Below are 47,595 nucleotides of genomic sequence, written 5' to 3' on the forward strand. Positions count from 1 at the left end.
GATGCTGCGCGTACTGCGCCCGATTCTAAATTATTAAGTAGTTCTAACCAGCTCATTATAAAAACCTGTATTTAATGCCAAGATAAAATGGTGTCGTTTGCAGTGGTAATGCAATCGGTTTGCGTTAACTCAAGATGCGTTAAAGGCGGGCGCAGCAACGGGCTACTTAAGCGGCCTTGTTGGTGCATTAGCACTTTAACGGGAATAGGGTTTGCTACAGCAAATAGGCTATTAATAGCGCGAGTCCACTGAGCAAATAAATTGGGGTGTTGGCCACTTAAGCTGCGTTTTACAAATTCGTGTGTTTGCAAAGGCCACGCGTTTGCCGCAACAGATACTAAGCCTTTTGCACCTGCTTGGGCAAAGTAGGGCATAAGTGCATCGTCGCCACTGTATAACGCTAAATTAGGCGCGGCTTGTCGGTATGCTTCAAATTGGGTGATGTTGCCACTGGCTTCTTTCAAAGCCCACAGTTTTGGGTGCGCTTTTAAGTTTTCAATGGTTTCGATAGGAATGCTTACACCGCTGCGCCCAGGTACGTTGTATAACATACACGGATGCGCGCTTTCGTTTAATAAGCTTTCGTACCAATGTGTTTGACCTACAGCCCCTGGTTTTGCATAAAGAGGCGAGCCTAATAAGTAGCTGTGAATAGGTAATTGGTTACAGTAGCTAACCCATTCTTTTTGTTGGGCCAAGTTACTACCACCCACAGCAACCATAAGCGGTACATTGGGTTTTAATTGGCACACATGCTCAACAATGCCTTGCTGCTCATTAAGCGTAAGGGCTAAGCCTTCACCTGTGCTACCGAGCAGTAAAATACCGTTGTGTGCTGCTTCTTGTTCGCTAACAAGTGTTGTGAGCGTGTCGTAGTCAACATTACCTTGTTGATCAAACGGCGTAACAAGCGCTGTCCACAGTGCGTAGTCGTCTAAATTGAAATTATTGATCATCTCTTACGAACCTATAAGGTGTTCGAGATATTAAAGGGGCTGTATGATGTGAGCCGCATTAACGTCGTTCGAACAGTATTCGAAGAGCGAATGGGCTTAAAATAATAGGGCGCACAGCCTTATTATTTAAGACCAGAAGCTCTCCACCAAACTAATAAGCTGTTTTAAAACAGCTATTGGTGACAGTCGCTAGGATTCAACCTAGTCGCCCGAAGTAATTGCTTCGCAAAAGCGTTTACCTCTCGGCGGTATTCCCCTGACGTATGCTCACTGGAGTTTGCGCTCCTAACATACGCTACCTGAATAACGCACCTCTTCTAGCCCTTTGTATTTTGTTTAACCGCAAAAGGTTTAACAAAATACAATTTAAATAGGGTAATTGCGGCGATTAAAACATTTTAGCCGTCTAGGTGTCAAGTTGCAGGGTACAGATTAGTTCATCGAAAATGTGGGTGGTTACGTATTGGCTGCTTTTCTCGTAAACTAACCCTATGAGCAGCGAGGTATTTAATAAGTATGGAAAAATTTAGCGATATTTATAAGCGAGCAGTAGAGCGAAAAGGCTCTGAAAAAATGCTTAAGTTATTACTCGCAAAACCCTTATCTAAAAAAGCATTAAGCACGTTAAGTGACGACGATTGGCTTGAAGAATTTACCCGAAAAGTTTTTCAAAGTGGTTTTTACTGGTCGGTAATAAACAGCAAATGGCCGGGCTTTAGAGAGGTTTTTTGGGAATTCAGCGTTGATAAGCTGTTAATGATGCCGCCCGATATGCTCGAGCAAAAAGCGAGTGATGAGCGTATTATTCGTAATTATAAAAAAGTGAAAACAATTCCTGAAAATGCCTACATGATCCACGAAATAGCACAGGAATATGGCAGTTTTAGCAAGTTTATTGCCCAGTGGCCAACAGATAATATTATTGGTTTATGGGCGCATTTAAAAAAGCACGGCGCCCGATTAGGCGGTAATACAGGCCCTTATGCCTTAAGAGCACTTGGCAAAGACACTTTTTTACTTTCGCGAGATGTAGAGAGTTACCTAAGGGCACATAAAATTATTGATGGTGGGCTGCAAACTAAAAAATCACTCACTGCTGCGCAGGCATTTTTTAACGAAATGCAAAAGCAAAGTGGTTTAAGTATGCAAGAGCTAAGTTTAATTGTGGCCTATGGTGTGGGTGACAATCGCGTAGGTATACGTCAACAGTCAGGAAATTAACCATGAAACTAGTGCCGAGATACACAGACATAGCAGATAATTTCGCAATAGAAGATCAACCATCAAGCGTTGCAGCTCCGCAACTGCTTTTGTGGAACGAAGCGTTAGCAAAGCAGTTTAATATAGATGTTGAGCCGCAGCTGCGTGCTAGTACCTTTGCAGGCAATGAATCACAGCAAATAAAGTCGGTAGCGCTTGGTTATTCGGGGCACCAGTTTGGTCACTTTTCGCCGCGCTTGGGTGATGGGCGAGCGCATTTGCTTGGTGCTATAAATGACGATAAAAACCAGCTGTGGGATATTCAGTTAAAAGGTTCAGGCGCTACCCCGTATTCTAGAGGTGGCGATGGAAAATGCGCACTAGGCCCTGCTATTCGTGAATATGTAATGAGTGAAGCTATGCACGCATTAGGTATTCCCACTACTCGCTGTTTGGCTGTGGTTGGCACCGGCGAAGCGGTTTACCGTAATCCGCCCCAACCTGGGGCTGTTGTTACTCGCTTAGCAAGCAGCCATATTCGCGTTGGCTCGTTTCAATACTTAGCAACCCAAGGCGATTCAGAGGGATTGAAAAAATTAGCTGATGTAGCCATTGAACGCCATTACCCTGAAATAACGAGTGAAGGCCCTGAGCGATATATCGCTTTTTTGACAGCAGTCATTAGCAATCAAGTGAACTTGATTATTAATTGGATGCGCGTTGGGTTTGTTCATGGCGTTATGAACACCGATAACACCCTCGTAAGTGGCGAAACCATAGATTATGGCCCGTGTGCAATGATGGATAGCTTTGACTTTGACACCGTATTTAGCTCTATAGACAAGCAAGGCCGCTACGCTTTTGGTAATCAGCCAAATATGGCGAGTTGGAATTGTGCTCGCTTAGCTGAAAGCCTTATCCCATTAATTAGCGATGATGAAGAAAAAGCTGTGTCATTACTTACTCCCGTCATACATCATTTTTCAGAGCAATTTAATACTCAATTTACAGTAATGTGGAGCAAAAAATTAGGCCTGGCTGGTGCAAAAGAGGGCGACAAAGATCTTGTTTCTGAGCTACTAACATTATTGCAAGCACATCATCTTGATTACACCAATACTTTTGATGCACTGACGGAGTTTGTGAATGGCAATGCAACTATTCCAAAAGAATTAATTGAGTGGGCGAATAAGTGGCAAAGCCGAACAAGTAACGATAGCTACAAAACCATGCGAGCAGCCAATCCACGTATAATTCCGCGAAATCATATAATTGAAACAATATTAGCTGAATATAATGAGCTTGGTTCAAGTAAACTGATGAGCCGTTTTGTAAAAGTAGCTAATAATCCGTACTTGTTCAGCGATGATATGGCCGAATTTCAAGAGGTGCCGTCAAATGATACCGACTATAAAACTTTTTGTGGTACTTAAGTGTTGTAAAAATAGATAAGTTAATGATTATAAATAACGATATTTTAGCACAGAGATGTTCATTGATTGAGCAAAGCAAATTCCGGTGTTACTATCTAAACATAAAGATAAGTTAGTTTCATTGTGAGCAAGAACAATTGATTGAGTTGTCTTTGTGTCTTCTGCAGATTATCGATTTATATGATCAACTAGTTGGTTTCTAGCTAGGTAAAGTTTTAAATTTCACCTAAACTGATTTGTTGGATATCGTTATATCGCATTGAAAAAAATTATAAACTTTATTTTTCGTTAAGTATTGATTAACAAAAGTTGAGTTAGTCTGTATAAAACTCAGTGAGCTAGTACTTAATTAGCCACAATTTATTAGTTGTTAAAATGGGAAGAAAACAATGAAATTAAAATCACTAACTATTGCAATTGCGTTAGCTGCAACTAGCGTATCTACTTTTGCTGCTGACAAGCAAGAAGGTTTCTATATTGGCGCATTTGGCGACTACTACGATGCGTCTTGGGAAAATATGAGCGCACAGGCTGGTCTTGACGTAAACGAGTCGACTGGCTTTGGTCTTGAAGCGGGTTACCGCTTCAGCGATTTTTGGAGTGCTCGTTTAGAGTATGCAGATCTTGATTTCAATGCATTCGACAAAGCCGCTGGTAACCGTAACAACATCGACGGTAGCCGTTTTGGTATTGATGCGCTTTACCATTTAGATGGCGGTCCTTTCTACGGTTTAGTTGGTATTAAATCAATGGACGTTGTTGATGACAACACGTTCTTAAATGCAGGTGTTGGTTACAGACACTTCATTACTGACAACTTATTCGCTAACGTTGAAACTGCTGTATATCAAGGTATTGATAAAGGTTACACAGATGTTGGCGCTAAATTAGGTATTAACTATTTCTTTGGACAAAACACTATGCCTGCTGAGCCGGTACAGCCTGCGCCAGAGGTTGTTGAAGTTATGGTTGAGCCAGTAGACAGCGACAATGACAATATTTTAGATGCTGATGACAAGTGTCCTAATACACCAATGACAGATGCTGTTGATGGTACTGGTTGTACTTTATATGAAGATAAAGAAGTAACTGTGAGCTTATTAGTAACGTTCCCTAACGACAAAGCTGCTGTATTACAGCGTTACTTAGACGACATCGATCAAGTTGCATCTTTCTTAAAAGATTACCCAGATACAACAGTGCTTTTAGAAGGTCATACTTCAGCAGTAGGTAAAGCGACTTACAACAAAATGCTATCTAAAAAGCGTGCTGATTCGGTAGCTAAGCAACTGATAGCTGACGGTATTGCATCTGACCGTATTACTACGGTAGGTTTAGGTGAAGAACGCCTTAAAAATGAAGCTAACACAGCCGCTGCGCACGCAGAAAACCGTCGTGTTGAAGCGCACATCAAAACAATCAAAACAGTAAAAGTTTTACGTTAATAGATTATTTTGACTATAAAAACCCAGCTTATGCTGGGTTTTTTTATGGCCGCTATTTATGCTGCCTACCTAAATAATAATGATTATTACTTAACAAGTATTCATGGAAATAGAATTTCCCTTAACTACTATTCATAGTGTTTATAGTCGGTATAATCAGTTGTGTAACTGGATGGATTTTCATCTATCTATAAAAGCTTTATAATTACGCGTTAGAATACTATAAGTATTGGGTAACAAGTGCGCATGAAGCGCTACCGAATACTTTCACGTCACCAAGAGGGCAATATTGTGCTACAAGAATATCGTAAACACGTAGAAGAACGTGCCGCGTTAGGTATCGTACCAGCGCCATTAGATGCTCAGCAAACTGCTGATCTTATTGAATTAATAAAAAACCCACCGGCAGGTGAAGAAGAATTCATTTTAGATTTATTAATCAATCGTGTACCACCAGGTGTTGATGACGCTGCTTACATCAAAGCAGGCTTCCTAGCCGCTGTTGCTAAAGGTGAAGCGACTACTTCTCTTATTTCTAAAGAAAAAGCAGCTGAATTATTAGGAACAATGCTAGGCGGATACAACATCGCGCCAATGATTGACCTACTTGATGACGAATCATTAGCGCCAATCGTAGTAAAAGGCCTTTCAAACACATTACTTATGTTTGATGCTTTCTACGACGTAGAAGAAAAAGCCAAAGCGGGCAATGCGTTTGCTAAGCAAATTATCGAATCTTGGGCTGCAGCGCAATGGTTTACAAATAAGCCAGCAGTAGCTGAAAAAATCTCTGTTACTGTATTTAAAGTAACGGGTGAAACAAACACCGATGACTTATCACCTGCACCAGATGCATGGTCACGTCCTGATATCCCACTTCATGCTTTGGCAATGCTAAAAAATGAGCGTGATGGCATAAACCCAGATAAAGCAGGTGAAGTAGGTCCTATCGTTCAGCTTGAAGAACTAAAAACTAAAGGCTTACCACTTGCTTATGTAGGTGACGTTGTAGGTACTGGTTCTTCTCGTAAGTCTGCTACTAACTCTGTGCTTTGGTTTATGGGTGATGATATCCCATTTGTACCAAATAAACGTGTTGGTGGTGTATGTTTAGGTAACAAAATAGCACCTATCTTCTTTAACACAATGGAAGATTCTGGCGCATTACCAATCGAATTAAATGTTGACGAGTTCAACATGGGTGATCAAATTGATATTTACCCATACGAAGGTGTTGTTAAACGCCATGGTACTGATGATGTTATCTCTACTTTTGAACTTAAATCAGATGTAATCCTTGATGAAGTTCGTGCTGGTGGTCGTATTCCACTTATCATTGGTCGTGGTTTAACAGACAAAGCACGTACATCTTTAGGTTTAGGTGCTACTGATGTATTTAAAGTACCAGCAGTGACTGAAGAGTCAGACAAAGGCTTTACACTAGCGCAAAAAATGGTTGGTAAAGCATGTAACGTAGCCGGTATTCGCCCAGGCCAATACTGTGAGCCTAAAATGACTACTGTAGGTTCGCAAGATACTACTGGTCCTATGACACGTGATGAACTTAAAGACTTAGCATGTTTAGGTTTCTCTGCAGATTTAACAATGCAGTCATTCTGTCATACCTCTGCTTACCCTAAACCAATTGACGTAAACACGCACCATACGCTTCCTGATTTCATCATGAACCGTGGCGGTGTTTCACTTCGCCCTGGTGACGGTGTAATTCACTCGTGGTTAAACCGTATGTTATTACCAGATACCGTAGGTACTGGTGGTGATTCACATACTCGTTTCCCACTAGGTATTTCGTTCCCAGCGGGTTCTGGTGCAGTAGCATTCGCAGCAGCAACAGGTGTTATGCCACTTGATATGCCTGAGTCTATTTTGGTTCGCTTTAAAGGTGAAATGCAGCCAGGTATCACATTACGTGATCTTGTTCATGCAATCCCTTACTACGGTATCAAAGAAGGCTTATTAACGGTTGAGAAGAAAGGTAAAATCAACGAATTCTCTGGCCGTGTACTAGAAATTGAAGGTGTTGAGCACTTAACTGTTGAGCAAGCATTTGAACTATCTGATGCATCAGCAGAACGTTCAGCTGCAGGTTGTACTGTTAAGCTTTCTAAAGAGTCTATCTCTGAGTACCTTGAGTCTAACATTGTTATGCTTAAGTGGATGATCTCTGAAGGTTACGGCGATGTTCGTACAATCGAGCGTCGTATTACTGCAATGCAAGATTGGTTAGCTAACCCAGAACTTATGGAAGCTGACGCGGATGCAGAATACAAGCACGTACTTGAAATCGACCTAGCTGATATTAAAGAGCCGGTACTTTGTGCACCGAATGACCCAGATGATGCGCGTTTACTATCTGACGTTACAGGCGAGAAAATCGATGAAGTATTTATCGGTTCTTGTATGACTAATATTGGTCACTTCCGTGCCGCAGGTAAATTATTAGATGGCTTTACTGGTCGTATTCCAACACAGCTTTGGGTTGCTCCACCAACGAAGATGGATAAAGACCAACTTACAGACGAAGGTTACTACGGTATCTTTGGTCGTGTTGGTGCACGTATTGAAACTCCAGGGTGTTCACTGTGTATGGGTAACCAAGCACGCGTTGCAGATAAAGCAACAGTTGTTTCTACCTCAACACGTAACTTCCCTAACCGTTTAGGTACAGGCGCAAACGTATTCTTAGCATCAGCAGAACTTGCTGCAGTGGCGGCAATTTTAGGTAAATTACCTACTCCGGCTGAGTACCAGGAATATGCAGCGAAAATCAATGCAACGGCAGCAGATACTTACCGTTACTTGAACTTCCACCGTATGCCTCAGTACACTAAAAAAGCAGACAATGTAATTATTCAGCAAGCTGTTTAATTTATAGAGTTTGAATAAAAAACCCGCTTCGGCGGGTTTTTTATTGTTTAAATATAATTTAGATTATTCATGCTTTAATAGCCTTATACTGAATTAAAATTAAGTATTTTTCACATTTAAGTTGGATAATAAAGCAATAATTCCTCGCTACATGCATTAAAATCTCTTTTAATATTCTCATTATTTTAGGCGAGATTTCATGACTGCATTAAACAACCAGAATTTACTGCAACTTCGTTTTATTAACCAAGCAAATATTGATTTGGTTAAGCCTTCTTTTGATAACCTACCTGCAAATCCATATGCAGATGGCGAATTTCGTAAGCGTCGTTATTCAGTAATTAAATTTCAAGATGGTGAGCTAAAATTGCAAGCTGCCAAAGCATTTGTTCAAGACGATTCGATTAATACGTTTCAAGGTAACGTTGAACGTACTTACGAAAATTTAGAGCAAAGCCTACTTGAATCAGATGGCATGAAAAGTATTGTCAGTGAGTTTTGCCAGCTTACCGGTATTGATGAAGATCGCGATATTGAAATACATCAATTTAGAATGTTAGCCATTGATAGCGATACGCCAGCAGCGCCTGAAGGCGTGCATCAAGATGGTTTTGATCATGTATGTATATGCGGTGTTTCGCACGAAAACTTAGAAGGTGGCGAGTTACTTGTATACGAAAACAAACAAGCTGAGCCATGTTTCAAAATGGAAATTAAAGACGGCATGTTTGCGCTTATAAACGACCGTCAAGTGTGGCATAACGCCACACCAATGAACAAAGTTGATGCCAGCAAACCAGGTTACCTGGATTGCTTTGTACTTACGTCTTAAGGGATGAGCATGAATATAGCGCAATTACGTGAGCAGTTTCCGGCATTAATGCAAAGTGTTGATGGTAAATCGCCGATATTTTTAGACGGCCCTGGTGGCTCTCAAGTGCCGCAGTCAGTGCTTAATGCAATGTCTGCTTATTTAGGACACTACAATTCAAACCTAGGTGGTGCGTTTTTTTCAAGCGATAAAACTGTTGAGCTAATGGCAAATGCACGCCAAGCTGCAGCAGATTTACTTAATGCGCCAAGTGCTCAAAATATTGTGTTTGGCCCTAACATGACAAGCCTTACCTTTAGTTTTAGCCGAGCTATATCGCGCGATTGGCAAGCCGGTAATGAGATCATTGTTACTAACGCCGATCACTTCTCAAACGTGTCATCATGGCAGCAAGCCGCAGAAGATAAAGGCGTTAAGGTTAATACTGCCTTGATTAATGAAGCCGATTGCAGCCTAGATATGACGCAGTTTGAAAGCTTATTAAACAGCAAGACTAAGTTGGTGGCTGTTACCTATGCTTCAAATACTACAGGCTCAATTAACGATATTGAACGCATTATAGAGCTAGCTCATGCTGTGGGCGCTCTTGTGTATGTTGATGCGGTACATTATGCGCCGCACGAGCTTATTGATGTACAAGCCCTTGATTGCGACTTTTTAGCCTGCTCAGCGTATAAGTTTTTTGGCCCACACTTAGGGATGGTGTACGGTAAAAAAGAGCATCTTGAAGGTTTTACGCCTTACAAAGTAGAGCCCGCCAAAGATGTAGCGCCGGGACGTTGGGAAACAGGTACCCAAAGCTTTGAAGCAATGGCAGGCTTTATTGCCGCTGTTGATTACATTGCTGCAATTAGCGAGCTTGATGATGGCCATACACGCCGTGAAAAGCTAACAGCTGCGTTTGCTAAAACTAAACAGCACGAGATGGCGCTCAGTGAACACTTTTTAACGCGCTTAGTTAATTACCCTCGTATAAAGTTGTACGGTATTGATGACTTTGATCGATTAAACGAACGTACCCCTACGTTTGCTTTAACGTTTGAAGGTTTAGAGCCACGCGCCGTTTCAGAGTTTTTAGGCAAACAGCATATATGTGTGTGGGATGGACATTTTTACGCGCAAGGTTTGTGTAAGCAATTAAACGTGCTTGATACAGGCGGTGTAGTACGTATTGGTTGTATGCATTACAACACAGTCGAAGAGCTTGATAAGCTGTTTGATATGTTTGACGAGCTACTTGGTTAAATAGGTCGTCTATTAAATATATAAATAAGCCATAAGTGTTACTTATGGCTTATTTATTGGTTTAGCTTTTAGGTGCACCATATATTTGCTCTGCACGGTTAAATAGCACCCACGAGGTTAAAATATACTTATCGTTTGATACTGGCTTATTACCTCTATGTGTATGCGTAAAGTAGCCAGGCGCTATCACCATGGTGCCTTTTTTAGGGGCTATTTTACGGTTTTGATAATAAAACTCCGTTTCTCCACCTTCCTCGACATCGTTTAAGTAAAACATAAATAAAAGTACACGATGCAGGGCTTCATTGTGTTGTAACTGAGGATACACTTCGCTGTGCCAGTAAGGATAACCCCCTTTATTTACCTCGTATTTCTGCGCTTGGATATTACCTAATCTAAATATTTGCTGCACAAGGACAGGGAGCTGTGGCTTACCCACTTCATCAAAATTTTCTTGAGTTAAATCTACTACTTCCCCCGTTTTTGGATGATAAACCTTTAAGCCAAATGCGCCAATCATCATAAAAATATGTTCTTCAATATAGTTAAAAACATGTTGTGCAGTCGTTTGTTGTATATGTTTTAATTGCTCTGCGTATTCGGGGTGACTATTTAGGTGCAGGTCGTGACTGTCTTTTTTCTTTAAATCAACACCGCCTGAAGTAACCCCTTGTTTTACATGCGGGCTTTGCGTGAACGTATTAATAAAGTTATCGCAAAAATCATCGCTCAATGCGTTTTCATAAACGCGAATAAAGTCCGTCATGGTTTACCTTTGTATAATTATTTTTGGATTAATATGTTTATTGAAAAAGTGATACCGCGCTTTAGCGAAACAGATGCACTCGGACACATCAACAATACCGTACTCCCCGTGTGGTTTGAAGCCGCTCGCGTCCCTATTTTTAAATTTTTTACGCCAGACTTAAACCCACATGACTGGAAACTAATCATTGCCAAAATAGAAGTGTCGTTTGTGGGGGAGTTATTTTATGGCCACGAGATCACGATTAAAACGTCTGTAGATCACATCGGCACAAGCTCTTTTGTACTCAAGCAAGAGGCATTTCAGCATGATAAATGCTGTGCAATTGGAAAGGTTGTAATGGTCAGATATAACTTTGCTGAAAGAGCTAAGCAAGCTTTGAGCACTGAAGAAAAAGCAGCACTTGAGAAGCATATGGCTTAATTTACAAACCGATACTGCGGTGTTACGCACATTTCAACTTAGCCAATTATAAAAAGGTAGTCAGTATTAACGTTAAATAAATAGCGCAATTGTAAATTTTATTAAAAAATTTAACGTTTTTTAATTGAGTTACCAATATGAGTTATATACTATTTATAATATATATAGCTGCCTTATCTAACTAATATAGTTTTCTAGGTAACTTTTGAGGAATGTGCGTGACGATGACAACCATTGATGAACCAATGCGGGTTATACAGCTTAGTGACTCTAAGAATCTAACTGCCGAAATATTGCCATTTGGTGCAATAATTAAAAGCATTAAATTTAAAAACCAAGAAATGACGCTTAGCGTCGACGATCCTCAGTACTATCTTGAAAACCCATTTTATTTAGGCGCTACAGTAGGTCGATACGCTAATCGTATCGCTGAAGGGCGTTTTAACTTATCTGGCTCGCAGTATCAACTGGAAGCAAATAACGGCCCTAATAGCCTACACGGCGGCGTTAAAGGCTTTAATAAAGTACTTTGGCAAGTAACCAAACAAACCGACAGTGAGGTTGAGCTTTATTATTGCTCAGTGGATGGCGAAGAGGGTTTTCCTGGAGAGTTAAAAGTATGGCAAACCATTACTGCAGAAAATGGGCAGCTTCTACTTAAGTTTAAAGCGACTTGCAATAAAGAAACTCTCGTTAACTTCACTAACCATTGCTATTTTAATCTTGAGAGCAGCGACACTATTGAGAACCATTTACTTCAGGTAAATGCGACCCACTATTTACCCATTGATGAGCACAGCATCCCATTGGGCGAGCCTGCCCCCGTTGCAAATAGTTGCTTTGATTTCATTAAGCCAAAATTAGTTAAAGATGCATTAACGCAAAGTCACACCCAATTAGATGCAGCTAATGGTTTAGATCACTGTTATGTATTTGAAAACGACGACAGCCTTCATACCATGGCTACTTTAACGTCGCAGCAAACCGGTATTAATTTAACACTCAAAAGCACTCAGCCAGGCATGCAGTTATACACAGCAAACTTTGTTGGTGCTCCTTTTAAGCCGCGACAAGCACTGTGTCTTGAAGCGCAAAATTGGCCTGATGCGCCAAATCGCGAAAATTATCCTAAAGCTAATTTATTGCCTGATGAAGAATATAATCAGGTTATTATTTATGCATTTTCGTAAGTAAACTCAATACGTTAACATGATGTTTTATGTTAAAAAAAAGAAAATAAAAAGAAAACCCATAGTAATAAAATAATGCCTACAACTAAGGAAAGGGTTGCACTTTTACTTAGTTTAAAGTATTTATAATATAAATAGTATTTGAAATAATTTTAAAGCTATTCAACCATCACAACGACAAAATGACTACACACAATCAGGAGTTTTTAAAAAATGATAATTAACAATAAGTTATCGTTCAACAAGAAAACCGCGCTTAGTATTGCTATAACAGGCATCTTGGCAAGCGGTAGCGTTGCAGCTCAAGGCGCGGAAGGTGATACACCTAAAGTAAATGAAGATGTTGAAGTTATCGCAGTAACGGGTATACGCAGCAGCTTACGTTCATCAATGTTAGATAAAAAAGCATCTAATGTTGTTACAGACGGAATTAAAGCAGAAGATCTTGGTAAATTCCCTGATTTAAACGTGGCAGAGTCTCTGCAACGTATTACAGGTGTAGCTATCGACCGAAGTGGCGGTGAAGGTCAAGCCGTAACAATTCGTGGTTTTGGTCCACAGTTTAATACGGTTCTTGTAAACGGTCGCCAAATTGCGACTGATAGTGCAGGGCGAGAATTCAATTTTGATGTGTTAGCGGCTGACCAAATTACAGGTGCTGATATTTATAAAAGTAATAGCGCTTTACTTCAGGAAGGCGGTATTGGTGGTACGGTTAACGTAACAACTGCACGTCCTTTTGACTTTGGTGGCTTGCATGTAATTGGTTCAGTTAAAGGCATGTACGAAAGCCTTTCTGAAGAAGTATCTCCGTCGGCATCATTTTTAGTAAGCAATACATTTAACGACGATAAGTTGGGTGTACTTTTTGCTATTACTAATCAGCAGCGTAAACTTCAAAATAACCAAATTTTGACAGCCGGTTGGCGCGGTGGCCAAACAATTTCTAACCCACAAGACGGTGTGTTATTTGATAATGCATACATTCCACGTAACTGGGACCAAGTTGTTGATGAGCAAGACCGTGAGCGTACTAACGCAAGCCTAGTGCTTCAATATGCACCATCGGATGACATTACAGTAACGGTTGATGGTTTGATTTCGAAGTTTGAAGTTGATTCAACAGTTCGCGACCTTGCATCTTGGTTTGAACCAGATCGTGTAGGCAGTGCAACAATTGATGAAGCAACAGGTACACTATTAACGTTTAGCCAAGATGTAGGTTTAGGTGCGCCAAGTGGTAACCCTGCAAGTGACTTTGTATCTCATACACGTAACTCTCGTGATGTAACTAACAAAGCATTTGGTATTAATGTTGATTGGCAAGTAAACGAGTCATTAAAAGCGAAATTTGATGTATCTCGCTCAACAGCTGAAAATGATCGTGCTGGTCGAGATCGTTTTAACGTAGTGGGTATTATTAACAGCTACAGCTTTGATGGCACAGGCGGTGTTCCAACTGTTCAGCATGATGGTTTTGATAATGGCTCTCTTCCAGATCCAAGCCTTGCTCGCCTTCATTACAACGAAATGGGTAACCAGTTTACCAACGAAGACGAAATTACAGAAGCGAAAGCCGATTTTGAATACGTACCAGATAAAGGCCCAGTAGAGCGCATTAACTTTGGTGCTTATCGTCAAGAGCGTGAAAAGTCTAGCTTCCAAATTTTTGGTAGCCAATGTCAGTTTTGTGGTTACGGCACTGAAGCGCCTACTGATGTAATTGATTTTGAAGCATACCAAGCAAATAACTACTTCCCTGGCTTAATTGACACATTCTACACCTACGACGGTGATAAAATGCTTGATTACCTAGCGGATCAGGGTTTCCCTGTTACACCTACACTGCAAAATAACCGTTACACAATTAACGAAGATATCACTAGCTTATACATGGACTTCACTATAGGTTTTGACCTAGCTGATATGCCTGTAACGGTTAACATGGGTGCGCGTTACTCAGAGACAGATATTGATGTGTCTGCAGTTCAAAGTTTTGTAACAGACGTAGTACCTACATCTGATGCAACGTTATTTGCTAACGTATTTGGTCCTGCAACAAACATTACACAAGGTACAAGTTACTCAAACTTATTACCTTCTTTGAATGTGAAGCTTGAGCTTCAAGAAAATATGGTATTACGTTTTGCAGCGTACGACAGTATTACTCGTCCAACAATGTCGCAGTTATCGCCTGCAACAACGTTTAACGAACCTCGTCGTCAAAACTTAACGGCAAGTGGCGGTAACCCAGCACTTAAGCCATTCCAATCTGAAAACTGGGATATTTCTTACGAGTGGTACTACAACGATGCTAACTTATTTAGCTTTGCGGTATTCAGTAAAGAAGTTGACGACTTTATTGTTACGTTAACAGGTGCAGAAACTTACACCATGTCTGACCGTAACGGCCCTGATTTTGCGTGTACTACATGTACAGACCAAACAGATGAAGAACTTGTTGGTAGCTCAGAAGTTTACACTGTAACGCGTCCACAAAATGGTGAGTCAGCAACAGTAACGGGTTACGAAATTGGTGTAACTCATATGTTTGAGAATGGCTTTGGCTTTATTGCTAATGCTACAGTAGTAGATAGCGATATCAGCATTGGTTCTGATACATCACAAACATTTGCACTTGAAGGTTTAGGTGACTCACAAAACTTAGTATTGTTTTATGAGCAAGATAACTGGCAAGCACGTGTTGCATACAACAACCGTGAAGGCTTTTTACGCTTAGTTGATAATGGCTTCAATGGTGAGCCAGTGAACGTAGAAACTTACGGTCAGTGGGATATCAGTGCAAGCTACGATATTAACGAAAACTTCACTATATTTGCTGAAGGTATCAATATTACTGAGGAAGAGTTAGTACAAACAGGTCGTTTTGCTAACCAGGTTTACTCAGTTGAAGACAATGGTTCACGTTACGCGTTTGGTATTCGCGGATCGTTTTAATTGATAAAGGGGCGATTAATCGCCTCTTTGTTTTCATTGCAGTGCCAAAGGCACTAATACCAATTGGGTTATTTTATCGGTGATGTATATTAGATAACCACATTGATTAAAATGAGAGCACGTTAAATACAAATGCCCTAACGGGCATTTGTTGTCTAAAACGTTATCAAAAATACTCAAAGAGTAGTCCATTATGAATAAAGCAGTAAAAACAGTAGCGGTAATTGGTGGTGGCACAGCCGGGTGGCTCAGTGCTGCACTTATTGCGTCGTATCATCAAAGCCAAAATGGAGACGGCTTAAAAGTAATGTTGGTGGAATCATCAGATATTCCAACCATTGGTGTCGGCGAGGGTACGTGGCCCACCATGAAAAACACACTTCAACAAATTGGTTTACGCGAAGTTGATGTATTTAAAACGTGTAACGCAACCTTTAAACAAGGTGGAAAATTTGTAAATTGGACGCATGGTAATAATGACTTTTACTATCACCCATTTACAGTGCCACTGGGTTATGGCCGCATTGATTTAGCGCCCTATTTAGATAATGTTGTTGACTATGCACAGCAAACTAATTTTCAACACGATATTTGTGAGGCTAGTTTAGCACCTCGTGGCATTGCGCAAGGTGAATATCAAGGTAATTGCAATTACGCCTATCATTTAGATGCGGGCGCCTTTGCTGAAATGCTTAAACAGCATAGTAAAAGCAAGTTAGGCGTTGAGCATGTTATTGGCACTGTCGATGAAGTAAAACTAGATAATGACGGGGCAATAGATACCCTGACCTTAAAAGATCAAACCCGCACTATAAACGCCGATTTATATGTAGATTGCACTGGCTTTTCTTCATTATTATTAGGTCAAGCGCTTAATATCCCATTTAAAAAAATGGACCATGTGTTATTTAACGACAGTGCACTTGCAATGCAAGTCCCTTACGCAGAGGGCGATGAGTCACTTGCGAGTCATACGATTGCCACTGCACAAAACGCAGGCTGGATTTGGGATATTGGTCTAACGCATCGACGAGGCGTAGGGCATGTATATTCAAGCAAGTTCTTATCAGACGATGAAGCCGAGCAAAACCTACGCAATTATTTAGGTGATGCTGCTGAAGGCCTAACCGCGCGTAAAATTAGTTTTGAATCAGGTTACCGAGAAAAGTTTTGGCATAAAAACTGTGTTGCTGTGGGTATGTCAGCTGGGTTTGTCGAGCCACTGGAAGCAACCGCTATTATGCTTGTTGAAATTTCATCTCGCTTTGTTGCAGAACATATGCCAGCAGACACAAAAGTAATGCCGATTGTTGCTAAACGATTCAACGAACAAATGGATTATCGTTGGCAGCGTATTATCGACTTTTTAAAATTGCATTACATGCTGACCAAGCGTCCTGAGCCATATTGGCAGGCACATGTTGACCCAGACACTATACCGCAAAGTCTTAAAGATGATTTACTGTTATGGGAAAGCCGAGGCCCACTTATCCAAGATTTTCATGGGGCGCTTGAGCTTTTTCCAGCAGCGAGCTACCAGTATGTTTTATACGGCATGGGCTTTAAGCCAGATTTTACCAAGCAAGCATATTTGTACTCACAAGATGCACAAGCTAAACAAATAATTGAACGTAACAGCCAGCTTACACAGCAGATGTTGCAAACTTTGCCGCCACACCGTGCTTATATAGAGCAGTGGTTAGCAGCTAACCCAGTTTAAGGATGTGTAATTATGGCCATTAGCGAGCTATTAAATACAAAGCACCAAGCAGTAAAAATTTGCCCAAACGCAGGGCTTGAATACGCTAAAACACAGCATTTGATTAATTTAAGAGCCAGTGAAGTAGCAAAAGCCGCCTGTGATTTACCTGTTTTTTTAGCGCGTAATACACAAAACGGTAGTTATACCATATCGGCTCTAACGAGCTTTAGCGCTCAGCAAAGTTTGTTAGTAAACAATGATCAATGGCTAGCACTTTATACGCCTGTATGTATGCAAACTCAGCCATTATATTTAATGACCCGAGAAGCAAACAGTAGCGAATACTTTGTTGCTATTGACGAGCAAAACACAGCGATCAGTACAGACTCCGGTGAAGCATTATTTGATGCAAAGGGTAACCCAAGTTTATACCTAAGCTCGCAGCAAAAGCTGTTAGAAAATGATTTAAAAAATGATTATTTAACTTATCAGTTTACTCAAGAGTTAGTGCGTTTAGGGCTAATAAAAGACATTAATATTGTTTTGCAGTTTAAACAGGGTGAAACCCAAACAATTCAGGGTTTAAGCACGATTGATGAAGACAAGTTACAAGCTCTAGATAGTACAACAATCGCACAGCTACAAAAACAAGGGTATTTAAGTGCTATTAACAGCATGCTTATTTCTTTGTTTCAATTAAATGCACTCGTTAAGCTAAATAATCAGCGCGAAGATTTAATGGCGCTAGCACAAGTAAAATTAGAGCTTAGTCGCGACACACACGCGCTATAAAGTGCACATTTATATTATTAAGACATTGCGTATAGCACGCAGGAGACACACATGTCAGACAACATTTTGCAGCTGGTGGTTTTTATATTTGTAACCGCCTTAATTGGCGGGCTTACCTATTGGAAGTGCCGTGGACAAAACAGAAATAATGGGGAAAGCCAAACTAAAGAATACTTTTTAGCAGGTGGCGGCTTAACGTGGATGTTTGTCGCAGGTTCAATCACCCTCACTAATTTAAGTACCGACCAACTTGTTGGAATGAATGGTAACCAAATGGCTTTATTGGTTTGGTGGGAATTAGCGGCCATTATTGGCCTGATTATTTTAGCTAAAGTATTTATCCCTGTTTATTACAAATATAACTGCACAACAACCACTGAGTTATTAGAAAAGCGCTACAACAATAAGCATATTCGCGCCGTTATTGGCGGCTTGTTCTTTTTAGGAAATGCATTAATTTATATGCCAGCGGTCATATATTCCGGTGCGCTATTTATGCAAACCATGTTTAAAGTTGATATTCCATTAATGTATATAGCAACCGCTTTTGCCATTGTAGGCGCTATTTATGCCTTTTTTGGTGGGTTACGCGCAGTTGCGGTGTCAGATACATACAACGGGCTACTGGTGTTAGGTATGGCAATACTTGTCGTGTTCTTAGCGCTTAACGCAATTGATTACGACTTTAGCGGTATCCCACAAGAGCGCTTAACACTAATTGGCGGGCCTGATTCACCTATACCTTGGCCAACCTTATTAACAGGTATGTTATTTATTCAAATGTACTATTGGGGTACTAACCAAACTATTACACAACGTGCTATGGCGGCACCTAATGTTAAAGAAGCGCAAAAAGGGATATTTGCAGCAGCGGGTATTCGTTTTTTAATCGTACCGGCAATTGTTGTACTACCAGGTATTATTTCTTACAAGTTATATGGCGATATTGGTGATGCTGCATACGGCCGTATTGTTGGCGATGTAATGCCAGCATGGTTAACAGGTGTATTTGCGGCAGCAATGGCAGCGGCAGTACTTTCTACTTATAACAGCTTATTAAACTCGGCTACGGCACTTTACGTGTGTGATATTCACGAAGCGTACTTTAATAAAGAGCCAAGTGTAGTAAAGCTAAGTGGCTATGTTACGTTATTACTTACTAGTTTAACGCTTGTGCTTGTGCCAATTTATCAGCAAGCCGACAGCATTATTAACTTACTACAACAGTTAAACGGCTTGTTAAGTATGCCTATATTCTCAATTTTTGTAGTGGGCTTATTATTTAAAAATGTGGATGCGCGCGCAGGTATCGCTGCGGTTATTTTAGGTGTTGTTATGTATGGCATGCTGACATTCGAAAATTCACCGCTACATACAACCATTCATTACATTCACCTAATGCCAATTACACTTATTGTATGTGTAGTCTTTGCGTTAATAGTGAATAAAGTTGTGTTTGGGTTAACCGCACAATGGGCGGGTAAATCACCTGCGATTGATAACGCAGTTAAAGAATAAACGTTAACTAACCGACGTTAATACAATCGGCCAAAGTAAAGCTTTGGCCGATTTTTTATTTTAAACAATGTGATTACCACTATAGTTAATCATTAAGTGAAACCTAAGTGGTATATCCAGTGGTTTTATCTCAGTATTTGCGATAGAAAAACTATTAAAACTCAATTTATATGATATATAATATTATTGATGGTCGCTGTCTGATAGATTGTGCCTGAACACTTTAGAGATCGCGTTAACGCCTATCGCTAACATCATCTCGGTATATTAATCACTCACACAATGAATAAGAGGATAGGAAAATCATGGCCAACACTAAATCATTTTATCGATTAGACAGTGTAAACAGCACCGTTATTTTCAACTGTCAAAGTAAAACACCTGCGTTACTGTATTTTGGGAAACGCCTATCAGAGCAAACAACTGAGCTAATGCTTACTCAGCTTGCTACTCGTCAAGAAGTAAAATGTGCCGTAGTTGAAGAAGCACCTATTTCTCTTTCTCCATTATTAGGTGAGGGCTTTACAGGTGCACCTGGGCTTGAGCTTGTAAACGACTCTATTGCTTGGTCTGTAGGACCAAAGTTAAAAGACGTTCGCCAGCCATCATCATCAACGCTTGAGTTTGTAAGTGAAGATACATTACGTGGAATTGAAGTCGTTCATAGTATTACGCTTGATAACAACACTAATGTGTTAAGCGCGCATACGGTATTAACTAATTTAAGTGACTCACCACTCAGCGTTAATTTTTGTGCAGCACCCACATTCCAGCTACCCGATAGCGTGAACAAAATTATAAGTTTTGAAGGGCGTTGGTCAAACGAGTTTCAACGTCAATCTGTCGATTTAGTACTTGGCAGCTTTGTACGTGAAAACCGTAAAGGTAAAACATCGCACGACGTATTCCCTGGTTTATTAGTTCATAGCGAAGGCGCAGGCGAGCAACAAGGCGAGTGTTATGGCTTTCATTTAGGCTGGAGTGGTAACAACAAGCTACGCGCTGAGCTACTACCAGAAGGGCGCCGTTATGTGCAAATGGGTGAGTTATTATTACCGGGCGAGCTAACCCTTGCTAAAGGCCAAACGTATCAAAGCCCACGTATTTATGGCTCGTTTTCGAGCGACGGCTTTAGCGCGCTTTCGCGTAATTTTCATCAGTTTGTTAAGGCTAATTTACTTAGCCAAGCACAGCGCGAAAAAACACGCCCGGTGCATTACAACACGTGGGAAGGTATTTATTTTGACCACGATGTAGATACGCTTAAGCAGTTAGCCGATAAAGTAGCACCATTAGGTATTGAGCGTTTTGTTCTGGACGATGGTTGGTTTAAAGGTCGCCGCGGTGATTTTGCAGGCTTAGGTGATTGGACAGTTGATTACGAAATTTACCCAGATGGTTTATCGCCAGTCATCGATCATGTAAATAGCTTAGGCATGGAATTTGGTATTTGGTTTGAACCAGAAATGGTTAACCCAGATAGCGACTTATACCGCGCTCACCCTGATTGGGTCTTAGGCTCAGAAAATAACGAGCAACTGAGCTTTAGAAACCAACTTGTGCTTGATTTAACGCGCACTGAGGTGGTTGAGTATTTATACAAAGCCATTGACGATATTTTGGTTGAGTACCCAACAATTAAGTATATTAAATGGGATATGAACCGCGATATTAACCATGCGGGTAACTTTGATGGTAAGCCTGCGGTACATCAGCAAACACTGGCACTTTATCGCTTAATCGATCGCATTAAAGCGGCGCACCCAGGCCTTGAAATAGAAAGCTGTTCTTCAGGTGGTGCACGTGTAGATTATGGTGTGCTTGAACACACAGACCGTGTATGGACGTCAGATTCTAACGATGCGCTTGACCGTCTTGAAATTCAACGTGGTTGTTCGTTCTTCTTCCCATCGTCGGTTATGGGTGCACACGTAGGCCCACGTGATTGCCATATTACAGGGCGTAATGTGAGCATTGAAATGCGTGCTGCGGTATCCATGTTTGGCCACATGGGAATTGAAATGGATCCACGTGAACTCACCGATCACGAATACAATTCGCTTAAAGCGGCTATTGCGCTGCACAAAGAGCACCGTGACTTTATTCATGCTGCCGATTTATACCGCCTAGATAGTGACGATTTATCTATTAACTTTGGTTTAATCGACGAGCAAAAATCAAAAGCGTTATTTGCGTATAACAGCGTGCGCGAAACACCGCGTACTGCGCCTAATAAGCTTCGTTTTGTTGGTTTGGATGCAGATACACAGTACACACTTAATTTAGTGTGGCCTGTTAAGTTTGAAGAATACCGCCCTTCGTCTATTGCCGCCGTCAACGGGCAAACCTTTACGGGTGAAGCGTTAATGGAATTTGGCCTACAAATGCCAATTTCATTCCCGCAAACATCACTTATTTTTGAGCTTAACAAAGCTTAAAATATAATTCGCAGTAAAAAGGGAGCTAAGTAGCTCCCTTTTTTAAAGATATTTTTTTAGTCATCAATCGAGTTTAGATTCGATGAGCTCTAGCGCTTCTTCTAAAATTGTTTCGACCGCTTTTTTAGCGCGCTCGGGGTTCCCTGATTTAATTGTGTCTAAAATGTCAGCGTGTTTAGTTACGTCAGCACCTGGTACACCTTTAATATGGTTAGTGTAACGAATACTAACTCTAAGAGCTGTACTAATAAATTCAGTCAGTTGTACAAAAAATCGGTTGTTACTGGCTACTAAAATGCTGGTATGGAAGGCGATGTCGGCTTCTAACGGATCGTCTAACCCTTCATCGGCATCAGCCATGCGCGCAAGTGCGTTATCAATTTCTGCAAGCTGCTCTGGCGTAGCGCTTATTGCGGCTAACGCGGCTGCTTGTGGTTCAAGTGCAACACGTACTTGGGTAAATTCTTTTAATAATGATAGTGACGGTTTGCTGCTTAAAATCCAACGAAGTACGTCGGTATCAAACATATTCCAACTGCTTTCCGGTAATACACGAATACCTTGCTTTGGACGCGATGAGATAAGCCCTTTAGCAGAGAGCATTTTTACTGCCTCGCGCGTTGCACTGCGGCTTACATCGTACTTAACGCATAAATCAGCTTCCGATGGTAACCCTTCGCTTACAGGATACACGCCCCGAACTATTGCAAACCCTAAATCATGGGTTAGTTGGTGAGTTAAGTTTTGGCGAGGTTGAGTTTTCATCGTGCGAATTTCCGAGTTCATTATTGCTTAATTATATATCATATATCATATTAATGTACGTAAGGATATGGTATAAACTTTTAAATCGCTAATTATTTTAACACAGCAATAACAACTTGGTTTGGCTCTTTTTCTCTAAGTAATCGTTTTTAAAGGGTTTAAGTTGAACTGAAAACATGCTGCAAGGAAATTTAATTTTGAACACTCAAGCTCAATATCACAGTCTTTCTGGCAAGGTTATTTTTATCACTGGTGGTGCGTCAGGCATTGGCAGAGCCATGGTTGAGTCGTTTGTTAAACAGCAAGCCAAAGTAGCATTTATTGATATAGATGATGAAGCGGCGCAAGCACTCATTAGCGATTTACCCGATGCTAATTTATGGTACAGGCAAGTTGATGTCACTGATTCGAACGCTTTGCAAAAGTCACTGGTCGATGCGTGTGCTGCCCTTGGTAGCGTAAATGTACTTGTAAATAATGTGGCAAACGACCGTCGTCAAGCCAGTGAAGACGTGACGGTTAAAGATTGGGACCAGTGTTTACAAATTAATTTAAATCCTGCTTTTTTTGCTTCTCAAGTAGCTATGTCGTTTATGCAACAAGAAGGTGCTGGCAGTATTATTAATTTTAGCTCTATTAATGCCATTATGGGTCAACCGCAAATGGCAGGTTATGTAACCGCCAAAGCGGGTTTAATAGGTATGACCAAAGCACTCGCTCGTGACTATGGTGAGTTTGGTATTCGCGTTAATGCCATATTACCAGGCTGGGTTGCAACCGAGCGCCAATTAGCAAGCTGGTTCACCGAAGAAGAGCAAGTAAAATGGATGGAAGCTATGGCGCTTAAAAAATTAGTAACGCCAGACGACGTCGCTAATTTAGCGCTATTTTTAGCCGCCGATGAAAGCAGTATGATCACCGGGCAAGGCATTAAAATTGACGGTGGGAGACTTTAAAGTTTGACTACTTCAACTTTGTTTATAGCCGTTGACTGGGGTACAAGTCATTTACGTGCTTACTTGTGTAAAGTAGGTGAGGGCAGTGAGTTAACGTTAATTGATCAATGTGACGGGCCTGGCGTTGTAAAAGTTAATCAACACTTTCAACAAACACTCATTCACGCAATTACACCTTGGACAGCGCAATATGGTGTACTACCTATTTATATTGCAGGCCAAATTACATCAACGATTGGTTGGCATGAAACCCCTTATCTAGAGTGCCCAATTAACCCTGAAGGCTTGCTTGATGCTGCTGTTAGCTTTGAATGTGAAGGGCACACCATTAATGCCTTACCAGGTACAAAATGCACGTTACAAAACACGCTAATTGATGTCATGCGAGGTGAAGAATTACAAATACTGGGTTTTTTAAAACAAAACGAGCAGTATCAAACGGGTAAGATTTTACTGTGTTTACCTGGCACGCATACCAAGTGGGTACTAATTAACAATGGTAAAATAATATGTTTTAAAACCGCTATGACCGGTGAGTTATACGACCTGTTATGTCATCAAAGCGTATTAATTCCTGATGATTGCGCTGAAGGTGAATTTGATTGGCAAGCGTTTGAACAAGGCTGCGATTTAACTTTGGGCAGTGATAGCGGTAACTTAGCGCATGGCATTTTTAGTGTAAGAACACGCCAATTGTCCAAAGAACTAACCCCAGTTCAAGCTAAAGCATACCTATCGGGCGTACTAATAGGCAGTGATGTACGCGCAGCACGTTATGCAAGTGAATGGCAACTACTTAGCAACACACAGGTTGTGGTTATTGGTACTAAGCAACTTAACACGTGTTTTACCAAGGCGCTTACAAAAATAGGGGTACAGTGTAGTGAGTTTGATATTAAATCGGCAACGCTTAGTGGGTTTAACTATTTATACCAGTCGGCTGAATAGCTAATAATAAAAACCCCTTTATAGCTTGTTAACTATAAAGGGGAAAACGGGAAATAGTGATAATGAAACAGCTTATTAATCAGCGTGTTTCAATATAATTATTTAAAACTGTAATCTGCTCATCGCTAAAACGTAAACCCAGTTTACTGCGACGCCATAAAATGTTGTAAGCATTACCAGCCCACTCTTGTTTTAGTAAGTAATCAACTTCAGCAGCAAATAAGCCATGGCCAAAGTCATGTCCTAAATCACTGAGTTGTGTGGCATTACCTAAAATAATTTTTGTACGTGTGCCATACGTACGCACAAAACGCTTCAACGTCACTTCTGGTAGCCAGTTGTATAAAGATTTAAGCTCTTGAGTCAGTGCTTCAACATTATCAAAGTCGCCACCAGGTAATGCACTGTGTTTAGTCCATGCTTTACCCATTTGCGGATAAAAGTCTTCTAACTTATCAACAGCGGCTTCTGCCAGTTTACGGTAAGTGGTAATTTTTCCACCAAATACGCTTAATAATGGAGTGTGTTTACCCTCACTTGAAAGCTCTAGCTTGTAGTCACGTGTAACGGCTTGCGCATTAATAGATTCGTCATCTAATAGCGGGCGTACACCCGAAAAAGTATGAACTATGTCTTCGCGTTTAATGTGGTTTTTAAAGTAGCTGTTAGTAATATCGATTAAGTAATCGATTTCTTCATCACTAATTTTAACATCTTGAGCTGCGCCGTTATGCTCTACATCGGTTGTGCCAACTAACGAATAGTCATCTTCAAATGGAATAACAAATACAATTCTTTGATCTTTATTTTGTAAAATATAGGCTTCTTTCTCGTCGTGAATGCGAGGCACTACAATGTGACTGCCTTTTACAAGGCGAATATTTTGTGGTGATTTTTCAATTAGCGCTTCATCAAATAATTTTGCAACCCACGGACCTGCTGCATTAACAATGCCTTTAGCTGATACAGTGTATTTACTTTTAGTATTTTGTTGCTCAAGCGTTACCTGCCATTTATTTTGCTCACGTTTAGCTTTTACACATTTGGTTTGTGTAGCAATGGTAGCGCCTTTTTCTTGTGCAGAAAGGGCATTTAAAATAACTAAACGAGAGTCATCAACCCATCCATCTGAGTATTCAAAACCTTTTACAATAGATGGCTCTAGCACGCTATTTTCGCCAAATTTAATGCCTCGAGAACCAGCCAGTGTTTCGCGCTTGGCTAGGTTGTCGTACATAAACAAGCCAATGCGGATCATCCATGCAGGGCGTAAATGCGACTGATGTGGTAATCTAAAAGTAAGTGGCCACATAATATGAGGGGCATTTTTAAGCAGCACTTCTCGTTCAGCTAAAGCTTCTTTTACTAATCTAAATTCATAATGCTCAAGGTAACGTAAACCACCGTGGATTAACTTAGAACTATTTGACGATGTCGCACAAGCAAGGTCCGATTGTTCACACAAAAGTACCTTTAAACCTCTGCCAGCTGCATCAGCTGCTATTCCTGTGCCGTTTACACCACCACCGACGACGAGTAGGTCGTATTCGTTATCTGCTAATTCCACTGTGAGCTAACCTTTTTATTTGTAATATAAATAATACATATATCATCATAAAGCGACCGTCAGTGTTTGACAATAGCTAACCGTGCTTTTTGATTTTAAATTTTTTAGCCTGATCTTTTTAAAATCAAACTGCGTAAAACGCGCCTTTAAATAGCGTTAGGCCTGCTTTAAAAGCCGCTAAATTTCATTAGCGGCTGCATACATTACTGTTGTTGGCAATCGTCGCTAGATAGCCGAACTTGCGCTACACAGTGCTGCCATTTTGCGTATAAATCATTACGTTCATCAGCACTCATTGTTGGCTCAAAACGACGGTCACAGGTCCACATTTTAGCGAGTTGCTCAGTTGACTCGTAAATACCTACTTGTAAGCCGGCTAAATAAGCAACGCCTAACGAGGTGGTTTCGGTGACCGTTGGGCGCTCTACGGTTGCACCTAAAATGTTAGATAAAAAGGTGAGTACCCAGTTATTTTTAACCATACCGCCATCTACGCGTAGTACACTTGGGCGAAGTCCATCACGTTCCATTGCTTTTTGTAAATCTTTGGTTTGATAACCCACCGATTGCAAAGCTGCGGCAACAATAGTGCTAATACCAGAGTCGCGGGTTAAGCCTAAAATTGCACCACGTGCGTTAGGGTCCCAATAGGGTGCGCCTAAACCTGTAAACGAAGGGACTAAAAATACCCCATGATCAAGTGGTACATCTTTCACTAGTGATTCACTTTCGCCTGCATGACTCAACAGTTTTAAGCCTTCAACAATCCACTGCATAGTGGCACCCGCCATAAAAATGCTGCCTTCAATGGCGTAAGTGGGTTTGCCATTTAATCTATAAGCAACCGTAGTCAGTAAGCGATTCTCAGATGTAAGGGCTTTTTCGCCCGTATTCAGCATTAAAAAACAGCCCGTACCATAGGTGCTTTTAGCCATACCTTGTTCAAAGCAAGCATGACCAACAAGCGCAGCTTGCTGATCGCCTGCAATACCACATACGCGTATTGGCGCGCCAAAAATATCTTCGCTAGTTGAGCCAAACTCGTCTGCAGAATCCATTACTTGGGGCAGCATAGATTCAGGAATACCAAATAAGTCGAGTAACTCTTGATCCCATTGCTGTGTATGAATATTAAATAACATGGTGCGCGAGGCATTAGTGGCATCGGTGCGATGCTCTTGTCCACCTGTTAGGTGCCATAATAAATAAGTATCAACGGTGCCAAAAGCCAGTTCGCCAGCATCGGCTTGTGCACGTGCGCCCTCTACGTTGTCTAAAATCCAGCGTACTTTAGTTGCAGAAAAATAAGGGTCGAGCAATAAGCCTGTTTTGTCGCTAATAGTTTGGCAAAGTTCGTCAGTGCTTAGGCTTTCGCAATAATCACTGGTACGGCGGTCTTGCCAAACAATGGCGTTATACACTGGCTTACCGGTTTTTTTGTTCCATACCAAGGTTGTTTCGCGTTGGTTGGTGATACCAATAGCAATAATTTCATCAGGCTTTACGTCGTTTGTAGATAACACTTCACGGCTTGTGCTAAGCACGGTTTGCCAGATATCGTTTGGGTCATGTTCAACCCAACCATTTTTTGGAAAATGCTGTGAAAATTCTTGTTGTGCTGACCCAAAAACGTCTGCATCTTTTGTAAACAAGATGGCCCGAGAGCTTGTGGTTCCTTGATCAATTGAGAGTATGTATTTTGACATGATATTTGTGTTATTTATCTTATCTTATATATGACTAGATTGCCTTTAACAAAGGTTAATGGCAATGGTTTTTTCTTAAAATAGCTGATTAAAAAATAAACATTTTTATATTGTGTGTTAACTCATTTATATAAAAGGTTTTTATTTCAGTCTGGTTTTAAGGCGAAGGCGGCTATCAAGCTTTATAGCCGCTTAAATTAAGTATTACTTACTACGAGGTTTACTTTGTTGCCAATCCATACCTGAAGAGAAGCGGTTATCAAAGCCATACCATTGTGGTAGTGGCTTACCATCAACAATGGCTTGGTCGCCATTTTGAGGTAAATCTAAGTACTTACACTGGCTGCTTATGTCTTTTACATGGCAATCCATCATGGCAAGTACAAAGTGTTTATTTATTTCGTTAATGGTGCGCAATGACCACGATGGCTCGTAGTAATGACCTAAATCTAATTCACTACTGCTTTGGGCAATCGCAGGGGCTGGGTGCGGTGCAATATTATGGCGGGCATTTTTATAAGTAAGCATGTACTTGTCGGCACTGCCAGTTTGGTTGTAAAGATTTTTAATGCCTTCAAAACCAGAAATATCATCTAAGTCACCTGCAATATAAAGTGAAGGCACTTTAATGTTTTTCATTGCTTTAGCGTCAAATAAGTTATGCTGTCCACCCCAAGGTGCGATAGCCACCATTGTTTTTATACGAGGGTCTACTTGCGGGTTTTGATATTGCCCGCCTGCACAGCTATTAAGTAGTTGCTGTACTTGTTTAATTTGAGCAGGGTCAGTCATTCCCGTAAACATAGCTGTAGTTTGCTCGTTAAAGGCATAACAACCACCAATTGTATTAACCGCACCAAATCCACCCATAGAGTAGCCAATAACACCTGCGCTAGTTTGATCTACTTGCTCGCTTGCAAAGTTGCTTTGTTCGTTAAAATAATTAATCACAAATTGCTGATCGCGTGAACGATTAATCAAGGTGCTAAAAAAGCCCGCAAAGGGCGCGTTTTTAAAATCTACATGGGCGTTTGTGGAGTCTGTATGATCAAGCGCAACAACTATGTAGCCATGCGAGGCTAAGTGCTCGCCAAGGTAGTACATAATTGTGCGGTAGCCGGTATAACCGTGCGAAAGTACTACAACTGGGTAGTTATCGGCGTTACTTATATCAACATCTCGCTGTGCATCGGCCTGTAAGGTAAATTGTTTGCCTGAGCGTGTTATGTCTGTGTAGCTGGTTAGTGGTTTGTTTGCTTTACTATCTGCTGGATACCACACTTCAACTTTTAAAGGGCGATCTTTTTGGCTTTGCGTTGTGGGATCAAACTGCGCCGGATTAACTAAGTCTAGGGTTTTTACACCTACTTTATAGGTGCCTTTAGCTGCTAATTCAGGGAGAACTTCGCTGGTTATTGGCGGATAAAGTTGCTCAGGCTTATTTGATTCGGCAATTACCGTACCGGTAGTTAAACTGGCCGTGGCTAATAACATTGCCTTTGAAAGCGTTTTTAAACCATGTGTTGTAGTCATTGTGTATCCTTGTTGCGTGTATTTTTATTAATTTATGTCATGAGATTCGACAGTCGCGCTATATTCAATCTGCCATTGGGCTCTTAGGGTATCCATCATCGCCATAACCCGTAAGCTAGTGCTTAGTGGTAATACAGAGCTTTGTATTTGTTTATTTAATATGCACTCAGTAACGTGATCAATTTCAAATTTAAAGTTTTCATCATCACTAAATGGGTAGTCAAAATGTTGAATAGCTTGCCCATTAATATGAAGCTCAAGACCTTTTGCACCTACAAACCAAGGTATGCGTATAAAGCCATGTTCACCGGTAATACATGCTTCGGTTGGACCGTTTTGCTCAAGTGCGCTGCTAAGTTGTGCGAACTGACCATTACCATAATCGAGCATGGTAATATTTCGCGCATCTACACCTGTATCTGCCTTATGCACAAATGAGCTGATTTTTTCAGGGGCTTTATTAAAAACCACATCAGCAATCGATAGCGGGTAAATCCCTAAATCAAGCAAAGCGCCACCGGCTGTATTTGGGTTCATTAAGCGGTGGGTGTTGGCAAAGGTGCCGGGTAAACTAAAGTTGGCCTGCACGGTATGTACTTTGCCAATAACTGCTTGGCTTAGTAGCTTCTCTAATTTTATAATGGCGGGTAAAAAGCGCATCCACACTCCTTCCATTAAAAAACAATTTTTTTGCTCTGCCAGTGCGGTTAAGTTTTTTAATTGCTGTGCATTAACGGTAATAGGTTTTTCACTTAGTACGTGCTTATTATGCATCAAGCATTGGGCGATGCTTTGAAAGTGTTGGTCGTGAGTGTTTGCAATGTAAATAGCATCAATGTTTGGGCATTGCATAAGGGCTTGGTAGCTCTCATAGCCTTTAATTGAATAATGTGTGGCAAACTCGTTTGCGCGCTGCTCACTAGTTGAGGCTGCGCCAATAAGCTGAGCATCAGCGCAATGCGCAATGCTTTTAGCAAAGGTGTGAGCAATATTGCCACACCCAATAATACCCCAGTTAACCTTTGCCATATTGATACCTACTTTTAAAAAGACGTTATTTGTAACCCTGAACCTGCTGAGCACACATAAATATCTGCGTATAAGTTAAAGCGTTCAAAGTAATGTTTTTCAACGGCGGCTTTAATTAGCGGTACTTCTGCATCGCGGCATAAACACACTATTGCTCCCCCAAAACCACCACCGGTCATGCGCACTGCGCCGCGCTCCCCCATCGCTTCTTTACATATTTCTACTAAGCCATCCGTTGCGGGTACCGTTACTTCAAAGTCGTGTTTAAGTGATTGGTGCGATGCAGCCATCAATTCACGAAGTTGCTCCATATCATTGGCTTGCAATGCTGTTGTTGCGGCGATAACACGGTCGTTTTCGCTAATTACATGGTGCGCACGTTTGTATTCGTTATTGCTAAGCTGTGCTTTAACAGCATCTAGCTTAGCCATAGTTGCTTGGCGAAGTGTTTTAACTCCCATTTTTTCAGCAGCTTGTTCGCAATCAATACGGCGTTGATTGTATTCGCTGTCTACTAATTTACGTGGGTAGTTAGAGTTTACAATAACAATGTTTAAGTCATCAGGCACTTTCACAGACTTAGTTGCCAAATTTTCGCAATCTATTAGTAATGCGTGGCCGTTTTCGCCTTTTGCCGAAATGAGCTGATCCATAATGCCACACTGGCAATGCATAAAGTCGTTTTCAGCTTCTTGGCCTAGTAGTGCAATTTTTTCTTCGCTTAAATCAAGCTGTGCAATATGGTTAAACATACCACCCACAGCCACTTCTAATGCTGCCGATGATGATAAACCACTACCTTGCGGTAAGTTACTATCAATAAGTAAATCTGCACCGCGTAAGGTGTGGCCTGCGCGTCTTAATACGAATGCAACGGCGCGAATATAATTTCCCCATTGCGATTGACCTTCGCTAATCGGTTCGTCAACGTTAAAGCTGTCTTGCTCGCCTGGGTAATTGAGTGACTGCACGGTAATCGTATTATCGTCGCGCTCTTTAAACATCACTTGGGTACGAAACTCTAATGAGCACGGAAATACAAAGCCATCGTTGTAGTCAGTAAACTCACCGATTAGGTTTACACGTCCTGGTGCAGCTGCAATACCCTGAGCAGGGGCACCGTACAGTGATAAAAAGTGGTGTTGAAATTCATTAAGCTTCATCTGTGTGTCCTGCTGTATTTTTATAGTGTGTGGTGCTTGCTGCTTTTAAAATAGACGCGGCTGTTTCTGCGCTTAAATCGCGCTGACTTTCGCCTAACATTTCGTAGCCAACCATATGTTTTTTAACGGTGGCAGAGCGAAGTAGTGGCGGATAAAAGTGTGCATGTAAGCGCCAGTGTTGCTCATCAGAGCCACGATTTTCTGGTGCATTATGCCACCCCATAGAGTAAGGGAAGCTGCAGTTAAATACGTTGTCGTATTTAGTGGTTAATACTTTTAATGCCTGAGCGAGTGAATCGGTTTGTACATCACTAAGCTGACTAAAGTTTTGAATGTTGTCTTTAGTTACAAGCAGTGTTTCAAACGGCCACGCGGCCCAAAAAGGCACCACAACAAGCCAGTGTTCATTCTCAAATACGACACGGGTTTTATCGACTTGTTCTTTTTTTACATAGTCGGCAAGCATAGCAGTGCCGTGTTTATCAAAATAAGCACGCTGCTGAGTATCTTCGGCTTCTATTTCGGTAGATAGGTGCGAATGCGCCCATACTTGGCCATGCGGATGGGGCTGCGAGCACCCCATGATCTCGCCTTTGTTTTCAAATACCTGAACACACTCGTATTGCTGTGCAAGCTCGGTATAGTTGTCTTTCCACGTTTTTACCACGGCATGCAGGGCATCGTGCTCAAGCTCTGGTAATGTTTTGTTATGTTCTGGCGAAAAGCAAATCACGCGGCATTCGCCGCTTGCTTCATCAGCAATAAATAAATCACTGTCTGACTCTACGCTTTGTGATTGTTCGCTGGCATTGGGCGTTAGTGCGCCAAAGTCATTTTTAAAAACATGGGTGTATTTGTAATCTGGGTTGCTGTCGCCATTTGCTCGTGTATTGCTTGGGCAAAGTGGGCAGCTTTCGTCATGCTTTGGCAATACTGTTTCGTTAACGGCTTCGGTTGCGCCTAACCATGGGCGGTTATTACGATGCGGTGAAACTAATACCCAGCGCCCCGTTAGTGGGTTTTTACGTCTGTGAGTACTTTCTAATAAAGCCATATTAACTCTCCAACCCACTTGGGTAATTAGTTTGCCAGCGCCATGTATCGGTGGTCATGTCGCTCAGTGTTAGTTCTGCGTGCCAGTTAAGGGTAGTTTGCGCTTTTGTGGCATCAGCGTAATTGCAGGCAATATCGCCTGCTCGGCGCGGTGCACTTTTATACGGAATAGCTTTACCTGCTGATGCGCTAAATGCGTTGATCATATCAAGCACTGAATAACCTTGGCCTGTGCCTAAGTTGTATGCATGAAAGGCGGTGTCTGATTTATGTTGCATAAATGCCGCTACATGGCCTTTAGCTAAATCTAAAACGTGAATGTAATCGCGCACGCCAGTACCATCTTCGGTATCGTAGTCGTCACCAAAAATATTAACGACCTCACGTTTACCTACCGCAGTTTGAGCTATAAATGGCATTAAATTATTTGGAATACCATTTGGGCTTTCGCCCAATAAACCACTTGGGTGTGCGCCTACTGGGTTAAAGTAACGCAGTGCTATACCCATAAAGTTGCTGTTGGCATTACATACATCTTGCATGGCTTGTTCTACCATGACTTTAGTCCAACCATAAGGATTGGTTGCGCGTATTGGGTGCTTTTCATCAATAGGCAGGTAGTCTGGCTCGCCATAAACAGTGGCCGATGAGCTGAAAATTATATGATTAACACCTTCATCTTGCATGTTTTGTAGCATGCTTAATGTGCCCGATACATTGTTTTGGTAGTAACGTAGTGGTTGCTCGGTCGATTCACCTACTGCTTTTAATGCTGCAAAATGAAATACAGCCTCAGCCTGAGTATGCTTAAGCGCAAGTTTAAACTGCTGCTCGTCTTGAATATCACCTAAAATAAATTCAAAACGTGTACCTGTAATTTTTTCGAGTTGATCAAGTACACGAGGGCTCGCATTGGATAAGTTATCGTAAATTACAGGTGTAATGCCTGCTTCATGTAATGCAATACATGTGTGGCTACCTATGTAACCCATGCCGCCAGTCACTAAAACTTTCATGTGGTTTCTCGAAAATATATTTATATGATAAATACTACTATTAAGGAAGTTTAAAAACAATAGTTATGAATTGTTCAAAATTCAAATAAATGATTAAAAAACATTCACTGCTATCGTCGTCACTTTATTAATATTTTCTATAAACTGATTCAACAACGGTCTAATTATCATTCAAAGATGGCAATGCTATTATTTCACAATCGTAATTCGTTAAATGTGTAAGCGCTGTATTACATAACATGGAGCTAGGTATGAACAAAAAAATTTTAATCACAGGTGCAACAGATGGCATTGGGTTTGAAACAGCTAAAATGCTGCTAGCGCAAGGTCATACCGTTCTTCTTCACGGGCGTAATGCGCAAAAGCTCAATAAAGTACACACTTTACTCAGTAACGATTATCCGCAAGCAAGCACACAAACTTACGTGGCTGATTTGAGTGAAATGGCGCAGGTGCGTAATCTGGCTAAACAAATTACAGCCGACCATAAACACCTAGATGTACTTATTAATAATGCAGGTGTGTTTAAGCTCGACAACCCTGAAACTGCAGATGGTCTTGATGCACGATTTGCAGTAAACACATTAGCGCCTTATTTATTAACAACTTTACTATTACCGCTTTTTGATACCCAGGGGCGAATTGTTAATGTGTCGTCAGCGGCGCAAGCAACAGTCAACCTAGATGCACTGATTGGGCAAAGCTTTTTGTCAGATAACGCAGCATACGCACAAAGCAAATTGGCAATTACAATGTGGTCGCGTCATATGGGTTTAAAACTTAAGGGTAATGGTCCATTGGTGGTATCGGTTAACCCTAAGTCACTACTAGGCAGCAAAATGGTTAAAGACGCATACGGCCTCAATGGCGGAGATTTAAAGTTAGGTGCCGATATATTTTGCCGCGCTGCACTAAGCGATGAGTTTAGTAATTCAACAGGGCTTTACTTTGATAATGACGCTGAGTGCTTTTCAGCCCCTCATGCAGATGCATTGAATGACGCTAAAAATCAACAGCTAATAGATGCACTTGATTTAAAGTTATTACAGCTAGCAATATAGCTAACGCAATTTGAGCGTTGGTTATAGAGTGTATTACCTAGTTATAAACCGTATAAAGTTTCATTGAAGACAAACAAAGAGTTCACCACTTTAAAATGGCGAACTCTTTTTTGTTTTTGGAATTTTATATTTATTGTGCGCTTATTAAACGCTGATACAACCAATCTTTTAATTCAGAACGGTCGTGTTTTAGCTGGTGCATTTGCTCATCGCTAATAGGCGCACCGTCCAATTCTAATATTCTTATTTCTTTATCTAGTTTATTGTACTGCTCTGCTTTTTCTGCAAAGTCAGCATCACTTTTGTTCAACGTATTTATCGTGTTTATGTGCTCAGGAAAGTCGTTTGTTAATGAATGGTCTTCGCCTAACATAGTCGCTCCTTAGTAAAAAATAAGCTTACACAAAATAAGCTGTCACTTAATGAGCTTGGGTTTAAATAAGGGGAATTCAACCACTCGCACCAAAAATTTAATAGGGTAAGTAAGTGTTACGTCATGCTAAAGAGGGAATTACTATTTATCTAGTTGCAAATCACTGACACTCATAACAGCTTGGGTTAGAATGCAACACGCCTAAATACTCCCGATAACTATCTTTATTGAGTACTTAATTACATGCTTTTAATGATCGATAACTACGATTCGTTTACCTATAACTTAGTGCAGTACTTTCAGCGATTGGATCAAGACGTATTAGTAAAACGTAATGACGAGTTGAGCATTGCGCAAATTAAACAACTTAATCCGGAGCATATAGTTATCTCTCCGGGTCCTTGCTCACCGAATGAAGCTGGTATATCGTTAAGTGTAGTTGAACACCTAAAAGGCCAATTTCCTATATTAGGGATTTGCTTGGGACATCAAACGATTGCCCAAGCGTTAGGCGGGGATGTAGTGCGCGCTAAAAAAGTAATGCATGGGAAAACATCTCCCATAACACACACCAATAAAGGTGTTTTTAAAGGATTAGCTAATCCGTTAACGGTTTGTCGTTACCACTCGCTGGTGGTTAAAGCGCAGTCGTTGCCCAACGAACTTGAAATAACAGCGTGGACACAAACACCGCAAGGTGAGTTTGACGAAATAATGGGCATGCAACACAAAGAGTTAGCAATTGAAGGGGTGCAGTTTCACCCGGAAGCTATTTTAACCGAGCAGGGATTAACGCTGCTTGATAACTTTTTAACTCGCTTCTAGTCTAATAGCACTGAACGTATTCAATACTTACTATTTAACGAGCACTATGACTGAACTTGCACAACAACAGCGTACAGCAAAAATACTTGATCAACGGGCACACGATTTGCTGTTGGGTCATAGTTTTGCGCATCAGCAAATTGGGTTTATTCATACCTTAGATATTGATTACGGCGAGCCTATGAAGCAGCGTACCTTGTTGCAGGTTGAAGTGTCAGCGCAACAAAAGCGTAAGCAAACAAGTACCGCTCATCATAAGTACCGTGCACAAGCCAGCGAACAGCTTCATAAAGTAATTGAAACAGCTATATTTAAACAGCTCGAAGATATGGACGCAGTGATTCAAACAACAATAGGGATTGAAGACAGCGTTGCCACTATTTTAGATATATTAGCTGTAAAGTCGGCCTCAGTTGGCCGTTTAGAGCCGTTAGTAAACGATTTAAGCTGGCTAGGGCGCGAATTGGTCACGTTGGTTAACCTCCCGTATTACCGAAACCAGCGTAGTAAAAAAAGTACCGCGGTAAAAGTAGACAGCCCTGCACTTGCTCTGCGTTACATAGGGCTTGATAACTTACAGTTAGTGATTCCCACATTTGCAGTTCGCCATTGGATGCCCCATAGTACCGAGCCTTTTTCGTTACTAAAACGTAGGCTCAGAGACAGCGCAATGGCCAACGCCATTGCCGCGCAAAAAATTGCAGAAATAAACGACGTAAACGAGATACACGCATTTACCTTGGGTATGTTATTAGATGTAGGGCGTATTACGTTAGTACGTTTGTACTTAAAAACCTTTGAGCAGGTTTGGCAACGAAAAGTACAAATAGCACGTCAAGAAAACCAAAAAGACCTTCACACAGCATTATTAGAGCTAAAGCCCGACCCTTTATTTTTAACTACACTGCTGTGCAATAAGTCAATTCAGGTCAGTGCGCGAGTCATCGACAAAATGGCCTTTAAATATTTGCCATTTAAAGGCGTGATGGAACAGCTTCAAAATGGCGTAAATAAAGGCGATAGTGCCTTACCGTTAACGCAGGTCATGTTAAAAGCGCGGTGTTACTCCCAGTACTTAATTTTAAAAGAACACCAACTAATTGAGCCCGACGAAACGGCAGCGTGGTTTTCGTATTTTCAGTTCACTAAAACGGAACTAAAAACCCTTCAAACAAGCAATTTTACCAATCTTGCTATTCAAATTGACTAAAAAATTAAATTTTTTGTTAATTTTTTTACGACTATTCATTCATTCCCACTGATTCATCCGTAAAGTTATTTAGTGGTAAAAGCCTATGCAGGTCACTACTGATGCGGTTAGTTGATAAAAAATAAGTGTGTTTAGGTATGCAAATAGTTATTCACTATCTATGAAATAATATCTTAAGCCCTTTATTTTCAAGGGTTACATGAAAGTTTTTAACGAGACAGCTACCACTAATTCTGAAATAATGGGCGTCTGAAAATTGAACCACAAAGCAATTTTTTGTACCCAACAGACACCTGAACGTACTTAAAAGCTTGGTTAATATTTTTAATCAAACACTTATTTATGCTTTGTGTAGATCACAATTAAGAGGAAATAAAATGACAGTCAATCGCGAATTATTTGATCACGTAATGGTTCCTAACTACGCACCTTCAAGCGTAATTCCTGTTCGAGGCGAAGGCTCTCGCGTATGGGATCAACAAGGCAAAGAGTTTATCGACTTTGCTGGTGGTATTGCTGTTAACTGTCTTGGCCACTGTCACCCTGCTTTAGTAGGTGCATTAAAAGAACAGGGCGAAAAAATTTGGCATTTATCAAATGTTATGACTAATGAGCCGGCGCTTCGCCTCGCTAAAAAAATGGTTGATGCCACTTTTGGTGAAAAAGTTTACTTTGCTAACTCTGGCGCAGAAGCAAACGAAGCCGCACTTAAATTAGCGCGTCGTTTTGCACTTGATAAGTTTGGCCCAGAAAAATCACAAATTATCGCATTCAACAAAGGTTTCCACGGTCGTACATTCTTTACTGTAACTGTTGGTGGCCAAGCGGCATACTCAGATGGTTTTGGCCCTAAGCCGGGTGACATCGTACATTGTGATTACAACGATCTAGCCGCATTTGAAGCGCTAATTAGCGACCAAACATGTGCCGTAATGATGGAACCACTGCAAGGTGAGGGCGGTATTGTTTCGCCAACTGACGAGTTTGCTCAGCAAGTTCGCGATTTATGTACTAAACACAATGCGCTACTTATTTTTGATGAAGTGCAAACAGGTGTTGGCCGTACAGGTGACTTGTACGCATACCAAGGTTTAAATGTAGTACCTGATATTTTAACTTCAGCAAAAGCATTAGGCGGCGGTTTCCCAATTGGCGCAATGTTGACTACAACAGATATTGCACAGCATCTAAAAGTAGGTACTCATGGTTCTACTTACGGCGGTAACCCGCTTGCATGTGCTGTTGCCGAAGCCGCATTTGATACTGTTAACACACCCGACGTACTTGCCGGTGTAAAAGAAAAAGCAGCTTTATTTAACGAACTTCTTGCAGCGGTAAACGAAAAATACAACGTATTTAGCGAAATTCGCGGTAAAGGTTTATTAATCGGTGCTGTTGTGAATGAGCAATATAAAGGCCGCGCTAAAGAGTTTTTAGTAGCCGGTACTGAACAAGGTCTAATGTCATTAGTGGCAGGTGCTGACGTTGTTCGTTTTACACCGTCTCTTGTTATCCCAGAAGCGGATATTCGCGAAGGTATGGCACGTTTTGAAAAAGCAGTTGCAAGCGTAGTAAACGCATAAGCTGCTTTAGCCAATCTACCGAGGGCAAACATTGTTTGCCCTACGAATTTTATTTACCGTTATTTATAAGGGAGCAAGCGGACTCATGATGATCCTTCGCCCAATCCAGCAAAATGATTATTCAGCATTACTGACAATCGCCCACGAATCGGGCCATGGTTTTACATCTTTGCCTTTAAACGAAGAGCTATTACAAAAGAAGATTGACCATTCAGTAAGCTCATTTGCTAAACAAACGTCACAACCCGGTGACGAAGGCTACTTGTTTGTTCTTGAAGATAGCGAAACAGGTGAAGTAGTAGGTACCTCGGCAATAGAAGCTGCTGTGGGCCTAGATGATGCGTTTTATCATTACCATTTAAGTAAAGTAATTCACTCTTCGCGCACACTAGACGTTTACAAAGCGGTTGATATTTTAACGCTATGTAACGACTACACTGGCGCAACTGAGCTGTGCACCTTGTTTTTGAAAGACGGCTATCGCAAAAACTGTAACGGCAAACTGCTGTCTAAAGCACGCTTTATGTTTATTAAACAACACCAAGCACGCTTTGCCGAAACCGTTATTGCAGAAATGCGCGGTGTGTCTGATGAAAACGGCAATAGCCCGTTTTGGAAGTGGTTAGAAGAACACTTTTTCTCAATGGACTTCCCAACAGCAGATTACTTAACGGGTATTGGCCAAAAAGTATTTATTGCTGAACTGATGCCTAAATACCCAATTTACGTCAATTTATTGAGTAAAGATGCGCAAGCGGTAATCGGTCAAGTTCACAACAATACTCGTCCAGCGATTGAATTATTAAAAAGCGAAGGCTTCACGTTTAACGGCTACGTCGATATTTTTGACGCAGGTCCAACAGTTGAAGCAAAAGTAGATAATATAGCTACAGTACGTAACTCACACGACTTTATTGTTGAAATTGGTGAGCAAACGGGCGACACCATGGTGTTATTAGCAAACGACAAGCTCGAAAACTTCAGAGCGACCGTTGCATCAATGAGTTTCGACGAACGCGCTAAAACCGTTGTTTTATCACAACAAGTAGCCGACGCCCTGCAATTACAAACGGGCGATACTGTTAGCGCAACCCCAGTTTAATTTAGGAGAAAGTATATGACTCATCCTGCACAATTTATTAATGGTCAATGGTCACAAGGCCAAGGCTCAGAATTTAACTCAGTAAACCCAGCAAATAACGATGTTATTTGGCAAGCATCATCAGCCACTGCAGAGCAAGTTGATGCAGCTGTTGGCGCTGCGCGTGAAGCGTTTTACGCATGGGCTGATAAAAGCTTTACTGAGCGTTTAGAAATAGTAAAAGCATTCGTAGTACAATTAAAAGAAAACAGTGAAGAGCTTGCAATCACCATTGCACAAGAAACAGGTAAGCCATTATGGGAAACACGCACTGAAGCGGGTGCGATGGTTGGTAAAATTGCCATTTCTGAAAAAGCATTTTTAGAGCGCACGGGCGATGTCGAAAATGCAATGCCATTGGGCCGCGCGATGATTCGCCACAAGCCACACGGTGTTGTAGCCGTATTTGGCCCGTATAATTTTCCGGGCCACTTACCAAACGGCCATATTGTGCCAGCGTTACTAGCGGGTAATACGGTTGTATTTAAACCGTCTGAACTAACACCAAAAGTGGCTGAGCTTACCCTTAAATTGTGGGAAAAAGCGGGTTTACCAGCAGGCGTTATTAACCTTGTTCAAGGTGAAGTTGAAACGGGCAAAGCCCTTGCTGCTCATAAAGGCATTGATGGCTTGTTCTTTACTGGTTCATCGCGCACAGGTCATATTTTACATGAACAGTTTGCAGGCCAGCCGGGTAAAATTTTAGCTCTCGAAATGGGCGGTAATAATCCGCTTATTATTACTGATGTTGAAGATACTAAAGCCGTTGTTCACGATATTGTGCAATCAGCATTTATCTCGAGCGGTCAGCGTTGTACCTGTGCTCGTAAGTTATTTTTACCAACAGGTAGTAAAGGCGATGCAATATTAGAGCGCCTAATTACTGCAACTAAAGCCATTAAAGTAGGCAACTACGACGATGAAGATCAGCCATTTATGGGCTCTATGATCTCATCAGCGGCAGCAGCGGGTATGGTTAAAGCACAACGCGAGCTTGTTGAGCTTGGCGGTAAGGTCCTTGTAGAACTAGAGCACACAGCAAATACCGGTTTTGTAACGCCAGGTATTATTGAGTGTTCAGCAATTGGCGACTTCCCAGATGAAGAGCATTTTGGCCCACTTTTAAAAGTATTCCGCTTTGACGACTTTGACAGCGCAATTGATAAAGCAAACGACACAAGCTTTGGTTTATCAGCAGGCTTACTCAGTGACAGCCAAGCTGATTACGACCACTTTTTACGTCGTATTCGTGCTGGTATTGTTAACTGGAATCGCCCAATTACGGGTGCGTCTAGCGCTGCACCATTTGGTGGTATTGGCGCATCAGGCAATCACAGAGCAAGCGCGTACTACGCAGCTGACTACTGTGCATACCCTGTAGCTTCAGTAGAGCTTGAAAAAGTAGCCATGCCAGCAACATTAAGCCCAGGCTTAAAAATAGATTAAGTTAATAATACTTAATTAGTATAAAAGCAGCTTCGGCTGCTTTTTTTGTATGCTTAAATCACAAAGCTAGCAATCAACCGCGCTTTCTGCTTAAATCAGCGTAAGTAATATTATTAGGTGGTAAATATCATGGTTTTAGATAGGCAAGGGTACGATGATTTAATCATGTATCTAACTCAAAATTTAGCATTGTTTGAGAAGCCAGGTGTAATAAAACCAGGCGCTCCAACGGTAATGGAACTCATAGAAGATGTTATTGCCGAAAACGTTATGCTAATTTGTGAACAGCACACAAACCTCAACACAGAACAGCGCAGCTTAATTGTACGCGAGGTTGATGGCATTGTTTACGATTTACAAGAAGTGCTTAGCAGCATTACGTCACAGCCTGTTACGGTTGAGCAACATGAGTTTATTGACGAATTTGCCAGCTTAATTAAAAATCTCTTCGACAGCGCTGTTTCGCAGCAGTATTAAGCCTCAATTTATAGTGCCGCGTATCGCATTTTCGTTTGCAACTGCGGCCAACTTGCTTACAATCAACAAAAATATTTTTGAGATAAAAACATGCAAGCAAATGTAAAGTGGGTCGAAGGCGACACGTTTGTAGGTCGTTCTAATTCTAATCACAACGTAGTATTTGATACCGGTAGCGATAGTGCGGCACCTAGCCCAATGGAAATGGTGTTGATGTCGGTTGGCTGTTGTTCATCGGTTGACGTTGTGGGTATTTTAAAAAAAGCTAAACAAAATTTTTCAGACGTCCAAGTACAATTGAGTGCTGAACGCGCCGAAACCGCTCCTCGCGTATTTACTAAAATCAATTTACATTTTGTTGTTACAGGCAAAAACGTGTCTGAAAAGCACCTTGCACGCGCTGTTTCTTTGTCTGCTGAAAAGTATTGCTCGGTAGCATTAATGCTTGATAAAACAGTAGAAATTACTCATAGCCATGAAGTTGTGCAAGAACAGGTAAAATAACGCTTTTTCCATAAGGAAAATTCGTATAAAATCCGCGAACTTTTCATTCTGCAGGTGCAGATTTCACTAATTTATAGGTTGGTTTATTATGAACAAACCCTTCGATAAACTTAAACTTCATGGCTTTAACAATTTAACCAAAAGTTTAAGCTTTAGTATTTACGATATTTGCTACGCAAAAACCGAGCAACAACGTAAAGAATATATTGAATATATCGATGAGCAGTACAGTGCAGATAGACTAACCGACATTTTAGGTGAAGTTGTTGATATTATTGGTGCCAATATTTTAAATGTTGCACGCCAAGATTATGAACCACAGGGCGCCAGTGTAACTATTTTGGTTTCGGAAGAGCCAGTAGAAGAGCAGCAAAATTACGATGCTGACGAAGCACCAGGCCCATTACCTGACTCAGTGGTTGCACACCTAGATAAAAGCCATATTTGTGTACACACATACCCAGAAGCTCACCCTGATGATGGTATTTGTACATTCCGTGCTGATATTGAAGTATCTACGTGTGGTATTATTTCGCCGCTTAAAGCATTAAACTTTTTAATTCATAGTTTAGAGTCTGACGTGGTAACAATTGACTACCGTGTTCGTGGTTTTACTCGCGACGTAAACGGCGTTAAGCACTACATTGACCACGCTATTAACTCAATTCAAAACTTCATGACAGACGATACCAAAGAAGCGTACCAAATGATGGACGTAAACGTGTATCAAGAAAACCTGTTCCATACCAAAATGATGTTAAAAGAAACCGACCTGAACACATACTTGTTTGGTCTTTCTACAACTGATTTATCGGATGATGAAGAAGAAGAAATTCGCTCTAAGCTAAACCGTGAAATGCAAGAAATATTCTATGGTCGTAACCTGCCAGAAACAGAATAATAGTCACGTTAGTTAAATAAAAACGGCGCTTATTAAGCGCCGTTTTTGTATGCGTTAATAAATATACCTATAAATCACTTACATCAGAGTTTAGGTTATTTAACAAGTAACAACTCGGATTGTCGGCCGTTTAAGTACCACACGCCGGTTTTATCAAAAATAGCGTCTTCTTCTAGCATTATGCGTATTTCTTTATTCCATGGTTTTATAAACACCGCATTGTTAAGCTCAATAGAGTAAGCGGTATTTAAATGCAGTGGGTAGTCGCCATCGCCGGGTACACCCTGTTGTGAATCCCACATACCCAGTGTGGTACCCGCAGCATGACCATGATAGCCAAGCGGGTGCGTATAAATAGTGGGTTTTAAACCTTGGCCAATGGCTTTTTCGCGAGCGGCTTTTAATACCTGATTACCCGTTTTACCTTCGCCAAATTCAGCGGTAAAAATGTCTTGTAGTTTATTGCCTTTTTTAAGCGCATCAACAAGGTAAGCGGGCGCATTGGTTTCGCCAGACTTTAAAACATAAGCATGTTGTTGGGTGTCGGTATTTAAGCGTAAGTACGTAATACCAAAATCGACATGCAGTAAGTCACCCGCTTGAATAACGTTATCGGCGTAACCATTAGTAAAGCTGTCTTCGTGATCGAACGATTGGCTGTCGGCGCGTTGTATTGCAATACTTGGGTGAAACCATGTTTGCAGTTTTAACTCTTTTACGCGCTCTCTAAACCACCACACTAAATCGTCGCTGGTTGTTTTGCCCACCGTTATTACTTTGCTTGAAAAACCCTCGGCAATAATAGCGTGCGCAATAGCAACAATGTGTTTATACATGTCTATTTCTTGGGGAATACGCTGCTCTAACCAGGCAACTGCCAGCGGCTCGGCCGATATTATTTTATTTTTATAAGCGCTAGGTAAGTTGGCCATTAAGGTATTGTAATCGCCTAGCACTAAGCCGTCGGCATGACCCCAATCGGTAGACGTATTGAGTGCAATGTTATCTGGGTTGTAGCGTTCAATAATATCGTTCAGTGCTTGCCACTGGTTTGGCTGCGCCTTTTTGTCCCAGCCTTTTGTAAATACGTTACCTATTTTATAGGGCGCAATAGCGTAAGCATCCACATTGCCTTGTTCATTTAAGGCAAAGAGCAAAATGGTGGTACGCCTTGCCGATAACCAGGTTGCTGGCAGCATTGTTTTTAATATGGGATCTTCGTTGTATTCGCGGCTAATAAGCAGCCACATATCGATGTTGTGTTGCTTCATTAAGCTGGGCATTAATGTGTTTACCCTAAGCTCGGTTATATTATCTATAAACGCAGCGCGTTCTTTCATCGATAAAATAGCAGGCACGCCATCGGCTTTAGCTAAGGGACTTAAAACAAGCGTAGTAAGTAAGCTCACGCAAAGTAGGAGTTGTTTTGTAAGGTGCATAATTGTTTTATTTTTAGGCTAGTTAATTTATAACATGCCTTAATAGCAGTCATAAAAAAACATTTTGAGATAAACAGCACACAAAAAAGCCCAGCTAACTCGCTGGGCTTTAGCATGAATAGGAATATTATTTAATCATGCTGTAAATAAGTGCAAATACCGCAAGCGCACCTACCGCTAACACAAACAAAGTACTTAAACGGTTACGATACTTATGCAGAGCCGGTACTTTATAAACTGCAATCATAGGCATGATAAATAATATCATTGCAATAATAGGGCCCGACAGCTGATCCATCATATCGAGTATGCTTGGGTTTTTAACTGCACAAAACCAAATTGCAAAAAACATAATAACTACGCCAATTTTATCTACCGTTTTAGCACCAAGCTGTGTTTGCTTAGTCACCAAGCCTGTAAAGCTTTCGCGGGCTCCTAAAAAGTGACCTAAAAACGACGACGTAATGGCAATAAAGGCAACTAAAGGCCCAAGCGTCGCAATAAACGAGTTATGGGTAATGTTAGCAAGGTACGATAAAACCGAGACGTTATCGGCTTTTGCTTGTGCCATCTGCTCACCTGTTAGCGACAACACGCACGAAAATACAAACAGCAATACAAACACAATTAACAGTAAGCTTGTGCGCTTTAAAATGGCTTCTGATTTTCGTGTAGCAAGGTCGTCATAGTGTTCGCGTTGTACATGCACAAAGCTTGAAATAGCCGCTGCATGGCTAAACGAAAACACAATAATAGGAATAGATAACCACAGCGTTTTACCAAAGCTGCCCACTTCAGGTAGGCTCATGTCTGGCATTTGCCAGCTAGGAATTAAATACAAGGATAAAAAAAACAAAATACCCACAAGCGGATACACCAAAATAGAAAACGCGCGCAGCATTAGGCGCTCGCCACCCATCATTAGGCTTATCATACCGGCTACCAAAACACCCGAAAGCACTACGCGAGGCGGCGATTCCATGCCCAGCTGGTTTACCATAAAGCTGTCTACGGTGTTGGTTAAGCCTACACCGTAAATAAGCAAAATAGGGAATATAGATAAAAAGTATAACAATGAGATTAATCGCCCTGCATTAACGCCAAAGTGTTCTTCAACAACATCGGTAAAATCGGCATGCTTATTTTTAGACGATAATACAAAGCGTGCTAAACCACGGTGGGCTAAAAAGGTCATCGGAAACGCTAAACACGCCATAATAATCAGCGGCCAAAAACCGCCAATACCAATGTTAATAGGTAAAAATAAAATACCCGCACCAACGGCGGTACCAAAAAGGCTTAAGGTCCACTGCGTATCGTGTAGGTTCCATTTAGATTTTGCGTTTGAATTTGCACTTGAATGCGCGTGTGTTGATGCATTTGAATGCGTTGCATCTAAAGGTGTTGTCATGTGTGTGTGCCGTCCATTATTTATAATAATAACCGCGCCGAAGGATATAGTTTTTGGCCCACTTTTTCATGTTTTTAGCGCCCTAGAGCCACAATTAACTGCGTTAAAATAGCCCCCAAGTGTCATGAATACGAAACAGCGGTGTAAAAGTAAACAAAGCCAGCACAAGGTGTTTAAAAATGTAGTAATGACACGCTTTACTATTTCTAGCACAGCTAAATAACTCGCTAAAATATAATATTTATAATTGGCAAACACTTACACGGTTTGTTATTAATAGGCGTTCATAAAATAAGGATGTTTTCATACAAAAATGGTGAAAGTGTTCTTTTGTTAAATTGTCAGGTTTTTCATCGTGTTAATTCATATAGTTTTTACTGAAACAGCAGTAATATTAACGAAGGTCGAATATAAATCATTCAGGGAAATACAAAATGATTTTTGTGACTTCAAAGCGTCACTTGGTCCTTGGACAGAGTGTGAGGTTTTTGATTATCTAAATTTTGAATATTCAAATTTAGCACCGAATGCTAGGGATCAACTAAAAAAGCTTAAATCGAGTGGGCACAACGAAATTGTACTTTCTTTTTGCGATAAGGCATAAACCTACAACTTAATAAATTAACTCACTTTTGTGCATACATGAAGGGCAGCTGTGCAATTTATTTAGAGGTTTTATAATGTTTATAGGCAACAATCATTAATGCGGTGCTTCACTAACTGGTTGGCTAGACTTAAGTTGGAATCAAATTTGAAAATTATTATTGTATTAATATGTTTAATAACCTCTTTTAATTCCTTCGCTTGTTTTGTTCAACCAGAAGGTTTAACAGAACAACATGAAACTCAATTAATTAATTATTTAATTTATGCTGGTGTTCTAATGACTGCAGCTTTATTTATTAGGGCTTCATATAATATACAAAAAATTTGGATTCCAATTTTGTTGCAGGTTATTTTTGGGTATTTTCCAATGTATCTGTATATGCTGGAAATAGCAGGTGTATCACCTTATTCAGGCTCCTGTGGTGCTCCTGGGTTTGTTTACATTGGTAAAGTATTAGCCATTGGTATGGCCTGTATTTTTGCACTTGAAGCAGTTTTATTCTTTAAGGGCAGAGGAAGTAGAAAAGTAAAATAATAAGCTCGGATTTTATTTTTATTTAGAATTAGGATAAACAATAAGTCTATAGTTTTACACCGGCATGTGAATGACTACGTATTAACAGGCAATATATGGCAGACCAAGAAATAAGACAATTTATTGAGGATATACAATCTAAGTTTCCAGATGTCATACCGCTAATGGATAAACACGAAGAATGTGAATTCGCTTTTCGTATGGAGGAGTTCGCAAATTTAACAACGTTTGCATTCAACGAACAGAAAAACGCCGACGCCCTAAAGTATTTGTCATATATGAATCTAAAACTAGAGACTGCAAGCCCTGCCGAGTTTGAATATATAGATACCTATTATGTTGAGCACTTGTTTTGGAAAGCGACTCCCATCGGAATTGAAATGGGCTGGCCACTCGTCCCCGGTAAACTAAAAAAGCTGTACTTAAATTTTCATGGGCGAGCGCCTCAAATACGTTGAGTATTGGTAAAGTGAATCGCCCCGTGTTTGCCAGAGACTCAATAACTTGAGAAACTGGAACTATGAAAAAATCAAATCGCTATACATCAGAATTTCGTGATC

Annotated in this window: 40 protein-coding genes and 1 riboswitch (1 of these 41 cut by a window edge); of the genes, 26 read left to right on the top strand and 14 right to left on the bottom strand. The window is 40.9% G+C overall.

Features of this window, described 5'->3' with window-relative positions:
• A protein-coding gene (locus tag CWB65_RS10655) for a 2,3,4,5-tetrahydropyridine-2,6-dicarboxylate N-succinyltransferase (RefSeq protein WP_029773501.1) crosses the window boundary here: on the bottom strand, positions 1–56 show its 5' end (the start). Its footprint begins 685 nt before the window's first position; 56 of the gene's 741 nt are visible here — the first part of the coding sequence; it begins with the start codon at positions 54–56; its stop codon lies beyond the left edge, outside the window.
• 15 nt (positions 57–71) lie between these two features.
• Positions 72–956 carry a 4-hydroxy-tetrahydrodipicolinate synthase gene (gene dapA / locus CWB65_RS10660; protein WP_138740544.1) on the bottom strand — a complete coding sequence of 295 codons (885 nt, stop codon included), beginning with the start codon at positions 954–956 and terminating at the stop codon, positions 72–74.
• Positions 957–1,084: 128 nt separating this feature from the next.
• Positions 1,085–1,281, bottom strand: a riboswitch (Lysine riboswitch).
• 191 nt (positions 1,282–1,472) lie between these two features.
• On the opposite strand from dapA, the gene CWB65_RS10665 reads away from it, so the two are divergent.
• The 6 genes from CWB65_RS10665 (at position 1,473) to CWB65_RS10690 (ending at position 10,000) form a co-directional block, all read left to right on the top strand.
• Positions 1,473–2,177 (top strand): DNA-3-methyladenine glycosylase I, encoded by a 705-nt coding sequence (locus CWB65_RS10665; RefSeq protein WP_006791318.1) that lies wholly within the window; start codon positions 1,473–1,475, stop codon positions 2,175–2,177.
• Positions 2,178–2,179: 2 nt separating this feature from the next.
• Positions 2,180–3,589, top strand: a complete 1,410-nt coding sequence (locus CWB65_RS10670; protein WP_138740545.1) for a protein adenylyltransferase SelO — start codon at positions 2,180–2,182, stop codon at positions 3,587–3,589.
• 389 nt (positions 3,590–3,978) lie between these two features.
• Positions 3,979–5,034, top strand: a complete 1,056-nt coding sequence (locus tag CWB65_RS10675; RefSeq protein WP_138740546.1) for an OmpA family protein — start codon at positions 3,979–3,981, stop codon at positions 5,032–5,034.
• Between the two features lie 291 nt (positions 5,035–5,325).
• Entirely contained in the window at positions 5,326–7,923 is a 2,598-nt protein-coding gene (gene acnB / locus CWB65_RS10680) for a bifunctional aconitate hydratase 2/2-methylisocitrate dehydratase (protein ID WP_138740567.1), read from the top strand.
• 199 nt (positions 7,924–8,122) lie between these two features.
• A complete protein-coding gene (locus CWB65_RS10685; RefSeq protein ID WP_006791313.1) occupies positions 8,123–8,755 on the top strand; it encodes a 2OG-Fe dioxygenase family protein in 633 nt (210 codons plus the stop codon).
• 9 nt (positions 8,756–8,764) lie between these two features.
• A complete protein-coding gene (locus CWB65_RS10690) occupies positions 8,765–10,000 on the top strand; it encodes a cysteine desulfurase-like protein (protein ID WP_138740547.1) in 1,236 nt (411 codons plus the stop codon).
• 61 nt (positions 10,001–10,061) lie between these two features.
• Here CWB65_RS10690 and CWB65_RS10695 read toward each other — a convergent pair whose 3' ends face one another.
• Positions 10,062–10,766 carry a 2OG-Fe(II) oxygenase gene (locus CWB65_RS10695; RefSeq protein WP_006791311.1) on the bottom strand — a complete coding sequence of 235 codons (705 nt, stop codon included), beginning with the start codon at positions 10,764–10,766 and terminating at the stop codon, positions 10,062–10,064.
• Between the two features lie 33 nt (positions 10,767–10,799).
• On the opposite strand from CWB65_RS10695, the gene CWB65_RS10700 reads away from it, so the two are divergent.
• From CWB65_RS10700 to CWB65_RS10730, 7 genes are all read left to right on the top strand, one after another.
• Positions 10,800–11,189: an acyl-CoA thioesterase gene (locus tag CWB65_RS10700; RefSeq protein ID WP_138740548.1), complete on the top strand. Its 390-nt coding sequence runs from the start codon at positions 10,800–10,802 to the stop codon at positions 11,187–11,189.
• 224 nt (positions 11,190–11,413) lie between these two features.
• On the top strand, positions 11,414–12,379 hold the full coding sequence (locus tag CWB65_RS10705; RefSeq protein ID WP_138740568.1) for an aldose epimerase family protein: 966 nt from the start codon (positions 11,414–11,416) through the stop codon (positions 12,377–12,379).
• Between the two features lie 213 nt (positions 12,380–12,592).
• Positions 12,593–15,337 carry a TonB-dependent receptor gene (locus CWB65_RS10710; protein ID WP_008127045.1) on the top strand — a complete coding sequence of 915 codons (2,745 nt, stop codon included), beginning with the start codon at positions 12,593–12,595 and terminating at the stop codon, positions 15,335–15,337.
• A 193-nt stretch (positions 15,338–15,530) separates the two neighbouring features.
• Positions 15,531–17,057, top strand: coding sequence for a tryptophan halogenase family protein (locus CWB65_RS10715; RefSeq protein WP_006791306.1), 1,527 nt, complete (start codon positions 15,531–15,533; stop codon positions 17,055–17,057).
• Between the two features lie 12 nt (positions 17,058–17,069).
• Positions 17,070–17,831: a SapC family protein gene (locus CWB65_RS10720; RefSeq protein WP_138740549.1), complete on the top strand. Its 762-nt coding sequence runs from the start codon at positions 17,070–17,072 to the stop codon at positions 17,829–17,831.
• Between the two features lie 51 nt (positions 17,832–17,882).
• A complete protein-coding gene (locus CWB65_RS10725; RefSeq protein ID WP_138740550.1) occupies positions 17,883–19,349 on the top strand; it encodes an SLC5 family protein in 1,467 nt (488 codons plus the stop codon).
• A gap of 305 nt (positions 19,350–19,654) precedes the next feature.
• Entirely contained in the window at positions 19,655–21,787 is a 2,133-nt protein-coding gene (locus tag CWB65_RS10730; RefSeq protein ID WP_138740551.1) for an alpha-galactosidase, read from the top strand.
• 63 nt (positions 21,788–21,850) lie between these two features.
• Here the strand turns inward: CWB65_RS10730 and CWB65_RS10735 are convergent, their stop codons facing one another.
• A complete protein-coding gene (locus tag CWB65_RS10735; RefSeq protein ID WP_006791302.1) occupies positions 21,851–22,552 on the bottom strand; it encodes a FadR/GntR family transcriptional regulator in 702 nt (233 codons plus the stop codon).
• A gap of 197 nt (positions 22,553–22,749) precedes the next feature.
• On the opposite strand from CWB65_RS10735, the gene CWB65_RS10740 reads away from it, so the two are divergent.
• Both CWB65_RS10740 and CWB65_RS10745 read left to right on the top strand, forming a co-directional pair.
• The gene (locus CWB65_RS10740) at positions 22,750–23,508 is read left to right on the top strand and encodes an SDR family NAD(P)-dependent oxidoreductase (protein ID WP_008127054.1); all 759 of its coding nucleotides are present in this window, start codon (positions 22,750–22,752) and stop codon (positions 23,506–23,508) included.
• 3 nt (positions 23,509–23,511) lie between these two features.
• Entirely contained in the window at positions 23,512–24,456 is a 945-nt protein-coding gene (locus CWB65_RS10745) for a 2-dehydro-3-deoxygalactonokinase (protein WP_010557677.1), read from the top strand.
• A gap of 79 nt (positions 24,457–24,535) precedes the next feature.
• On the opposite strand, the gene glpD is transcribed toward CWB65_RS10745, so the two are convergent.
• From glpD to galE, 7 genes are all read right to left on the bottom strand, one after another.
• Entirely contained in the window at positions 24,536–26,023 is a 1,488-nt protein-coding gene (gene glpD, locus CWB65_RS10750; protein ID WP_138740552.1) for a glycerol-3-phosphate dehydrogenase, read from the bottom strand.
• Positions 26,024–26,226: 203 nt separating this feature from the next.
• Positions 26,227–27,729, bottom strand: a complete 1,503-nt coding sequence (gene glpK / locus CWB65_RS10755; protein ID WP_138740553.1) for a glycerol kinase GlpK — start codon at positions 27,727–27,729, stop codon at positions 26,227–26,229.
• Between the two features lie 204 nt (positions 27,730–27,933).
• Positions 27,934–29,262 carry an alpha/beta hydrolase family protein gene (locus CWB65_RS10760; protein ID WP_138740554.1) on the bottom strand — a complete coding sequence of 443 codons (1,329 nt, stop codon included), beginning with the start codon at positions 29,260–29,262 and terminating at the stop codon, positions 27,934–27,936.
• Between the two features lie 27 nt (positions 29,263–29,289).
• Complete coding sequence (locus CWB65_RS10765) at positions 29,290–30,291, bottom strand: Gfo/Idh/MocA family protein (RefSeq protein WP_138740555.1); 1,002 nt, start codon at positions 30,289–30,291, stop codon at positions 29,290–29,292.
• Between the two features lie 14 nt (positions 30,292–30,305).
• Positions 30,306–31,454: a galactokinase gene (gene galK, locus CWB65_RS10770; RefSeq protein WP_138740556.1), complete on the bottom strand. Its 1,149-nt coding sequence runs from the start codon at positions 31,452–31,454 to the stop codon at positions 30,306–30,308.
• Positions 31,444–32,508, bottom strand: a complete 1,065-nt coding sequence (locus CWB65_RS10775) for a UDP-glucose--hexose-1-phosphate uridylyltransferase (RefSeq protein ID WP_138740557.1) — start codon at positions 32,506–32,508, stop codon at positions 31,444–31,446. Before CWB65_RS10775 ends, galK begins: the two co-directional genes overlap by 11 nt.
• 1 nt (position 32,509) lies before the next feature.
• Entirely contained in the window at positions 32,510–33,523 is a 1,014-nt protein-coding gene (gene galE, locus CWB65_RS10780) for a UDP-glucose 4-epimerase GalE (RefSeq protein ID WP_039038327.1), read from the bottom strand.
• Positions 33,524–33,774: 251 nt separating this feature from the next.
• Between galE and CWB65_RS10785 the strand changes: the two genes are divergently transcribed.
• Positions 33,775–34,584 (top strand): SDR family NAD(P)-dependent oxidoreductase, encoded by an 810-nt coding sequence (locus tag CWB65_RS10785; RefSeq protein WP_138740558.1) that lies wholly within the window; start codon positions 33,775–33,777, stop codon positions 34,582–34,584.
• A 130-nt stretch (positions 34,585–34,714) separates the two neighbouring features.
• Here the strand turns inward: CWB65_RS10785 and CWB65_RS10790 are convergent, their stop codons facing one another.
• The gene (locus CWB65_RS10790) at positions 34,715–34,957 is read right to left on the bottom strand and encodes an HP1242/YdcH family protein (RefSeq protein WP_006791291.1); all 243 of its coding nucleotides are present in this window, start codon (positions 34,955–34,957) and stop codon (positions 34,715–34,717) included.
• A 243-nt stretch (positions 34,958–35,200) separates the two neighbouring features.
• Here CWB65_RS10790 and CWB65_RS10795 point away from each other — a divergent pair, with 243 nt between their 5' ends.
• The 8 genes from CWB65_RS10795 (at position 35,201) to speD (ending at position 43,044) form a co-directional block, all read left to right on the top strand.
• Positions 35,201–35,782, top strand: coding sequence for an anthranilate synthase component II (locus CWB65_RS10795; protein ID WP_010557686.1), 582 nt, complete (start codon positions 35,201–35,203; stop codon positions 35,780–35,782).
• A gap of 46 nt (positions 35,783–35,828) precedes the next feature.
• Positions 35,829–36,992: an HDOD domain-containing protein gene (locus tag CWB65_RS10800; RefSeq protein WP_138740559.1), complete on the top strand. Its 1,164-nt coding sequence runs from the start codon at positions 35,829–35,831 to the stop codon at positions 36,990–36,992.
• Positions 36,993–37,369: 377 nt separating this feature from the next.
• Positions 37,370–38,575, top strand: a complete 1,206-nt coding sequence (locus CWB65_RS10805; protein WP_006791288.1) for an aspartate aminotransferase family protein — start codon at positions 37,370–37,372, stop codon at positions 38,573–38,575.
• Between the two features lie 85 nt (positions 38,576–38,660).
• Positions 38,661–39,677, top strand: a complete 1,017-nt coding sequence (gene astA / locus CWB65_RS10810; RefSeq protein ID WP_010557689.1) for an arginine N-succinyltransferase — start codon at positions 38,661–38,663, stop codon at positions 39,675–39,677.
• A gap of 15 nt (positions 39,678–39,692) precedes the next feature.
• Positions 39,693–41,162: a succinylglutamate-semialdehyde dehydrogenase gene (gene astD, locus CWB65_RS10815; protein ID WP_138740560.1), complete on the top strand. Its 1,470-nt coding sequence runs from the start codon at positions 39,693–39,695 to the stop codon at positions 41,160–41,162.
• A 129-nt stretch (positions 41,163–41,291) separates the two neighbouring features.
• Positions 41,292–41,639, top strand: a complete 348-nt coding sequence (locus CWB65_RS10820) for a DUF3802 family protein (RefSeq protein ID WP_006791285.1) — start codon at positions 41,292–41,294, stop codon at positions 41,637–41,639.
• Between the two features lie 90 nt (positions 41,640–41,729).
• On the top strand, positions 41,730–42,143 hold the full coding sequence (locus tag CWB65_RS10825) for an OsmC family protein (protein ID WP_138740561.1): 414 nt from the start codon (positions 41,730–41,732) through the stop codon (positions 42,141–42,143).
• Positions 42,144–42,231: 88 nt separating this feature from the next.
• Positions 42,232–43,044: an adenosylmethionine decarboxylase gene (gene speD, locus CWB65_RS10830; protein WP_006791283.1), complete on the top strand. Its 813-nt coding sequence runs from the start codon at positions 42,232–42,234 to the stop codon at positions 43,042–43,044.
• Positions 43,045–43,139: 95 nt separating this feature from the next.
• Here the strand turns inward: speD and CWB65_RS10835 are convergent, their stop codons facing one another.
• Complete coding sequence (locus CWB65_RS10835) at positions 43,140–44,483, bottom strand: M24 family metallopeptidase (protein WP_138740562.1); 1,344 nt, start codon at positions 44,481–44,483, stop codon at positions 43,140–43,142.
• Positions 44,484–44,610: 127 nt separating this feature from the next.
• Entirely contained in the window at positions 44,611–45,894 is a 1,284-nt protein-coding gene (locus CWB65_RS10840; RefSeq protein ID WP_138740563.1) for an aromatic amino acid transport family protein, read from the bottom strand.
• A 751-nt stretch (positions 45,895–46,645) separates the two neighbouring features.
• Here CWB65_RS10840 and CWB65_RS10850 point away from each other — a divergent pair.
• Together CWB65_RS10850 and CWB65_RS10855 are read left to right on the top strand one after the other, a co-directional pair.
• Positions 46,646–47,035: a hypothetical protein gene (locus tag CWB65_RS10850; RefSeq protein ID WP_138740564.1), complete on the top strand. Its 390-nt coding sequence runs from the start codon at positions 46,646–46,648 to the stop codon at positions 47,033–47,035.
• 95 nt (positions 47,036–47,130) lie between these two features.
• Positions 47,131–47,493 carry a DUF7674 family protein gene (locus CWB65_RS10855; RefSeq protein ID WP_138740565.1) on the top strand — a complete coding sequence of 121 codons (363 nt, stop codon included), beginning with the start codon at positions 47,131–47,133 and terminating at the stop codon, positions 47,491–47,493.
• Positions 47,494–47,595 lie beyond the last annotated feature (102 nt).

It is taken from the genome of Pseudoalteromonas sp. S554 (assembly GCF_005930865.1).
In the GTDB taxonomy this organism is placed as follows: Bacteria; Pseudomonadota; Gammaproteobacteria; order Enterobacterales; family Alteromonadaceae; genus Pseudoalteromonas; species Pseudoalteromonas marina.

Coding starts and splice junctions, on each gene's coding strand:
- CWB65_RS10695 (WP_006791311.1), bottom strand. CDS start 10,766: ATGACGGACTTTATTCGCGTTTATGAAAACGCATTGAGCGATGATTTT.
- galK (WP_138740556.1), bottom strand. CDS start 31,454: ATGAAGCTTAATGAATTTCAACACCACTTTTTATCACTGTACGGTGCC.
- CWB65_RS10760 (WP_138740554.1), bottom strand. CDS start 29,262: ATGACTACAACACATGGTTTAAAAACGCTTTCAAAGGCAATGTTATTA.
- CWB65_RS10775 (WP_138740557.1), bottom strand. CDS start 32,508: ATGGCTTTATTAGAAAGTACTCACAGACGTAAAAACCCACTAACGGGG.
- CWB65_RS10725 (WP_138740550.1), top strand. CDS start 17,883: ATGTCAGACAACATTTTGCAGCTGGTGGTTTTTATATTTGTAACCGCC.
- CWB65_RS10685 (WP_006791313.1), top strand. CDS start 8,123: ATGACTGCATTAAACAACCAGAATTTACTGCAACTTCGTTTTATTAAC.
- CWB65_RS10720 (WP_138740549.1), top strand. CDS start 17,070: ATGGCCATTAGCGAGCTATTAAATACAAAGCACCAAGCAGTAAAAATT.
- CWB65_RS10855 (WP_138740565.1), top strand. CDS start 47,131: ATGGCAGACCAAGAAATAAGACAATTTATTGAGGATATACAATCTAAG.
- CWB65_RS10690 (WP_138740547.1), top strand. CDS start 8,765: ATGAATATAGCGCAATTACGTGAGCAGTTTCCGGCATTAATGCAAAGT.
- CWB65_RS10820 (WP_006791285.1), top strand. CDS start 41,292: ATGGTTTTAGATAGGCAAGGGTACGATGATTTAATCATGTATCTAACT.
- CWB65_RS10715 (WP_006791306.1), top strand. CDS start 15,531: ATGAATAAAGCAGTAAAAACAGTAGCGGTAATTGGTGGTGGCACAGCC.
- dapA (WP_138740544.1), bottom strand. CDS start 956: ATGATCAATAATTTCAATTTAGACGACTACGCACTGTGGACAGCGCTT.
- CWB65_RS10800 (WP_138740559.1), top strand. CDS start 35,829: ATGACTGAACTTGCACAACAACAGCGTACAGCAAAAATACTTGATCAA.
- CWB65_RS10675 (WP_138740546.1), top strand. CDS start 3,979: ATGAAATTAAAATCACTAACTATTGCAATTGCGTTAGCTGCAACTAGC.
- CWB65_RS10710 (WP_008127045.1), top strand. CDS start 12,593: ATGATAATTAACAATAAGTTATCGTTCAACAAGAAAACCGCGCTTAGT.
- astA (WP_010557689.1), top strand. CDS start 38,661: ATGATGATCCTTCGCCCAATCCAGCAAAATGATTATTCAGCATTACTG.
- CWB65_RS10700 (WP_138740548.1), top strand. CDS start 10,800: ATGTTTATTGAAAAAGTGATACCGCGCTTTAGCGAAACAGATGCACTC.
- glpK (WP_138740553.1), bottom strand. CDS start 27,729: ATGTCAAAATACATACTCTCAATTGATCAAGGAACCACAAGCTCTCGG.
- CWB65_RS10665 (WP_006791318.1), top strand. CDS start 1,473: ATGGAAAAATTTAGCGATATTTATAAGCGAGCAGTAGAGCGAAAAGGC.
- speD (WP_006791283.1), top strand. CDS start 42,232: ATGAACAAACCCTTCGATAAACTTAAACTTCATGGCTTTAACAATTTA.
- CWB65_RS10825 (WP_138740561.1), top strand. CDS start 41,730: ATGCAAGCAAATGTAAAGTGGGTCGAAGGCGACACGTTTGTAGGTCGT.
- CWB65_RS10795 (WP_010557686.1), top strand. CDS start 35,201: ATGCTTTTAATGATCGATAACTACGATTCGTTTACCTATAACTTAGTG.
- CWB65_RS10735 (WP_006791302.1), bottom strand. CDS start 22,552: ATGAAAACTCAACCTCGCCAAAACTTAACTCACCAACTAACCCATGAT.
- CWB65_RS10805 (WP_006791288.1), top strand. CDS start 37,370: ATGACAGTCAATCGCGAATTATTTGATCACGTAATGGTTCCTAACTAC.
- CWB65_RS10670 (WP_138740545.1), top strand. CDS start 2,180: ATGAAACTAGTGCCGAGATACACAGACATAGCAGATAATTTCGCAATA.
- astD (WP_138740560.1), top strand. CDS start 39,693: ATGACTCATCCTGCACAATTTATTAATGGTCAATGGTCACAAGGCCAA.
- CWB65_RS10785 (WP_138740558.1), top strand. CDS start 33,775: ATGAACAAAAAAATTTTAATCACAGGTGCAACAGATGGCATTGGGTTT.
- galE (WP_039038327.1), bottom strand. CDS start 33,523: ATGAAAGTTTTAGTGACTGGCGGCATGGGTTACATAGGTAGCCACACA.
- CWB65_RS10730 (WP_138740551.1), top strand. CDS start 19,655: ATGGCCAACACTAAATCATTTTATCGATTAGACAGTGTAAACAGCACC.
- CWB65_RS10705 (WP_138740568.1), top strand. CDS start 11,414: ATGACAACCATTGATGAACCAATGCGGGTTATACAGCTTAGTGACTCT.
- CWB65_RS10790 (WP_006791291.1), bottom strand. CDS start 34,957: ATGTTAGGCGAAGACCATTCATTAACAAACGACTTTCCTGAGCACATA.
- CWB65_RS10765 (WP_138740555.1), bottom strand. CDS start 30,291: ATGGCAAAGGTTAACTGGGGTATTATTGGGTGTGGCAATATTGCTCAC.
- CWB65_RS10835 (WP_138740562.1), bottom strand. CDS start 44,483: ATGCACCTTACAAAACAACTCCTACTTTGCGTGAGCTTACTTACTACG.
- CWB65_RS10840 (WP_138740563.1), bottom strand. CDS start 45,894: ATGACAACACCTTTAGATGCAACGCATTCAAATGCATCAACACACGCG.